Origin of the sequence: Margalitia sp. FSL K6-0131, from assembly GCF_038008735.1 — a bacterium.
GTDB classification, from domain to species: domain Bacteria; phylum Bacillota; class Bacilli; order Bacillales; family Bacillaceae_C; genus Margalitia; species Margalitia shackletonii.
This window is the reverse complement of the sequence record NZ_JBBOZS010000001.1, coordinates 864,140-921,810: the sequence shown is the minus strand read 5'-3', so window position 1 is coordinate 921,810 and position 57,671 is coordinate 864,140. Positions and strand designations below refer to the sequence as shown.

General features: G+C 38.8%; 44 protein-coding genes and 1 riboswitch (2 of these 45 running past the window's edge). Of the genes, 8 read left to right on the top strand and 36 right to left on the bottom strand.

Annotation, left to right across the window (positions count from 1 at the left end; all coding sequences use genetic code 11):
* Window positions 1-3 carry the start of an NPCBM/NEW2 domain-containing protein gene (locus tag NSQ59_RS04570; RefSeq protein WP_340829640.1) on the bottom strand. It extends 804 nt beyond the left edge of the window, so 3 of the gene's 807 nt are visible here — the first part of the coding sequence; the start codon lies at window positions 1-3; its stop codon lies beyond the left edge, outside the window.
* Between the two features lie 242 nt (window positions 4-245).
* Window positions 246-2,255, bottom strand: coding sequence for a penicillin-binding transpeptidase domain-containing protein (locus NSQ59_RS04565; RefSeq protein ID WP_445669198.1), 2,010 nt, complete (start codon window positions 2,253-2,255; stop codon window positions 246-248).
* 165 nt (window positions 2,256-2,420) lie between these two features.
* Between NSQ59_RS04565 and NSQ59_RS04560 the strand changes: the two genes are divergently transcribed.
* Window positions 2,421-3,698, top strand: coding sequence for a C40 family peptidase (locus tag NSQ59_RS04560; protein ID WP_340829638.1), 1,278 nt, complete (start codon window positions 2,421-2,423; stop codon window positions 3,696-3,698).
* 478 nt (window positions 3,699-4,176) lie between these two features.
* Here the strand turns inward: NSQ59_RS04560 and lepB are convergent, their stop codons facing one another.
* From lepB to NSQ59_RS04540, 4 genes are all read right to left on the bottom strand, one after another.
* Window positions 4,177-4,698 carry a signal peptidase I gene (gene lepB / locus NSQ59_RS04555; protein WP_340829635.1) on the bottom strand — a complete coding sequence of 174 codons (522 nt, stop codon included), beginning with the start codon at window positions 4,696-4,698 and terminating at the stop codon, window positions 4,177-4,179.
* A 20-nt stretch (window positions 4,699-4,718) separates the two neighbouring features.
* A complete protein-coding gene (locus NSQ59_RS04550; RefSeq protein ID WP_126649006.1) occupies window positions 4,719-5,408 on the bottom strand; it encodes a hypothetical protein in 690 nt (229 codons plus the stop codon).
* Window positions 5,409-5,479: 71 nt separating this feature from the next.
* Entirely contained in the window at window positions 5,480-6,247 is a 768-nt protein-coding gene (locus NSQ59_RS04545; protein ID WP_340829629.1) for a hypothetical protein, read from the bottom strand.
* 29 nt (window positions 6,248-6,276) lie between these two features.
* Window positions 6,277-6,717: a hypothetical protein gene (locus NSQ59_RS04540; RefSeq protein ID WP_340829625.1), complete on the bottom strand. Its 441-nt coding sequence runs from the start codon at window positions 6,715-6,717 to the stop codon at window positions 6,277-6,279.
* 342 nt (window positions 6,718-7,059) lie between these two features.
* Window positions 7,060-7,147, top strand: a riboswitch (cyclic di-GMP riboswitch).
* A 20-nt stretch (window positions 7,148-7,167) separates the two neighbouring features.
* Here NSQ59_RS04540 and NSQ59_RS04535 point away from each other — a divergent pair.
* Window positions 7,168-7,299, top strand: a complete 132-nt coding sequence (locus tag NSQ59_RS04535) for a hypothetical protein (protein ID WP_321198631.1) — start codon at window positions 7,168-7,170, stop codon at window positions 7,297-7,299.
* Between the two features lie 158 nt (window positions 7,300-7,457).
* Here NSQ59_RS04535 and NSQ59_RS04530 read toward each other — a convergent pair whose 3' ends face one another.
* The 13 genes from NSQ59_RS04530 to NSQ59_RS04470 all read right to left on the bottom strand — a co-directional run bounded on the left by NSQ59_RS04530 (window position 7,458) and on the right by NSQ59_RS04470 (window position 30,721).
* Window positions 7,458-9,020 carry an Ig-like domain-containing protein gene (locus tag NSQ59_RS04530; protein WP_340829619.1) on the bottom strand — a complete coding sequence of 521 codons (1,563 nt, stop codon included), beginning with the start codon at window positions 9,018-9,020 and terminating at the stop codon, window positions 7,458-7,460.
* Window positions 9,021-9,169: 149 nt separating this feature from the next.
* The gene (locus NSQ59_RS04525; protein WP_340829617.1) at window positions 9,170-13,534 is read right to left on the bottom strand and encodes a S8 family serine peptidase; all 4,365 of its coding nucleotides are present in this window, start codon (window positions 13,532-13,534) and stop codon (window positions 9,170-9,172) included.
* Window positions 13,535-14,273: 739 nt separating this feature from the next.
* Window positions 14,274-15,986 (bottom strand): transglycosylase SLT domain-containing protein, encoded by a 1,713-nt coding sequence (locus tag NSQ59_RS04520; protein WP_340829614.1) that lies wholly within the window; start codon window positions 15,984-15,986, stop codon window positions 14,274-14,276.
* 941 nt (window positions 15,987-16,927) lie between these two features.
* Window positions 16,928-20,374 carry a S8 family peptidase gene (locus NSQ59_RS04515; RefSeq protein WP_340829612.1) on the bottom strand — a complete coding sequence of 1,149 codons (3,447 nt, stop codon included), beginning with the start codon at window positions 20,372-20,374 and terminating at the stop codon, window positions 16,928-16,930.
* Window positions 20,375-20,946: 572 nt separating this feature from the next.
* Entirely contained in the window at window positions 20,947-21,825 is an 879-nt protein-coding gene (locus tag NSQ59_RS04510; protein WP_244885895.1) for an IS3 family transposase, read from the bottom strand.
* A 74-nt stretch (window positions 21,826-21,899) separates the two neighbouring features.
* The gene (locus NSQ59_RS04505; RefSeq protein WP_055741498.1) at window positions 21,900-22,211 is read right to left on the bottom strand and encodes a helix-turn-helix domain-containing protein; all 312 of its coding nucleotides are present in this window, start codon (window positions 22,209-22,211) and stop codon (window positions 21,900-21,902) included.
* 230 nt (window positions 22,212-22,441) lie between these two features.
* Window positions 22,442-23,434 (bottom strand): LacI family DNA-binding transcriptional regulator, encoded by a 993-nt coding sequence (locus tag NSQ59_RS04500; protein WP_340829599.1) that lies wholly within the window; start codon window positions 23,432-23,434, stop codon window positions 22,442-22,444.
* Between the two features lie 48 nt (window positions 23,435-23,482).
* Window positions 23,483-25,279 (bottom strand): glycoside hydrolase family 2 protein, encoded by a 1,797-nt coding sequence (locus tag NSQ59_RS04495; protein WP_340829597.1) that lies wholly within the window; start codon window positions 25,277-25,279, stop codon window positions 23,483-23,485.
* A gap of 104 nt (window positions 25,280-25,383) precedes the next feature.
* A complete protein-coding gene (locus tag NSQ59_RS04490) occupies window positions 25,384-27,147 on the bottom strand; it encodes a glycoside hydrolase family 2 protein (RefSeq protein WP_340829594.1) in 1,764 nt (587 codons plus the stop codon).
* 21 nt (window positions 27,148-27,168) lie between these two features.
* The gene (locus NSQ59_RS04485; RefSeq protein WP_340829592.1) at window positions 27,169-27,567 is read right to left on the bottom strand and encodes a hypothetical protein; all 399 of its coding nucleotides are present in this window, start codon (window positions 27,565-27,567) and stop codon (window positions 27,169-27,171) included.
* Between the two features lie 12 nt (window positions 27,568-27,579).
* Window positions 27,580-28,416: a carbohydrate ABC transporter permease gene (locus tag NSQ59_RS04480; RefSeq protein ID WP_126648388.1), complete on the bottom strand. Its 837-nt coding sequence runs from the start codon at window positions 28,414-28,416 to the stop codon at window positions 27,580-27,582.
* 9 nt (window positions 28,417-28,425) lie between these two features.
* Window positions 28,426-29,355 carry a carbohydrate ABC transporter permease gene (locus NSQ59_RS04475; RefSeq protein ID WP_445669197.1) on the bottom strand — a complete coding sequence of 310 codons (930 nt, stop codon included), beginning with the start codon at window positions 29,353-29,355 and terminating at the stop codon, window positions 28,426-28,428.
* 100 nt (window positions 29,356-29,455) lie between these two features.
* A complete protein-coding gene (locus tag NSQ59_RS04470) occupies window positions 29,456-30,721 on the bottom strand; it encodes an extracellular solute-binding protein (protein WP_340829588.1) in 1,266 nt (421 codons plus the stop codon).
* Between the two features lie 481 nt (window positions 30,722-31,202).
* On the opposite strand from NSQ59_RS04470, the gene NSQ59_RS04465 reads away from it, so the two are divergent.
* Window positions 31,203-32,123, top strand: a complete 921-nt coding sequence (locus NSQ59_RS04465; RefSeq protein WP_340829586.1) for an ArsR/SmtB family transcription factor — start codon at window positions 31,203-31,205, stop codon at window positions 32,121-32,123.
* Window positions 32,124-32,297: 174 nt separating this feature from the next.
* Here NSQ59_RS04465 and NSQ59_RS04460 read toward each other — a convergent pair whose 3' ends face one another.
* From NSQ59_RS04460 to NSQ59_RS04410, 11 genes are all read right to left on the bottom strand, one after another.
* The gene (locus NSQ59_RS04460; protein WP_340829585.1) at window positions 32,298-32,513 is read right to left on the bottom strand and encodes a hypothetical protein; all 216 of its coding nucleotides are present in this window, start codon (window positions 32,511-32,513) and stop codon (window positions 32,298-32,300) included.
* A gap of 6 nt (window positions 32,514-32,519) precedes the next feature.
* On the bottom strand, window positions 32,520-33,743 hold the full coding sequence (locus NSQ59_RS04455; RefSeq protein WP_340829582.1) for an MFS transporter: 1,224 nt from the start codon (window positions 33,741-33,743) through the stop codon (window positions 32,520-32,522).
* A gap of 414 nt (window positions 33,744-34,157) precedes the next feature.
* Window positions 34,158-35,642: an amino acid permease gene (locus NSQ59_RS04450; RefSeq protein WP_340829581.1), complete on the bottom strand. Its 1,485-nt coding sequence runs from the start codon at window positions 35,640-35,642 to the stop codon at window positions 34,158-34,160.
* 94 nt (window positions 35,643-35,736) lie between these two features.
* A complete protein-coding gene (locus NSQ59_RS04445; RefSeq protein ID WP_340829579.1) occupies window positions 35,737-36,459 on the bottom strand; it encodes an amino acid ABC transporter ATP-binding protein in 723 nt (240 codons plus the stop codon).
* The gene (locus NSQ59_RS04440) at window positions 36,425-37,120 is read right to left on the bottom strand and encodes an amino acid ABC transporter permease (protein WP_445669231.1); all 696 of its coding nucleotides are present in this window, start codon (window positions 37,118-37,120) and stop codon (window positions 36,425-36,427) included. The genes NSQ59_RS04445 and NSQ59_RS04440 overlap by 35 nt, the downstream gene beginning before the upstream one ends.
* A 129-nt stretch (window positions 37,121-37,249) precedes the next feature.
* Entirely contained in the window at window positions 37,250-38,041 is a 792-nt protein-coding gene (locus tag NSQ59_RS04435; RefSeq protein ID WP_126648380.1) for an ABC transporter substrate-binding protein, read from the bottom strand.
* Between the two features lie 46 nt (window positions 38,042-38,087).
* Complete coding sequence (locus tag NSQ59_RS04430) at window positions 38,088-39,737, bottom strand: M20/M25/M40 family metallo-hydrolase (protein WP_445669230.1); 1,650 nt, start codon at window positions 39,735-39,737, stop codon at window positions 38,088-38,090.
* 89 nt (window positions 39,738-39,826) lie between these two features.
* A complete protein-coding gene (locus tag NSQ59_RS04425; protein ID WP_340829571.1) occupies window positions 39,827-40,579 on the bottom strand; it encodes an SDR family NAD(P)-dependent oxidoreductase in 753 nt (250 codons plus the stop codon).
* Between the two features lie 171 nt (window positions 40,580-40,750).
* Window positions 40,751-42,322 carry an aminomethyl-transferring glycine dehydrogenase subunit GcvPB gene (gene gcvPB / locus NSQ59_RS04420; protein WP_340829569.1) on the bottom strand — a complete coding sequence of 524 codons (1,572 nt, stop codon included), beginning with the start codon at window positions 42,320-42,322 and terminating at the stop codon, window positions 40,751-40,753.
* Between the two features lie 18 nt (window positions 42,323-42,340).
* The gene (gene gcvPA / locus NSQ59_RS04415; RefSeq protein ID WP_340829566.1) at window positions 42,341-43,732 is read right to left on the bottom strand and encodes an aminomethyl-transferring glycine dehydrogenase subunit GcvPA; all 1,392 of its coding nucleotides are present in this window, start codon (window positions 43,730-43,732) and stop codon (window positions 42,341-42,343) included.
* 43 nt (window positions 43,733-43,775) lie between these two features.
* A complete protein-coding gene (locus NSQ59_RS04410) occupies window positions 43,776-44,546 on the bottom strand; it encodes an SDR family NAD(P)-dependent oxidoreductase (protein WP_340829564.1) in 771 nt (256 codons plus the stop codon).
* Window positions 44,547-44,721: 175 nt separating this feature from the next.
* Here NSQ59_RS04410 and NSQ59_RS04405 point away from each other — a divergent pair, with 175 nt between their 5' ends.
* Complete coding sequence (locus NSQ59_RS04405) at window positions 44,722-46,107, top strand: sigma-54 interaction domain-containing protein (RefSeq protein ID WP_340829562.1); 1,386 nt, start codon at window positions 44,722-44,724, stop codon at window positions 46,105-46,107.
* Window positions 46,108-46,152: 45 nt separating this feature from the next.
* Here NSQ59_RS04405 and NSQ59_RS04400 read toward each other — a convergent pair whose 3' ends face one another.
* The 4 genes from NSQ59_RS04400 to NSQ59_RS04385 form a co-directional block, all read right to left on the bottom strand.
* A complete protein-coding gene (locus tag NSQ59_RS04400; protein WP_340829560.1) occupies window positions 46,153-46,614 on the bottom strand; it encodes a hypothetical protein in 462 nt (153 codons plus the stop codon).
* 340 nt (window positions 46,615-46,954) lie between these two features.
* Window positions 46,955-47,215 (bottom strand): hypothetical protein, encoded by a 261-nt coding sequence (locus NSQ59_RS04395; RefSeq protein ID WP_340829558.1) that lies wholly within the window; start codon window positions 47,213-47,215, stop codon window positions 46,955-46,957.
* 68 nt (window positions 47,216-47,283) lie between these two features.
* Window positions 47,284-47,541 (bottom strand): hypothetical protein, encoded by a 258-nt coding sequence (locus tag NSQ59_RS04390; RefSeq protein ID WP_340829555.1) that lies wholly within the window; start codon window positions 47,539-47,541, stop codon window positions 47,284-47,286.
* A gap of 415 nt (window positions 47,542-47,956) precedes the next feature.
* A complete protein-coding gene (locus NSQ59_RS04385; RefSeq protein WP_340829553.1) occupies window positions 47,957-48,535 on the bottom strand; it encodes a histidine phosphatase family protein in 579 nt (192 codons plus the stop codon).
* 338 nt (window positions 48,536-48,873) lie between these two features.
* Between NSQ59_RS04385 and NSQ59_RS04380 the strand changes: the two genes are divergently transcribed.
* Both NSQ59_RS04380 and NSQ59_RS04375 read left to right on the top strand, forming a co-directional pair.
* Window positions 48,874-49,911 carry an alpha/beta fold hydrolase gene (locus NSQ59_RS04380; protein WP_340829551.1) on the top strand — a complete coding sequence of 346 codons (1,038 nt, stop codon included), beginning with the start codon at window positions 48,874-48,876 and terminating at the stop codon, window positions 49,909-49,911.
* Window positions 49,912-49,974: 63 nt separating this feature from the next.
* A complete protein-coding gene (locus NSQ59_RS04375; protein WP_340829549.1) occupies window positions 49,975-50,565 on the top strand; it encodes a TetR/AcrR family transcriptional regulator in 591 nt (196 codons plus the stop codon).
* A gap of 66 nt (window positions 50,566-50,631) precedes the next feature.
* Here NSQ59_RS04375 and NSQ59_RS04370 read toward each other — a convergent pair whose 3' ends face one another.
* The gene (locus NSQ59_RS04370; RefSeq protein WP_340829548.1) at window positions 50,632-51,561 is read right to left on the bottom strand and encodes a DMT family transporter; all 930 of its coding nucleotides are present in this window, start codon (window positions 51,559-51,561) and stop codon (window positions 50,632-50,634) included.
* 125 nt (window positions 51,562-51,686) lie between these two features.
* Between NSQ59_RS04370 and NSQ59_RS04365 the strand changes: the two genes are divergently transcribed.
* Entirely contained in the window at window positions 51,687-53,117 is a 1,431-nt protein-coding gene (locus NSQ59_RS04365; protein WP_340829547.1) for an aminotransferase-like domain-containing protein, read from the top strand.
* Between the two features lie 253 nt (window positions 53,118-53,370).
* On the top strand, window positions 53,371-54,615 hold the full coding sequence (locus tag NSQ59_RS04360; protein WP_340829545.1) for a helix-turn-helix domain-containing protein: 1,245 nt from the start codon (window positions 53,371-53,373) through the stop codon (window positions 54,613-54,615).
* Between the two features lie 91 nt (window positions 54,616-54,706).
* Here NSQ59_RS04360 and NSQ59_RS04355 read toward each other — a convergent pair whose 3' ends face one another.
* Window positions 54,707-57,671, bottom strand: the 3' portion of a protein-coding gene (locus NSQ59_RS04355; protein ID WP_340829543.1) for a S8 family serine peptidase. 362 nt of this gene lie beyond the right edge of the window; 2,965 of the gene's 3,327 nt are visible here — the last part of the coding sequence; its start codon lies off the right edge, out of view — the gene reads right to left on this strand; the stop codon is at window positions 54,707-54,709.

Here is a 57,671-nt window from a genome sequence, read left to right as displayed (position 1 = left end):
CATTTCTGTTCCCCCTATGATCTAAATATAGTAATTCTTTCCTATTTTCACATAATTAACATACAAAAACAAGAATTATTTACCATTTATCAATATCATAGTAACTACTTTCTTATCTATACTTTATTCATACGATACCTCTATCAGGTCATCCCCATAATCTCATATCAAATCGTGACTAAAACCCTACATTAATTCAAAAGAAAAACCATGAGCACAATCATTACCCATGGTTCTTCACTACTCTATTTAAATATATTCGCAACCTTCTGCACAACCAAATGACTTCCGCCGCCTTTTTCAACACCTTCAACCATAACGGCTACTAACAAGTCCTTCTTATTCTGATCATAGGCTACAAACAATCCATTTTCTTTTCCTTTTTCCTTCTTAGAGCTTTTTAATTCCGCTGTACCAGTTTTACCTGCTAAGGCTACGTTTGGCAAGTCAGCTCCATGACCAGTTCCGCGTGGATCGGCAACGACTTTGCGGAGGAGTCCTGCTACAGTTTTCGCGGTATCAGGACTAATGACATTTTCCTTCCATACTTGGGATTTCTTTTCACTAAGCAGTAAGTTAGGTTTGATCATATTGCCATTATTCACAAAGGTCGTATAGGTATCGGCTAAATGTAATATGTTCATTTGTACCTGACCCTGACCATATCCGCTATCAGCAAGTAAAATTTCATGGTCCAATTTTCCATCTGATGAAATTTGTGATTTTTTTAATGGATATTCAATTGGCAGCTGTTCTGTGAATCCAAAGTTCTTTAGCCCTTTCGCAAATTTGTCTCCGCCCATATCCAGTGCGGTTTGCGCGAAAAAGATGTTATCGGAATACATCATCGCATCGGAAAGGCTGACGGGACCGTTTTCCACATGTACTCGGCTTACTTGATAATCTCCCCAACTTCCGCCTTTGCCCCATGACTTGCCATTTATGGTCTTCGTTGAATTCGGTTTTAATGTTCCGTTTTCTAAGGCAATTGCGGCCGTAATTGGTTTAATGGAAGAGCCCGGTGCATATGACAATGCAAAACGATTGATGAGCGGTTGCAACGGATCTTTTTCTAGCTTGCTGTATTCTGAGCCAGGCATTCCTAACACAAAATCATTCGGATCAAATGATGGTGAGCTTACTAATGAAAGAACTTCACCTGTAGTTGGCTGAATAGCCGCAGCTGTTCCTGCACTTCCCTTAAACTGATTGTAGATTTTCTCTTGAAGATTCGCATCAATGGTTACTTCAATATTTTCACCATTTTGCACTTCTTTTTCCGCCACTACTTTTTGTGTACCATCTGCTTTTTGAATGGTAATCTTTTCACCAGCTGTACCTCGCAGACGTTCTTCATACAGCTGTTCTAAGCCCCGTTTCCCGATTACACTGTTGGCAGAATAGCCCTTGCCTTTTTCCTCTTTTAGTTCTTCTGCGTTAATCGGTCCTATATAACCAACTAAATGTGCAGTTGCTTTTCCGAATGGGTAGACCCGTGCGGAAGTGTCCTGTTTGTCTACACCCGGAAGCTTATATAACTTGGCTAAAATCTCTTCATTGTTTGTTGCAATCTTTTTAATCGGAACAAACAAATTCGGTTTTACCCAGGAGGCATTTAATTTCTGATCTATTTCCTGGACGGACATACCTAATAATTTGGCTAACTGATTCTTTACTTCCGTTTCTTGGCCCGCCATTTTTTCCGGAATGACACCGATTTGATAAGCAGTCCCGTTCACGGCTAAGCCTTGTCCGTTTCGATCGCGAATTTCTCCGCGTTTCGGGTCTACTGTGGCTGGTACGATTTTATCCCCTTTAGCAAGCCCAGGTAAAAGAAGCTCTGGCTTCCAATCGACATACCAGCTTTCCTGCTTATTTTTTTCTTCCTTTGTTAGTGCGATTTTAGTGGAATACTGAACCGGACCAGCAAACGTTTCAAAGGAAATATTAACGGGGATAGCTACCTTATCTTTCTTTTTGTAGCTGTCTTCCTTCAATGATTTATAGGTGATTTTCAGATTTTTCACCTCTAAATCCTTATATATCTTGGGATAGCGGTCTACGAAATCCGCTGTTTTAAATTCCTTCTTCGTGCTTGATGAAAGGAAATCGTTGTACATTTTATTAAAATCACCCTTGTCCCATAGCTTCACATAATCTTTTAATCTTTCATTTGGTGAAGCTTCCTTTTGACAGGCAGACAAAAGACCAATGGCAACCAACAACATAACTGCAATGAAACTGATTTTTTTCAAAATAAACCTCCTTTATTCCCCACTACCTCTATTATACAAAAAGCGTATGGAATTATTCAGTTAAAAGTATCAGACTTTTGTCACTTTCGTTATGAAAAGGGGTACATTTTCCTGCGGATTTTGGTAGAATAATAGGAAAACAGATGAAAAAGGGGGAAAAATGACGTGAAGAAAACGATTGTGTCGGTTGCTGCCACCACGATTATTGCTTCGGCTTTTACATCGCAGGCATTTGCAGCGACATATAAGGTTAAAAAAGGTGATTCGCTATCCAGCATTGCCTATAAATATGACACAACGATTAACCAATTAAAAGTACTTAACAAATTGAAAAGCGATCTTATTTTTCCAAACCAGGTACTAACGGTTTCAAAGGGAACTACGAAGGTAAGTGCATCCTCTGTAAATCCTGTTAAAACGTATAAGGTTAAAGCTGGTGACACACTTAGTGGAATTGCTAGCAAAAATAAAGTGAAACTGTCAGACCTTCTTGCATGGAATAAACTTAAAGCTACATCGATTATTTATCCGGGAGACGTTATTAAGTTGTCAAAGGGAGACGTTAAGGTAAGCGCATCTTCTGTAACTCCCGTGAAAACAGTTTCGACTCCAAAACCTTCCACTGCCGTTAAAACCTATAAAGTAAAAGCTGGTGATACCCTTAGTGGAATTGCTAGCAAAAATAAAGTGAAGCTGTCGGATCTACTTGCGTGGAATAAACTTAAGGCTACATCGGTTATCTATCCGGGACAAGTTATTCAGTTGTCGAAGGGAACTTCAACGACTTCTACTACTAAAAAGCCAACTTCACCTACTAAAACGGAGACTTCAAAAACTCCACCATCAGCATCGAAGCCAGAAGGTAATTACACAGTGAAAAGTGGAGACACCCTTTCCGCTTTGAGTCTTCAATTTAATATTACTATTACTGATTTGAAGAAATTAAATGGCCTAACATCCGATAATATATTTGTAGGGCAAAAGTTGAATGTTGGATCAGCTGCATCACAAACGAAGCCAACAGCGCCAAGCAATGGGACAGCAGGAACACCAGTAGGTAACACAAACGGAGTGACTGCAAGCACTATCATTAATAATGCTACTAAACTATTAGGTACACCATATGCGTGGGGAGGCTCCTCCTTATCAGGGTTTGATTGCAGCGGTTTTATTTACTATGTTTTCAACCAAGTTGGCATTTCACTGCCTCGGACATCCAGTTCAGGGTATTATAGCCGTTCTTTCTATATTAATAATCCGCAGCCAGGCGATCTCGTCTTTTTCGCTGATACATATCAATCAGGCATTTCTCATTTGGGAATCTACTTAGGAAACAATCAGTTTATTCATGCCGGTGATAACGGAGTGGAGATTTCTTCGTTGGATGAAACATATTGGAAAAATCACTTTGATGGATTTAAGAGGTTATATGAATCCATCTAATTTTAAAGCATTCCGAAATGGGATGCTTTTTTTGGTGTCAGGCACCACCCGTGGACAAAATACAAAAGTGTACACTAGATATGCCAAAACGAAAAGCTTAATGTCCTTCATCAAGTATATGAAGGACAAGTTACTCCAAACCGAAAAGCTAAATGTCCTTCATCAAGTATATGAAGGACAAGTTATGCCAATACGAAAAGCTTAATGTCCTTCATCAAGTGAATGAAGGACAAGTTATGCCAATACGAAAAGCTAAATGTCCTTCATCAAGTGAATGAAGGACAAGTTATGCCAATACGAAAAGCTTAATGTCTTTCATCAAATGAATGAAGGACAAGTTACACCAAAACGAAAAGCTTAATGTCCTTCATCAAGTCAATGAAGGACAAGTTATGCCAATACGAAAAGCTTAATGTCTTTCATCAAGTGAATGAAGGACTGGGGCATACACTTTATTCTCTTATTTCTATTATGAATCCTAATGGAGAATAACTTTTCCTTCAATTGTAGATTTGTCTATAGGTCCAATACTTGGGTCGCGGCTATCCAGACTTTCACCAGGTGTTCTGTTATCCCCTATAATGAAGTAGGAATGGTTATTAAGAACAACCTCATTCATATCGTTTGCAGTTCCTTTTGTATAGGTTTCTTTAAGTGGAGAACCATTCACATACACCATTCCATTTTTTATGAAGATTTTATCGTTCGGTAATCCTATGATTCTTTTCACAATGTCAAATCCATCCGGATCCCTTACAATGACGATATCTCCTCTATCTGGTTTGTAAAATAGTTTATTGACTACCATCAAGCCTTTGTCATGGAGGGTTGGGTTCATGGAATGTCCGCTTACTATTTTGATGGCGATTCCAAAGTGAAGAACGCAGTAAATGGCGATGAGCAAAAGAATAAAGCGGATCCAGCTGAAGATGGATGATTTTGTTGATCGCCTTGAAATAGTTGATTCCTTTCTATCTATTGCAATAGTTGAATGTTGCACTGGGCTTTCCTCCGTTTTTATCAAAGTGGTTGCATTCCTTGACTTGGAATAGATGAATCCGGTTGTTGATCGGTATTATCAGCTTTAGTCGAGTCAGGCTGATTATCATTGGTTGGTGGATTTTGTTGCTGCTCAGAGTTATCCGGTTGATCTGTTTTTTCATCCTCAGTTTGGTTAGCGGATGAATCCGAGTTATTGCCATTATCCTCATTTGCCCTTGAACCTACTTTATCCATTTCTAATGTTGCTTTTTCCATAATGGCATTCAATTGTTGTTGAATTTGTTGCTCTTTCGCTGTATTATCGATTTTCAAATTGGCAACTAACCGATCTGCATAGTCCCGGATTTCTTGAACACGCTTGGATTTTTCCGCTTCGGTAAAATCGGATAATTTCTTTTGCGATGCTTGAATTTCTAATTGCAATTCTTCTTTTAAACGCTGCTTTTGAACATCTTTTTCCGACATGATCGCTTGTTCAATCGATGTAATAGATTCATTTCTTTCTTGTTTAAACCAATTTGTTAAAAGTCCAATTATATCCGAATCCGCAAATGCGACTCCGATTCCTCCTCCGATTGTAACGGTTAAAAAAAGAACTCCAATTAGAATTTTGATTTTTAAATGTTTTTTTGACTTTTGATAAGTAATTTTTCTGCTAAAGGATTGTTCCGATTTATTTGGCTTTATTGGCAATAATAGTTTACTCATCTTAATATCCTCCATTTGTTAAAACCTATCAGAGTTCCGTGTTAGGAACTCTGATAGTGGCATATTATCCATTAGATTCCTGCTACTACTCCATCTAGTGCATCTTCTGCAGCTTGAACATCCTGTGCAGCTCTTTCAGCAATTAGTTGTTTTTCCTTTTCAAGTAACTCGCCCGCTTTTTTCGTAATGAGGGTTCTTAGTTCCGCGATTTTAGCGTCGATTGCTTTGCCAATTTCTTGTCTTGTTCCGCCCGTACTCAATTTTAGCTTTCCTTGAATCTCAGATTTAGCAAGTGTAATGGCCTTTTGCAAATCACTCGCTGCTTGATCCTTCTGTTTATTTAATTCAGCATCCATTGCAGCTCGTGCTTTTGTACCTTTATCAGATGTATAGTTTGTAAGATCCTGGTCGGCCATTTGACTTGCAACTGTTCCTGCCTTATTAATGGCATCTTTTGCATCAGCAAGTATTTTTGCAAATCGTGCCTCTACATCTGATTTAATATTTTCCTTCTCACTATTAAGTGCAGTTAAGCGACTATTTAAAGCATTTGATATTTCGCCTTTCGCGGCTGTAGTTTGAACTCCTTTTGCATCATCAATAGCTTTACCTGTATCATTTTTTAGTTTGTCATATTCAGCAGGCAGTCCCGCTGTCTTCTTAATAACATCTGCTGTCACGTCTTGGCTTAACTGATTCGTATAAAGCGGAAGTGTTTTACCATACCAATTTTGTAATTGCTTTCCGATATCCATGCTTGCAAATGCAGCGCCAACTCCTGATAATAATCCTACTGATACAACCCCAGCCACAATTTTCCCCTTAACAGTTTTCAACATTTCAATACTCCCTTTCCTTTTTAAGTTTTTTATTTGTTTAATAGATCTTCTAAAATATCCTGTACATCTTGAGTGATTTGCTCTGTTTCTTGCTGCTTCTTTTGCTCTGTATAATCAGCCATTTCTTTTGCGTTTTGCTCTTCGATCTCTTCAGTGACTGTATGTAACTGAGTGAGATAGCGATCGTTATGTTCTTTGATGGAATTTTTTGATTCTAGTAGTGTAGTATTCTGGAAGTTTGTTAATGTTTTGCTGATAGTTTGATTCATCGACGGAATTTGTTCGTGGAGTTTTTTCAAAGCTGATGATAACTTCTGCGTTGTGGTGTTATTCAAGATTTTCTCCTGCGTTTGGAATTGATCCTCATACCAGGACAAGATCTTCATCCCCGGATTTGATAGTGCAAAAGTCATTCCGATACTTAATGAAAGAATACATGTTAATAGGACACCTATTACTTTCTTCCTCATCACCGCCCTCCTTTGTTCGTTTTTGCGCTTTATTTTTGTTCTTTATAGTGAACTTTACAAGTTGATTATATGAAACAATGTTAGAAAAGAAAACTTGCAAAAACGGGGAATATTCATAAAATTATGGGGGTATTCTACGTTTTTCTAATTATTTCTCATTTTATCTAACTATTTCGTTCTTTTTGTTGAACGGTTTTGTTCTATATAGTAAACAGAAATTGTTATTTAAGAAAAAATGATATATCGGCTTTTTGTAATTATACTTTAATAGTCTGATTGACTTATTTTTAATTTAGGTCTTTTATCACTTATTCACATTTCTTCTATTTGATATATTCAAATTGGTTGAATCGGCAAAATCGTTGAAAAATGATGACGCAAAGCTATAGGGACTAAAGTTCATGTTGAACAATGTCAGCCAGTTACCAAGGCCAAGGAGGGTATTTAAAAGTGGGGAAATTTTTAACTCCGGAGGAAGTCTACTTAAAAAAACAGAAATTAAAAAAATTAAACTTATGTTTAATTGGAATTACGGTTATTGCAATTTTTTCTATTATTCCTATTGTTATTTATCATATGTAGACTTCCTTATGGACAGGCCATCGATGCTGCCTGTCTTTTTCGTTTGGATTACCAAACTCCTGCACTAAATTGTTCATTTTGGTTGAATTGCAACGTTTTTTGATATTTAAAATAATAAAAAACAGGAGCCCACAACAGGGGCACCTGTCTCTCACACCTTATTTAATAGAAACTTTCTTTGAATCTCCTACATTGCCTGCTTTATCAATTGCATAGACATATAGGACTGTACCTCTTTTTTGTTTCTTAATTTTGACAGAATAACTGCCTTTTTGGCCAACGGTTGCGGAACCGATGATATTCTTACCGGCTTTTACATAAACCTTAGCACCAGCTTCCGCTTTTCCGGTTATTGTTGTTGAAGTTGGCTTCACCTTGCTTACGGTAGGGACACTTGGTGGTGTTTTATCTTTTACTGTTACTTTAGTGACTTTACTGGTATTCCCCTCTTTATCCGTAGCAGTTACCTCAAGCTTAGTGCCTGCTTTTTGAACCTTGATCGAAACGGAGAAGTTTCCTTTTTTATCCGCTGTTTTGCCTCCAAGCGTCTTTTTACCGACTTTAATTGTTACTTTTACACCTGCTTCGGTTTTTCCAGTGACCTTTTTGTCGCGGTCGCTTACAGTATTTACACTTGGTGCTGCTGGAGGTGTTTTATCCCCGACAGTCCATTCTGTCACTTTACTAATTACTTTTCCTCTTTCATCTGTTTCTGTTGCATATAGTTTTGTACCTTCTTTTATTTTTTGAGTAAGCTTTATGGTGAAAGATTTATTCGCTGCAATTGGAGCTGATAATTTTAAATTCTTCTTATCCGTTATATTAACGAACACTCCATTTTCTGCTGAACCAGTAATTACTAGATCTTCTGATGTTACTGGATTTAATACTGGACCTTCTTTAAGGCCTGGAACTGGACCTGGTGGTTCTGTACCTGAGCCTGGACCACCTGTTCCTGGGTCAGTTCCCGTGCCTGAGCCTGGACCACCTGTTCCTGGGTCTGTTCCTGTACCTGAGCCTGGATCAGTTGTATTCGCTAATACAGTAAAGGTTTTGTTAACTGGTTGGTCAACACCTGATGCTGTTACTTTAACTGTATATGTACCGGCTACTGCATTTTTCGGTAAAGTATATGAACTAGCAAAAGAACCTGAAGCAACACTTTTAATTGTTAAAGGGCTTCCGCTTAAATCCTTGTTGTCTTTTAAAATATTGATTGTTATGACGTCCCCATTTACACCTTGACTTCCTAACAACACAAATCCTGAAATATCTACTTTTTCACCCGGTTTATAGTTCTCTTTTAGATCCTTAACACTCAATGTTTTCACGGCTGTAGAGCCTGATACATTTACGATGATTTTTTGAGGGGCCGCATACTCAGCACTCACCTGAATAGTATAGGATCCATTCATTGCGTCAGGTCCTAAAACGATTTTACAAGTAATGGTTCCATCGCTACCTATTTCAGAGTCTGACCATTGACAACTCTTTTTTCCATTACCATCTGGGCCGATAAATCTTAAGGTTGGATTTGTCCCTTTTCCCGCTGCTCCATTTTTTAAAACTTTTCCATTAACATTTATAGTGTCTCCAGGTACGTAATCTAATTTATCTGTAGAAACAGTAAGCATAACATTATTTTCCGCCGCCAAAACAGGTAAGACTGATCCTAAAACTAGAAGGATTGCTGTAATAATGGATATGATACTTTTTTTCAATGAGTTCACTCCCTGTTTTTCAATGATATTGTTAAAAAAATATACAGATTGGGTACATAAGATTAATCTGTTATATTTGTTTAACAATTCCTTCATTTGTCTAAAAAGAGTGAGAGGCAGCAAGTACCTCCCACTTACTTGATTACTAATTAATTAACTTTAAAGCTTCCTGTTTTGCTAGATTCTGATAGTGGAACTGGATTATCTATGTTATCCCATACGAACACTTCAATCTTGTAGGTGCCCTTTTTAAAGTTTTCTAAAGGAATATCCACATTGAATCTAGTTTTCGAACTATTGTTTAGAGGTTTACCAGTAACTTCATTGTAATAAACAACCAATCCTGTTTGATCAGAGATTTGGACGATTACTGTAGGGTTTGTAGCTGCTTTACTTAAGTTCTTCAAATCAGCTTTGATGCTGACGGAGCTATCTTTTGTAAAGCTTGTAGCAGTCGCTCCCTTTGAATCAGCTGTTGTAATCGACTCAATCGAAACTGGGAAATTTAAAACCTTAAAGGTCGTTTCTTGAGTAAATCCACCATCACCAGAAGATAACACTAAAGTGTATAAACCATTTTCCGCTAATGAATCTGGAGTATACGTACCTTCATATTTTTTTCCTTCTACAGCCGGAAGTTCAATCACATTACCAGATGGGTCAATGACTTTTCCTTCCCACTTGACAGAATCAGAAGCCTCAGCCGTGATGACAGCTGGATTATCTTGGCTAATATTTTCTCCAGGGTTAACAGAAAGCGATGTTAAATAAGGTGCTGCTGGTTTTTCCCCTTTATAAATCGTAATTGTTTTGTTTACCTTATGTCCTGCCAAGTCCTCCACTACGAATTTTAATTCATTCTTACCTTCGTTTAATTCAGGAGTGAACTTATAATCGTAAGAAAAGGCTCTTTTTTCAAATGGCTCATCGAAATCATGATGATATTCTTCACTTCCATTTACCAATAATCGTACATCATCAAAATTATCAGCTACAGTAATGGTTAATTCCGGATTGGCGCCATCTGCTGCTACATAGTTATTTTCAGGAATTCCGGATACATTCAGTGTTGGAGCTATAGTGTCAACAATGACTTGACGTCTGAATTCAATTTTGTTGCCTACAACGTCTGCTCCTTCAAAGTAAACATCATGTACCCCGTCATCTGTAAATTTCAATTGAGTTCCAAAATCGTATTGTTTCGTTATAGGGTTATACACTAAATTGATATTCAATGGTGATCCGGCAATTTTATCGCCTTTCACTTTCAAATAATCTACCTTGGACCCATCTGTGACGTATCCAGTTAACGGCACTTCTCTTGTGGAATACACGTAACCTTCAAGTGCAGATACTGGTGAATCAGAAACGATGAATGGAATCGTGTTGTCTCCAGGGCTTGATACCGCTAATCCTGCATGGTTATAAGCATAGTCATATGCAGTGATTTCAATTGAAGATCCATCTGCAACTTGACCAATGTTCACTTTAAATGATTTAGAAGTACCTGGGTTAAGCGAGCCTAAAACTTTCCCATCAATACTAATATCAATATATTGTAATCCGCTTCCGGTGCCATCATTAGCATCGAACGAAAGAATACCTGTGGACTTACTATAAGCTGGCGACGATACAACTGGAGCAGTATTATCGACAATAACTGGAATTTTTACCACTTGTTGCGGTTTTCCAGGTAGATCCACTTGTGTTTTGATTTGATAAATGTAAGTACCATCTGCTGCAACTTTATTATTCAAATAACCGTCCCACTCTGTGTAATATGGTTTATACGAATAAGGTGTTTTTGCTGCAACATAGTTTTTACGTTGATAATTATCGGTGCGAAGCTTTCGTAATGTTTTTCCATTTGCATCGGTAATGGCATACTCAACCATTTTACTATTTCTTAGGAAATCAAGAACTGGAGCAATTGCTTCGTTTTCTCCATCTCCATTCGGTGAAATAGCAATTAAGTTTTTGTTGTACTTTTTCGTGAATGGGTTGTATCCAAGATAATATCCTTGATCGTCCACCATTCCGGAATATCCCATATATGAATTTGTATCATAGATCATATTGTCAAGAATTGGAGGTTTACTCCAATCACCCTTGAATCCAACATATGGTACGGAAATATTCGGTAATGGATTATTTTGGTCATCACTTGTAAGGGTGATGAAGCCTTCGACAAAATAGCCGTTTGGCATTGCCTTTTCCAAATCTGCTTTCGCATTCGTTAAGTCTATTTGAACAGTGATATCCACTGATCTACCCGCTAATATATTAACTTTAGGTGAATCAACGGTCACTTTAGCATTGGAAATAACCTGATCCTTCAATGCCAATCTAGAACCCGTTACTGCATCTGTCAATGCGGAAGCATTAACATTATAAGTAACGTCTTTATCAGAGAAGTTCGTTGCTGTAACGGTCATAGTGAATTTATCTTTATCGATTTCTTTTAGTTCTACTTTTGCATCATTTGTTCCTTTATTCACGACATATACAGGTGTTGTTACGGCAGAATACAATTGCATTAGCCCGGCACCTTGTAGTCTAGGGGAATAAGGGATATTGCTGTTTGCTGGATTAGGAACGACTTTTGCTGTATTCATTAACATCGTCTTCGCACGCTTCACAAGATCAATTCCTTTTAAATCTGGGAATAGCTCATGAACTCTTTGTAAGACAAGTGCAGATCCTCCAGATACATGTGGAGCTGCCATGGAAGTACCACTCATGACACCATACTTACCATCGTTAAGCGTTGAATAAATTTGTCCGCCAGGAGCGGTAATTTCTGGTTTAAGATCCAGTTCTGGTGTTACTCCCCATGAACTAAAGGTAGACATTGTACCAGCTGCGCTATTTGCAACCGTTGTCTTTTGACCAGTAAAAGTTACTTTTCCAGTTCCGTTTGCAGCTTTTAATTTCGCTTCTAGTGTATTCCCGTCACTTTGACTTATGGAAACAAGCGGAATAGTTGGACTGCTTAAAGCCATACTTACATAATCTCCATGACTTGCATGTCCTCTAATGATGACGCCTGCTGCACCCTGTGCTTCGGCTTCCTTTTGAATTTCGGAATAGTTCGGATTTGTTGCTGTTCTTACGACAAATACCACTTTTCCTTTTACATTTTTGCCTGTATATTGTGCTTTGCTACCATCACCAACATATACAAGATCCTTTTCAGATGTTTTTCCAAACACCTCAACAGGATTTGGTGATTCTTGTGTTTTATAAGCTATTGGTAATGTTTCATTACCAATTTTAATGGTCATTTGATCTAATGTGATCTTGTCATTTTCAATGGATGCAACTGCAATGGAATTTGTAGATAATCCCGGATCTCCAACCATTCCAATATCAGGATTTGTTGCATACGGATTTGTTGTACTGCCATCTCCTTGCTGAGCATTGTTACCAGCCGAAATCGACATTAACACACCATTGTTCACAGCACGGTCAATCGCCTGTTGCTCAAGGCTGTTAGAATCTACAAATCCAGCCGGTGAGCCAAGACTCATATTCATGACGTCAGCACCTAGGATGATTCCGTCATCAATTGCTTTAATATAAATGTCGCCAAAGGTTGATGGCATAGCAGGATCATTTCCGAAAACTTTTAATGCAAGCAATTGTGCTTCCGGAGCAATCCCTTTAATGCCGTTTTTGCTTTCATCGCCATTAGCGCCAACTGTACCAGCAACATGCATACCATGCATGGAAGCATCTGGGCCAAGATCGCGGATTTCCGCATTTTTATCAGCATAGTTATATCCATATGGAACTTTATCTGTGTAAAATTTCCCTTTTAAACTAGCAGATTTAATTAGGGCATTTACTTTTGATTGTGATAATTTTTCCTTTGAAGTGTCCGTCAATTTCATGTCTGGATGTGTGGAGTCAATTCCTGTATCAATGATCCCTACGACCAATCCTTTACCGTTATAGCCGGCATTCCAAGTTTGAATCGCTTCGACCATGTTTTTACTGGAAATCATTTGAGGTTTTTCTTTTGGACGTTCATATTCATTGACGATGCTTACGGACTCCACATTTGGCAGTTTTTCAAGTTCGTCAATTTTTCCGTATTCCACATTACCACTGACACCATTTACGACAGTAGTAAACTGATTTTGCACTTTAAAATTAATTTTTTTCTTTGATACTTCTGACAGGAAGTCGCTTTGTTCCTCTTTTACCTCTGTTTGTAATGCATTTTTCGTTGTCTCTGGCAGATCCTTATATCTTACCCCTTTTTTAGTTGGTAATGTAATGGCAGGATCTCCTTCTAGCTGCACAATGACACGAACGATATCGCCATCTTTATAATCCTTTGATGTTAAAAGTTGTGTACGTTTAGTCTGATCAAGCTTTTCAAGCTGATCTGTGGCACCAGAATTTGATTCTGCCCTAGCAAAACCAGCACCAAAAGCCATGTTGGAAACGGTTAACAGGGACAGTATTCCAAGTGCTACTTTTTTTCTAAATCTCTTAATCTTCTTCACTAGCTTCCCCCCAATTAGTTATATTAAAATATCAAATTGCTCCTCCTTCCCCATAAAACATCCCTGAGCATGTGCCTGCCATAGTAATATTTGCCCAAGCTGTACAAAATGTACCACGTGAGAAAAACTATTGTAAATAGCGATAAATAGGCGTTTTTGACTATTTTTGTAATATTCAGAAAATAATTTTGCGAGTTTTTAAATATTATTTCGACATACTTATTTAAAATAATCATCGGATGCTGTTGTATTTTGGTTTCTATCACCAAAAACTGCAAAAAATAAATAGAAAATCTTTTTCATAGAAAAAAGAAGAGATCCTGTGTTAAGTCAGATTTCTTCTTTTAAACTGATCTTTCGCTAATTAATGATAGGACTTTCGACATCCGGATTTTTTCTTATACAAATAAATACAATATTGTTGTTAGTTCCCGAAATCTTGCATACTAATTAATTCGGTTTACATTAAATGACATTATATTTAATGGATGCGAAAGAACTACTTCGATGAGTTTGCTGATATGAGGATTGGAAAGTGGTGGCTTTGATTAGATGAAATCGCACAAATTCTATTGGTTAATATATTAATAGAATTATAGTGATGCGGTGAGGAGGAACATGATCGTTTCAAATGCGTGGGGCTGCTTATTCTAGACGTAGACTCCCTAAACGATAAAAAAGGTGTCCGCACCACGCGGGCAATTTCTCAAATTGTCCACGTGTGGTGCCTGACACCCTGCTATTGTAAATTGCTTGATGCTACATACCAAGTTCCGCTTGTGCCTTTGATAGAGACTTTATACCAACAGAATAGATTAGAAGCATTGTCATCTTCCATTGGTCCGCTTTGAATGGTTACCTTTGTGCCAGCTGGAAATACTTTTGGCGTATTGTTCACAGTGGAAGGTACTTTTCTAAAGCGCACTTGTGAAGATAATGTTATTTGCTTACCTTTTGCAAAAAGCTGCGTCGATGCTGTCATTTTTTTGGTTGTGTATGACATTTTCTGTTTAAAAGATGGCAGATGAGTAATCGGGTCTTCTATCATTTTTATTCCCGTTAGAATTTCCGGTTTCATAGAAGTGCCTTCTTGCAAGTTCGTATAGACTTGTACCTGGTATGGATTGCTGTTTTTATTTGGATCATTTTTAAATGACAATCCATTATAGGCCATGATAGCAAAATACCAGTTTTCCAGTATGTTTTTTTCACCGTGATTAATGACCGGGGTAATAGAGTTTGCATAATTCCACTTTTTTAGTAGAATGTCGATACCGGTTTCAATATTGTATTTAAGGTCATATTTTACCCCATTCACTAAATCTTGATCTTCCTCAGACGTTGGTGTCACTTGCATGATTCCAAGGCCATTATCTGGACTTGAATAAACTTCACCATTTGGTTCAAATTGTATGAACTTTCCATTTTCAGTAACGGCAATCGCTTTTACAATTTCAGGCGGAATACCTTTCGCAATTGCTGCACTTGTTAGCATACCTTTCAGTTCCGACGTGCTCACTTTTAATCGATCCATAATACGCGTGAAACGCTTATTTAAAATGGCTTGATCGGACTTTGGAGTATACTCCCCTATTTCTGTTTTCAATGATTTGTAAAGTCCCGGTACCTTCGCATCCGATTTTCCTTTGGAAATAAGTCCATCTAATTGCTCGAGCTGTGTTTCGATGGAGATTAATTGAGCAAAGACACCTGAATTTAGGTTTTCCGGGATTGCTGCATTTAGTTGTTTTAGCTCAGCAGTTAATTGCTTTTTATAGTTTGCTTGTTTTATTAAGTCGATTTTATAAACAATTATTTTGTATTGACCTGCTATTTTACTTGGAGTTGCAGACGCTTTTACCATAGCTGTCGTTGCATTTAAAGCTTGTTTCACGGCGACCGGATATTGAAGATCACTTAGGACCTTGTCAACTGGCGTCTTATAGAGTGATATTATTTTAGCTTGGGTCTTTTTTCCGTATACAGCCCTGAATTTTGGTGAATAGCTTTTTAGAGTAGTAGATAAAGTTGTGTAGGCATTTATTGTTGTGGAATCCATTACTCCTTTGTTCACATTCTTATCTAATGTTGCTTTTTTATCTAAAAGCTTTTTTCCATAGGTGACCGCGTCAATGTATTTTTTCCCTCTATCAATCTTGGTTTTTACGTCCTTCAGCTTGGAGAGATTTGCGGTCTTTTGCTTGCCTGTTTGTTTCTTTACAGCTGTCATTGCTGCATTATATTTCTTTTGGGCCGTACTATATTCTTTCGTTGGTATGTTTTTTCCGGTCCCTTTATTTTCAACCGTCGTTAGATTGTATAAAATCTTTCCAGCATTCACAGCAGAGGTTACGAGACTGTCTGTTTTGCTCGCTGCCTGCGCATTGTGAAGCCCAACCGTTGAAAATAGAAAAACGGAAGCTGCGATTAAAGCGATTCGTATAAATTTCACTCATTTCACCCCGATTTCAGTTTTCTCCTAATCTATTATAATTGTTAATTGAAATTTTTGGAATCTTTAATTGCGATATCGTAGTCTTCTACTGAGATAAAGGAAACATAGATAGGTCGTTCACGAGCGGATGCCCGCTAATAGTATGGAGTAGTAGAAATCCGCTAGCCGATGGCTGCTTGCGCTAGATATGATTAAACTTGTTAAATCAAATTGCTAAATCAAGGAAACTCCCTTTTTAGAGTTCCCTTGAATTTTGGGCTCATTGACCGAGAGTGAGGGCTCATAGAAATACCAAAGAAGCTCATTAAGTTGGTTCGGGGGAGCGAAAAACCGAGCGAGGTACATAAAAAAGAATTTGGGGCTCATTGACCGGGAGAGAGGGCATATAGAAATACGAAAGAGGCACCTTAAATTGGTTCGAGGGTGTGAAAAACCAATCGGGGGACATAAAAAAGAATTTGGGGCTCATTGACTGGAAGTGAGGGCACATAGAAATACGAAAAGGGCTCATTAAATTGATTCGAGGGTGTGTAAAAACCGGTCGAGGTACTTAAAAAAGAATTTGGGGCTCATTGACCGAGAGAAAGGGTACATAGAAATACGAAAGGAGCTCATTAAATTAGACGGGGGAAGTGAAAAAACCAATCGAGGGACATAAAAAAGAATTTGGGGCACATTGACTGAGAGAAAGAGTACATAGAAATACGAAAGGGGCCTATTAAATTAGATCGGGGGAGCGAAAAACCGTTCTAGGCTAATGAATACCAACCATCATCAAATGAAAAGTCGCTTACATATATCCTGATAGAGACGAAGCTTTTTCGCAATTTCTTGTAAGACATGATCTGACCACATATTCCTCCCTTTCCTGTTTCACATTCCTGCCCTCTTCTTAAAAAATGGCGTCCGCATCATGCGGACACCATTTTTTTGACACATTATTTGCTTACTTTTAGTGTGTATGGCGTGATTGTAGAGTTGCCAAAGAAGTCGTTTACTTTAATGTAGTATTTGCCTTTTTTCAGTTTAACAGGCATGGACTCTGTTTGGCCAGCTCCATAGTAGTCGGAAGACTGAATTCGTTTGCCGTTTTGGTAAAGCGAGATGACTCCGTCGACTTCATTTCCGGTTTCAAGGGAAATGTATCCTGTAAATGCTTGTTTCAGGTCAAGTACATACCAATCCTCGTCACCAAAACCTACTCCGCTGTTCAACATGCCAGTTGCAGACCATGAATTTGTTTTTACTTTCTTTAATTTTAATGGTTTGGATGGTACATTATTTTTCACCACAGATCCTGCATCCTCGTCTTTTGCGGAAACAGGTGCAACTGTTGCTTTAAATGGCACTAACGATAATGGGGTTACACCATCTATTAAACCAAGAAACTGAACGATATAGTTTTTCCCTTTTGTTACTTTAAAAGATCCATAGTTTGTAGTAGATCCCGTATAGAGCGATTTTGCAATAATACTTGAACGTTCAATATCTGCTTCATCTAGTTTGCGGTTCTTATTCACATCTTCATAAATAATCGCAACTCCATACACGTCAGAAAGTAATTCCTTCGGATACTTGCGCAGTAATTCAGGTGTTGGCTTACCGCTTTCAAATAACAGGCTGTAAACTGCTGATTTTTTTCCTTCCAAATAATAGAGATGATCTTCATTTGGTATTGCAAAGGTTCCTTGGAAGGTCTTGGTCGGGATGTTCTTGATAGGATCCCCGTTATTATATACATACTTATCTCCCAGGTTACTTTCAATTAGCTTTGTTTCAAGTTTGTACGGATCAAAGGAAACATTGCCTTCCTGAAAAGGGCTGCCCATAAAGTGGATTAAATAAGTTTCCCCTTTTTTCAATCCAGTATAGAAGCTTCCGCTCATCGTATATCCTGAAAGATCAAAGGAATCATTCGCTCCAACATATTGCGTATCAATATATGGATTTCCCTTTTCATCCTTTTCTTTTACTACTTTCATCACTTCAACATAAGGTTTATTGTTTGCAGGTTGAGGTAATGTGAAGTTATAGATTCCTGTTTTACTAGGAACAAATTTGTACCAGTCCTCATCCCTGTCTGTTTGAATGTATCCAGATATGGAACCGCCTAGTGTATATGGAAGTGCATTATCTAGAATGTTTTGATAAAAGTTATTTTGATCCTGCCCTTCATCTTGGATTGGCAGATTATCTTCGTCAGGAGGAAGAACCTTTCCTTCTATTTTCAATGTATACGGTAATAAGGATGACTGTGGCTCCGCTTGTTTCCCCTGGAACGCGATCGACATTCCCATCATAGACCAAATATCAAATACTGAAACTTTATTTGTTACTCTTACGACGTATTCCGTTTGCGGTGTTGTAGGAATCGTTAATGTTCCCCCCGCACCGATTTCACTGCTGTTTACTTGCCACTGTGCCGGAATTTGATCAATTGGGATAGATGGAGCTGGCGTATCTGATACAGGTTGATCCTTCCCGGCATCTTCACCTGTCAGTGCTCCAAGCGATTCTTTTGTATATACTTGAATGGACGAACTGACACCAACGATACCACTTATCGAAAGTCTTACTGCTTGTTCATCGTTTGTTTTAAACTTAAAATAGTCGTCATCGCCATTTTCTCCGAATAACTTCATTGGTTCGGACTGATACGGAAATCCTTTTACTTCAATTGGCTTTTCGAATGTCGACTCTGCTTGCGGTGCCACTGATGTACGAGTCAATGAAAGCTTAAATTTTGCTTTTTTAGCCGCGGAATCATCATAATTTCCATTAACATCCTTCACACCGATGGCCATTATTCCGGAAAATGGAGCTTTGATTAGCTTTCCTTCCGTCTTTCCTGCTCTTACATCATTGACATCTATTGTTTGAGATTGCGATTCGTCATCTGAGTATAAGCGAATCATTAATTTATTGTCATATTCAGAAGCACTTGTCACTTGTGTTTGAATGTACTCGCCTTTTTCTACTGGAATCTGATACCATTTTTGTTCAAACGGCTGTGTGATATTGCCTTCTTTTGTTATGGTATCAGAAAACTTTAACGCAGCAGCCTTTTCTAATATTTCCTTCTTTGTCCATGTGCTTTTTACAAAGGAAGGGAGCTTCTTCACATTGTATTTTAATGCTGCAACCGGGTTCACCAAGCCATTCCCATATTTTAAATCATAGCCCTTTGCCCCGAGGTCTGTTGCGGTATGTTCTAAAATATATTCTACTTGCTCAGGCTTAAGATTTGGGTATTTAGATAACAGTAAGGATGCTACCCCAGCCACCATCGGCGATGCCATGGAAGTACCGCTTAATGTTTCAAAGCTTGATTTTTTCTCAAGATCATAAATTGGTGCATAGATGTCTTCCCCTGGAGCCACGATATCGAGGGAAGGTCCAAAGCTAGAAAAATAGCTTAGCTGTTTGGATTTGTTGACAGAACCAACACCAATGACACCTTCATAGCTAGCAGGATAATTCGGCATATCAATGCCGTCATTCCCCTCAGCAGCTACAATAGTTACCCCTTTGGCGATTGCCGATTCAACAGCTTCTTGTAATAAAGGTGACGCTGCTGATGAACCAAGGCTCATATTGATTACCTTCGCACCATGCTGCACCGCATAAAGAATCGCTTGCGCAATATTGTAATCAGTCGTAAACATTCCGCGGTCAAAAACATCGATCGATAGAATATTCACATTCGGATTAATGCCGTATCCGCCAATTCCATTGCCTTTTTTAGCAGCGATAATGCCGGTTACATGTGTTCCGTGGACATCAGGTGTTCCTTGGTCCATTGGATTGATCACATTATAGCTGTCCTTTGAAAAAATCCCTTTTAATTCGGGATGATTTTTATCAACCCCTGTATCGATAACCGCTACTGTCACTTTATTTTTGCCCGCTAATTTTTGAGCCTCATCAATTTTCAATTGTGATAATTGATATTGTTCAGACTTTTTCGGATCCCCTAAACTGCCATATGTTTTGTATACTGCACTTCGGCTTACGGAAATAACCCGATTGTTCTTTTGGAAGGTCTCCATTACTTTGGCTAACTTATCCTTTTGGCGAACCTTGATAACCATGTATTGCAGCTTGTCCACTTTCTCAATGACATTGAAATCCTTGCCATTTCCCTTAACAGCGGCAACAGAGAAAGATGGACCATACTTCACCAAGAAGGTGTCTTCACTAAATGGTGATGCTTTGGAATCACCGATTTTATCCTGTAATGCCTTCACCTTATGTTCTAGTGTAATAGATTGTTTTTTCACTGTTGGGATTGATGCAGCCCATGCATTTGATGATAGAAACGATGATGTCGCAACCAGAGTGGCACCGAGGCCCAAAGCAGTAACTTTTTTCCAAACTCTCTTCATAAATTCCCTCTTTTCATATTAAACTAGCAATATCATACACTAATATATGGTAATAAAGGAATAAATTTTTTCCGACAAAAATCGAGATGTCCGGCACCTATCGTGGACATTTTGGAATTCTGTACGCGTGGAGTGGACAGTATAGGTGTTGCTAGGCATATGAATTTCTGTTTCGCGGGATTATTGGAAAATTTGGCGGGATTATTCCTTGATTTCGCGGGATTATCATAAAAATTGGCGGGATTATTCCTTGATTTCGCGGGATTATCATAAAAATTCGAGTTGGCCCCCTTATTTTAGACACATACTCCTATTATCTTTCCTTTTCGCAGTATTTTATTTTTTTGTTTAAGATGGAAATTGCCCCCTCTGTCTTGCCTAATTTTGTGATAGTATCATATCGACTTGACATGGAGCCTCTTCGCGCATGATTCTCTATCCAGGAACCCAGCCTCTTAAGAAGCTGTATTCACCAACTAGGTTATCATGCGCTGCTCCATATCAAGTCGTGCTCCTAATTCGTTCTGCTTTTATACCAAATAAGGGGCCAATTTCCTCTCATCCTATTCTCACTACAAATTAATAACCATTTCTTCCATACTACCTACCTCGTTAAATTTCTTATGGAACTGAGTAGGGGAAAGATAATGAAGACTCCCATGATATCTTCGGTGATTATAAAATTCCATATACTCATCTATTCGGTAATACGCTTCATCAAAACACTCAAAGGTGTACCGTTGGTAACACTCCCGTTCGATGATACTGTGAAATGATTCTATATACGCATTTAAATTGGGTGATTTTGGGGGAATACGTTCATGATAAATTTTATGGAGTTCACAAAATTCCCCAAAGTCTTTACTTACAAATTGTGGACCATTATCGGTTCGAATAATGATACTATATTCCTTTTCATCTTGTGGCAAATGAACCTGACGCCGTATAATGGCTTCTTGAAGCATTGTATTAATGTTCTCGGCTTTACATGTTGATCCTCGATAATAACCTACAATACAACGGTCGAATACATCTATGGCACTTGCCAGAAAAAAGAACCGGCCACTGTCTTCTATCGAACCATATTTAATATCTACTTGCCATAATTGGTTGGGTCCGGTAATTGAGTGCTGCTTAGCTAGTCGTCTTGGATAGGAAGGAGAAACGTTGCGCTTTGGCAGTAGAATGCCTAACTTATCACATAATCGGTACACTTTTTTAAAGTTAATCACTAGATTATGTTCCACCCTTAAATAATTGGTTAACTTACGATAACCATAGATTCCTTCTTCTCCTTCTATGCCTTCCATTAAAAGCTCTTCAATTTGTTCGTCGGAAACCATAGATCCATCTTTTCTTAATGAATAACCTGGACTAGGACGCCCTCGCTTCGTTACTATTTTTTCATTTGTTTCAATATCCTGATGATAGTAGTACAAAGAGCGACTCACCTCCAATGCCTTCATCGTTTGTTTTACAGGAAAACCTTCCGCAACCCAAAGATTCACTTCATCTAATTTTGAATTTATAGAGATTCGTTTTTTTTTATTAAATTCTTTAACATGGCAACTTCCAGTTCTTTTTCTCCAAGCAATTTCATCGCTTGTTCATACTTTTCTAGTAGTTCGCCTTTAGTGGGGTTATCAGATAATATGGTTGTACCCTCATTTTCCATTAGATCAAGCATTTCATCTTTATATTCATTCATCCACCTTCTAAAGGTATCTCTTGATATTCCCGCCTTTCGGGCAATAGAAGAATGGTTACCCGTTTCTAACGCAAGCCGAACATATTTCTTTTTTACATCTTCAATTACATCAATTTTCTTTCCAGGCATGGGTCTTCACCTCCCTATGAATCATTTTGTATGTTATACATTAAGTGTAAACCTAAGGTATTATCGTGTCTAAATGATTAAGGGGGCTAAAAAGAATTGGCGGGATTATTCCTTAATTTCGCGGGATTATCACAATCTTTCCCACGATTAAAGCATAGATGCAGAATTTCATTCAAAAATGGTTTTAAATATAGGCGTCCACCACCACGAGTGGTGCCAGACACCTCATTTTAGCTGCTTTGTCTAATCTTTAATTTGGTGGAAATAAGTACTTTCTTCGCAACAGTTCTTTGGGATGTTAGTTTTTCTACAAGTAAATCAACAGACGCTTCTCCCATTAATTCTGTATACACTTTTACGGTACTTAATGGCGGATATACGTATTTCGATACACTTATATCATTAACACCGATAATGGATACTCTATCTGGTATCTTTATTTTCTCTTCATGGAGGGCACGTAAACATCCGATTGCCATCGAATCATTTCCGACGAAGAAGGCAGTTGGGAGATCCTGACCTAAGTCTTCAATGGCTTTCTTCATTAATATATAACCATCATTTACAGTGAAATGATTTGTATAGATATACTTTTCTTGAAGAAGTCCTTTACTTGATAAATAGAATCTGAATGTTTTTTCACGTAAATCTTCAATCTTTGCTGTTTGATCTTTAAAAACCTCTTGTCCTCCAATATAGCCAATTTTGTTATGTCCTTGTTTCATAAAATAATCGACTACCTTTTTGGTCGCCTTTTCAAAATCTACTACAACCGAATCAAAGGTTTCATCATCAGGACAAAAATCGGCAAATACGATATTTTTGGATATTTTATATAGTTCGTTCACTTGTTTATTACTGAATTTCCCAACCGCTATGATACCATCTATATCTTCCATCTCCATTTCTTTGTCATGCCCTTGGAAAAACTTAACTAATTGAATACCATAAAACTCACATTTCTTTTCAATTCCTAATCGAATCGACATGTAATATAAATCGTCCAATTCTTCCTTTTCCGTATACCAATGGACAAAAGCAATTCTCTTTGGAGAAGTATCTTTTCGACTCTTTTTTTTCTTGTAAGATACCTCTTCAGCTACTTCAAAAATTCTCTTTTTCGTTTCATAGGAAACGGATAAGGTTGAATCATAATTTAATACTCTAGATACAGTAGTCGCTGATACCCCTACTTTTTCCGCTATATCTTTTATGGTGGCCATTTTGTTAAACTTCTCCTTTATACCTCCAGCTAATTCATATAAGGACACCTATTTACAAATGGTTTCCACATGCCAAGCATCATTTATTTTTTTAATTAGCTTTACATCACATTTTGGTTCTCTTGAATAGGTTAATAGGCCATTTATTTCTTGTTCTACATCTGTCAATTGTGTATAGCAGTAACCATGCAATATTTTAGATTGATAGACTGCATCCATGACCCTTTTATAATCTCGAATAAATTCTTCTTCATTACTTACAGATGTGTATCCCCATCCGGCATCTTCCCCTACTTTAAAACCAATTCCCCCAAACTCTGTTAAAAGGATTGGTTCCCCTTTGTGTTCAAAACCATTCGCATAGATTCCCCATGTTCCCGGTCTCGATTGCAGAATACTTTCTTTTGTAAAAATGGATTCGGCAAATGCTTCGTTTTTCTGTTTTTCATCAATATTTCCATGGCTGTAATTATGTACGGCACAAATATCTGTTTCCGTTTGTTCCCATCCGTCATTCGAAATCACTAGTCTAGTAGGATCAATGGAATGAATGAGGTGATACATAGCCTGTGAGTGATGCTGTTGCTGCCTGTTCGTACTGACATTGGGAATTCCCCAGCTTTCATTTAACGGTACCCATGCGATAACAGAAGGATGGTTATAATCTCTTTCGATTATTTCAATCCATTCTCTCGTTAGCCTGGCCACGGCGTCTTCGTTGAAGGAAGGTACGGATGCACATTCGCCCCATACTAGATACCCTAAACGGTCCGCCCAATATAAAAACCTGGGATCCTCCACTTTTTGATGTTTTCTGCAGCCATTAAATCCTAATTCCTTGGCCAAAATAATATCCTTCTTTAAATCTTCATCTGTCGGAGCTGTTAATAATCCATCCGGCCAGTACCCTTGATCCAAAACAAGTTTTTGATAATATGGCCGATTATTTAAAAATACCATTCCGTTCTCTGTATGAATTTTCCTCATTCCAAAATAGGATTGAATTTCATCTAGGACGGTTTGGTTGTCTTTTAAAGTTACGATTACATCAAATAAATTGGGGTGTTCAGGTGACCAATTCCAACCAACATGATGAAATCCAGTTCTGAAAATTTTGTGGTTATACAAATGAAAGGTTCTCTTTGTAAACTTTTCCTTTACCAAAATAGAATCCCGGATGACCTTTTGCTCCCCAAACCGGATATCAATATCCACCATTTTGTTTAAAAAGTCCCCGGAAACTTCAAAATCTACTATTATATCTCCTTGATCCACATCTGGTGTAAATCGAAGCTTCGAAATAAACGTTTCATGCACTGGCTCTAACCAAACTGTCTGCCAAATCCCCGTTGTACGGGTATACCAAATGGCATCCGACTTTTCCTTCCAATACTGCTTCCCTCTTGGAATCGTTTCATCTATTGATGGGTCTTCCACCCTTACAACTAAAGATTCTGTTCCCCAAGTTAAATAGTTTGTAATATCGAAGCTAAAAGAAACATGCCCACCTTCATGATAACCAACCAATTGCTCATTTACGTACACCCAGGCGCGGTAATCCACTGCACCAAAATGAACTTTTACCCGACGATTTTTCCATTCTGCGGGAACCTCAAACGTACGCTGATACCAAACAATATCATGGAAGGTTGGATCAGCTATACCGCTTAATTTTGTTTGATAAGCAAATGGTACATTAATTTCTTTATCAAAATGAGAATCCACGAACCATTTTTCATTTAAACCAATATTCTTATCATCAAAAGCAAACTTCCATTTCCCATTTAAATTCATCCAATCTTTTCTTACAAGCTGGGGTCTTGGATATTCTGGACGATCCGCCATTTTATCTCTCCTTATGTGTATGCGCTGTTTTTCGGAGTAACCTCTTCATTGGATTTGGGATCCCTTGTTAGCTTTTGGTTACCCTCTTCCCTTAAGAAACCTTCCTATTTCAACCCATTTATTTCATTAATTCTTTTCAAACTAACTTTCGGCTCCCTAGTTTCCGTGAGAAATCCGTTTACTTCTTGTTGTACATCTGTTAATTGGGTATAACAGTATCCACATACATATGGCGTTTCCTGTATCGCCCTTGTTATGGATTCTACTCGGTCAAAAAAAGCTTCTTCCGATTGAACCTGTTCCCCGTAGCCCCAGCCTTCGTCCGTAGCAAAGGCTACTCCTCCAAACTCACTGATGATAATCGGCTGACCCTTATATTCATATCCTTCAGCCATACAGAATTTATCTTGATTGTGAGCAATCATATTATTGGTAATCATATCTTTATCTCTATAGCGTTCAAGGAACTTCTTACCGCTAGATTCATAATCATGCAGAGTGATAATGTCCGATATGGTATGCTCCCAACCGTCATTTACAATAACAGGGCGCATGGAATCAATCGATTTTGTCAAATAGTAGATAGCTTCTGTAAATTGTTGCTGCTTTCGATCTTGAAAGATGTTTCTTACTCCCCAAGATTCGTTGAACGGCACCCACGTAACAATCGACGGATGATTATAATGCTGCTGCACGATATCCAGCCATTCTTTTGTAAAACAGTCCACCGCTTCATCGGAAAATTCATAAGCAGCAGCCATCTCTGACCAAACTAATAATCCTTTTTTATCACACCAATATAAAAATAATGGATCTTCTATTTTTTGATGCTTGCGGACACCGTTATAGCCCATTTCCTTCATAAGCTCAATATCCTTAATAAGAGCCTCTTCAGATGGCGGGGTTAAGTAGGACTCTGGCCAATAACCCTGATCCAATATTAGTTTTTGGTACAATGGGACATTGTTCAAAAGGACATTCCCGTTATAAATCGAGATCTTTCTCATTCCAAAATAGGACTTTACGCTATCTATTACTTCATCATTTTTATACAGAGTGAATTCAACATCGTATAAATTGGGGTTATTCGGAGACCATAAATGAACTTTCCATTCATGAATTTCCTGTAATAAATTAATGCTTGCTTTAACATGTCCACGGTCGATTTTTATTTTGGTTTTACGCACTAACTGGTTATGAAAAGAAATCGTTGTTTCCAATAGGATTTCCTCTTCCGGTTTTACATGGACGAAGTACTCCATTTCAATCGAATTTTCATCTATATTTGGCGTCATTTTTACATGTTGGATAGAAATCTCCGGCACTATTTCCACCCAAACGGTTTGCCAAATCCCCGTTGTTTGTACATACCAACAACCAAAGTTCTTATCCATCCACCGTTGTTTTCCCCTTGGCTGATGACAGCTTTGGCTATCTTCCACCTTTACCACAACCACATGCTCTTCCACATCGGCAAGCTTATCCGTAATATCAAAGGAAAACGCGGAGTAACCTCCAATATGCTCTCCTATGAAACTTCCATCCACCCATACCTTCGTTTTATAGTCTGACGCTTGAAAATGAAGAATCGCTCTTTTTTCGATTAAAGATTTAGGCAGGCTAAAATTTCTTTTATACCACAAATTAGGGTGAAATTCTTGGATTCCAATGCCGCTGGCTTCACATTCATATGTAAAAGGGACATTTATTTTTTGGGCAAGCGTTCGATTGGAGAACCAGTTCTCCTTTTCCCCAAGATTGGCATCATCAAATTGGAACTCCCACTCCCCATTTAAGTTGATCCATTCTTTTCTCTTAAATTGCGGTCTCGGATATTCATTTCTAGCTAGTTTTGTTTTAACAGTCATAGACAATAATCCTCCTATATTTTATTTTGCTGCTTCCAGCGATTTTCTAACGGACTTATTTTTTGCAAGGGCTAGAATTCCAGCGGATAAAAACATTAATGCCCCCAATATATCCATGACAAAGTAAGAGGCTAAGCCAACGATTATAAACCATATCGGAATTTTCTTTTCTACATGTTCATTCTTCATTTGCCTGCTTAGATACAAGTTAATAAACCCTATAGCAATAAAAAGCATTCCGAAGGTTACGGCAAACATATACAGACTCCCAAAAATTGATTGCATCGCCTCCATATTGGGGACGACAGTCAGACCTTGCTTTTTAATAGAAGTTGCATAAAAAAGAACCGTTATCAATCCAGAGATGATTTCCCAAATAGCGCCAACCAATATTAATCTTTTTTCTAGTTTTCTATTCATGATTTCACCCCTTTACCCTTTCACACCGGAAGACAAGGAAAGTGATTCCACAAAGTACTTTTGCGTAAATAAATACAATAGAAAGGTAGGCAGTAATGCTATTAACGCTGCTGCTAATGCGTGACCAACATCCATCGCATACATACCTTGAAGCAATTGCAATCCTGGCGTAATCGGCATTTTATCCACATCGTTAAATACAATCGATGGCCATAAAAAGTCATTCCATGCACCAGTAAAGGTAAATAATGCAACAACCGTAAGAACTGGCCTAATAAGCGGCAAGATAATCTTGATAAATATTTGAAAATCAGATGCACCATCCACTTTTGCAGATTCATCAAACTCTTTCGGTATCCCTGTCATAAACTGTCTAACTAAAAAGATATTAAAAACCCCAACAGCACCTGGAACGATTGCAGCAAGATAGCTATTTACCCATCCAAGAGAATCAATAATCTTGTAAAGAGGAATGAGATTAACCACACTAGGAAACATCATCGTTGCCATTAAAAAAAGGAAAAGAGCATTCTTACCTTTAAATTTCAGCCTTGTGTAGCCAAATGCCGCTAATGAAACAATCACAAGCACTAACAGGGTTTGAGATACTGCGATGATTACGGAATTCATAAACCATTTTGCTAAAGGCGCACTAGTATTATGAAATAAAACTTCTTGGTAGTTTACCATCACCCAGTGGATAGGCAGGAAGGTAAACCCTTTCGTTTGTATATCCTCTTCTGATTTAAAGGAACTAAAAACCGTATACAGTAAAGGAAAAATCCAAATGATCGCCATGAGCAATAAGAATAAAAAAGCAACTATTTTGGAACTTTTCTTTTTCAACATGAACACCTCCTAATTACGTTCTCTTAAGAAGAAAAATTGAATCGCAGCAACCACCATAATACATAACCCTAAAATGACAGCCATTGCAGAGGCGATTCCTGCAATCGATTGACCTGTACCAAATGCATTTCCGCGAATATACATTAGCAAAACGGTAGTGGAGCTCGTTGGCCCGCCTTTTGTTAGCATTAACGGCTGCCCGTATACATTAAATTGGGCTACTGTTGTAATGACAATCGTATATAATAATTGGTTCTTCATACTTGGAAGGGTAATGTTGAAAAACTTCTGTATGCTTCCCGCACCATCAATGGAAGCTGCCTCATACAAATCCTTAGATATTCCATTTAGAGCCGCCTGGTAAATAACCATATTACCGCCTATACACCACCAAACCGTTACAATCACTAATGTGATCCACGCATACGGTTGGACTCCAACCCAGTTTGTTTCAGTATGAAAATATTGAGTAATAGGACCATATGTTACATTAAAGAGCATAGACCAAATGATCATGACCGCTGAGACGGATATTAGGGTAGGTGCGTAAAATAATGCTTGGAAAATATTTTTCCCCGCTGGTTTGGCATGAAGTCCAGCGGCTAGCAATAGAGGCACAACAACACATGCAGGTACAGTAAATAAAACGAATTTAAAGGTATTGAATAAACCAGTGTGCAATTGGTCGTAAAAGGTAGATTCATGATTAAATAGTATTTCCTTATAATTTGCCAGCCCCACAAAATCCGCCTTATTCACTAAGTCCCAGTTTGTAAAAGAGATATAGATTCCATATATCGTAGGAGCTAAGAAAAAAATAAGAAACAGGATTAAATGCGGGCCAATATATAAATAGGGAGATAGGTTCCAATGACTTTTCTTCACAGGTTTCTTGACAAGAGTCGGAGATACGGTTACTTCGTTCAGTTGCGTATTCATCATTTATTAACTCCTATTCTTTGTAATATCGAATAGAGAGAGAATTCCTTTTAAAAAGGAATTCTCTATTAAATTTCCAGTCTTCCGAAAACAATTCTGTTTATTTATGACTATCCTGGGCAATCTTATCCTCGATTGTTTTTTGAGATTTTTTGAGTGCATCTTCGATTTTGATCTTGCCGAAGATAGAATCGAAACCAATTTTGTCGATTTCATCCGCAACATATCCGTTATATTTATAATCAAAGATTTTTAATGTTTTTTGTTCATTCGGATCTTTGATTAGGAATGATTGTGGCAAGCTTTGGTATTTATCATTTTCCAATGTCGCCAGTGCAGCCGGATTTTGGCCAGCTTCCGCCCAATAAATAGAGTTTTGCCTTACCCAATCAATAAATTTAACGACACCCTCTGTCTTCTTTTTGTCTCTTGCTTTACTATTAAATAGAACAAATTGATGGGAAGAGCTCCAGTTTACTACTTTATCAGTGGAGATTTGCGGGAAGTTCGTTAAGCCCCAATCAAGATTCTTCACTTCATTCATCGTGTTTTGCATCCAAATACCTTCTGGCTCAAAGATTACTTTTCCAGCTTTAAATAATTGAGTGGCATCCTCCCCATCTTTATTCGTGAGCTTGTCATCCACCAATGATTTAATAAATTCCATCGCCTTCACTGCTGTATCTGTATATAACGTAGGTTTTTCGCCATCGCTCGTAATGTCTCCGCCCATCTGATTATAGATTGATAAAAAGATAGGTTTCATCCAGCTAAGGGTGATCGGACGAATTCCATCTTTCATCGATTGCTCCCCAGCTGCCCTAATCTCATCAAAGGTTACGATGTTATCATCTAGTGCGTGTGGAGCATATTTTTCAACAAGTTTTTTATTGTAGTACATAACGTAACTATGTACATCCAATGGAATACTGTATCGCTTACCATCTAAGTCTCCAATATCCCAACCTGCTTTAATATAATTTTCCGCTTTAATCTCAGGGAAATCAGATAAGTAGTCATCATATGGCGTCAACATTCCTTGCGCCACGAACTGTTTGATTCTCTCCGCATGAACAATCGTTAAATCAGGGATGTTCTTTCCGGAATTAACGACGGTTGGGATTTTGGCATACATATCCGCTTCTTTAAGGGAAATATTTTTAACCTTGTAATCCGGGTTAGTCTTGTTATACGCATCAATCATGTTCTGCATATTCTTGCCATCCGGACCGGTGAATGGGTTCCAGAAAACAATTTCTTTGCTATTACTTGCAGATGAACTGGAAGAACTGCTGCAGCCTGATAGAGCAAAAATTAATGCAGACACTAATATCAAACTTAAAATTGCTGAAAGCCTTTTTTTCACTTTTATCCCTCCGTAACATTTGATTAATGCTCATCTTTCAACTGATTGTTGTATATAAAACGCTTTCAATTTAGTCTTGAATAAATATTTACTATTTTTTCACTGATGATTTTTACTAAAGGAAAATCGAAGTGTTGCAGTCCCATTTCTATTCCAAGCAGCAGTTGTAGGACAAGTATCCAATGAACCAGAATTTCTTTACAATCTCCCCCTTCACTTTTGGTAGATAACCACAGTTCCTTGATTACGCTTACATTAACCTTATTTAATTAACTAATTAGTAAACTTTATAATAATTTAGTGAAAGTTTACTATATTTTGAATATAAAACAATGCCGTTTTTATTGTCAATTCCTTTTTTATAAAAGCATTTAATATTTTTTGTTTTGTTAACTAAATAGTTAATTAAATGAAATGATTTACGATAAAACAATCTGTTTGATATACTAAATTATCAATTAAATTAGGAGGATTTTTTTCCATGCAGTTGGATATCTCAGAATCTTCTCTTCCGGTTTTCGAAGCACTTGCCAGTCCTACTCGTCTAAAAATTATCCATCTCTTATCACAAAATAAGATGAACATAAAAAAACTTGCCAACGAGCTGCAAATGAGCAGCGCCATCGTAACAAGACATATCAAACAGCTTGAAGAGGCAAATATTATTAAAACGGAAAAAGCCCCCGGAAAATCAGGGCTTCAAAAAGTGTCATCCCTTGCAATAGACAATATTAAAATTCAATTTCCCATTAAATTATTTCATCAATACCAAATACACAAAGTGGATCTGCCAGTAGGCCATTATACTGATTACCAAGTTACACCTACATGCGGACTGGCCACATTGACTGCCTGCATTGGCAAAGTAGACGAACCGAAATATTTTATGGATGCAGGAAGAATGGACGCCCGTATTATTTGGTTCACCCAAGGATATTTAGAATATAAAATTCCAAATTTGCTGCAGGAAAACGAAACGCCGCATCTTTTGGAAATAAGTCTTGAACTTGCTTCAGAGTTCCCGTTTTCCAACAATGTTTGGCCATCAGATATTACTTTTTTTATCAATAACAAAAATGTTGGAACATGGACATGTCCCGGGAATTTCTCCGATATTCGCGGAAAGTATAATCCGGATTGGTGGGATATCAACAATAGCCAATATGGGCTGCTGAAATACATGCGCATTAGTGAGCACGGTACTTTTATCGATGGGGAAAAATTATCGGATGTCACTCTAGATCAACTTTCATTAAACAATGATCTCATCACATTTCGAATTGCCGTTCTGGAAGATGCAAAGCATGTCGGCGGTGCCACCATCTTTGGAAAGGGATTCGGCAACTACGATCAAGATATTGAAATTAAATTATACTACTCCAATCTGCAGGATGAAGATTGAACGATAGAGTGGTGTCAGGCACCACTCGTGGACATTTCGGGATTTTGTACGCGTGGAGCGGACATTTCAAGTGAGGCTAGTTCGCAGATTTCTGTTTCGCGGGATTATTGGAAAATTTGGCGGGATTCTTGCTTGATTTCGCGGGATTATCACAATATTTGGCGGGATTATTCCTTAAATTCGCGGGATTCCGTTTCTTTTTACATTGAATTTCAAAAGAACAAATAATAAGTTAGTCTGAACTGCACCAATTTCAATCCAAACTGCACTATCCGCTATTTTAACCGCACGAAATCCAATCCAAACTGCACGTATGGAATTCCAATTACGCCCTACTAACCAAAAAGCACCCCCAACGGACCTATTCGCAAAGTCCCTTGAGGGTGCCAATCTTTTTTACACACTATCCTTCTGAACTTCCATACTTTTCGGCACTGCCTTATTATAAATTGGCACAATAAACAGTAGTCCGATAATAAATAGTACAGCCGAGATTTCATAGATGGAAACGAGCGATAATAAATTTTTCAGAGAACCTGCCACACTCATCGTGACCACCATTGATCCTGTAAACAGCGGACTTAACGTTCCATTCACACGTCCAATGAAATCAGCATCGGTATTTTGCAAAATCAAAGTGTTAATTCCAATTTGAATACATGGCATGAATAAACCGCAGAAGAACTCGGTTACCAATGTAATCCAAAGTGTCGTCGAAAGCCCTAAAACTCCAACTCCAATTGCGTTAACAAGCATTCCGATCACAAGCAGCTTCGCGGGCGGAATTTTTTTCGAAAATCCCATCGTTACCGCTCCACCAAGAATCATACCTATACCATTCACTGTAAGCAGCCATTGCAAATGTTCCTTTGCCAAACCTAATCGCTCTGTTACTAAAAATATATTTAGGGGCTGCATTAAGCCGATGGCAAGACCCGCTGCCATAAAACATATTCCTAATAGCTTTAATTCTCTTTTCGCTAACACATAATGAATCCCGCTCTTCATTTCCTGCCAAAGTGTCGTTGTTTTTTTCTCTCTTTCCATCGAATGATCGGCAGGAATGAGGGTCAACGATAACGCTGATAAAAGGAATGCAATTCCCGTCACCATAATCGAAATATCAATTCCGAAGCTTTGGAATACAAAAGTACCAACGATAGGTCCCAGGATCATAAAAATCGCAAAAATGGTTTGATAGATAGACATGGCAGACTGAATTAAGTCTTCCTGTAAATGCATTTTAAATAGTTTCATGCCAGATGGCTGTGAAAACTGGGAAAGGATGGACGAGATAAGGGTAGCAAAGAACACCGCTTTCCAAGTTCCAAACACAAGAGCTAAAATGACCGCAAAAACGGAAACCGCACTCAATGCATCACACCAGATCATGGTACGTTTCGGTCTCCAGCGATCGGCAAACGTTCCTCCTATAAAGGAAAAAATAAAAATTGGCGCAAATTCTGCAACAGATATCATGGAAACCGCAAACGCATCTCCATGTGTTTTATCCATTACGAATAAAAGAACCGCAAAATTTCGAACCCAAATACCTATCTGCAGAAATAAAGCAGATATAAAAATAGCTTGAACAACCCGATTTCGTAATATTTGATTCATAACATTCTCCTCTTTATATAATTTACTTTGTTAAAAACACCGTGTCCCAGGAACAGCATTCCTCTTCAGGAAAAATCACCATACGTATATTTCTAACTTACAGTTATATCCACAATAAAAACCCCCTATCCTGCTTTTTCACAAAATAGGGGGTCTTCGCCTGGCCGTAAGAACCATAAAAGGACACAGTACAGTATTTATCTGTACTATCATCATCTTAAAATTGCATAGACTAATCCCATATTCGAAAAAAGCATCGTGAGTATACGAATGTTTTTTGGAAATAGGATTAGTAGATCATCGCCCTTTGGTTCACTCCTTTTGTATTAGTGTTAACAGTGTAACCGATTTTTCACTAACAATCAATAGGCTTTTTTTCAACAAATTTCCACAAGTGGGATGAGCTTTCCCTTCCTACAAATTATCCCTGCTGAAATCGCATTCCTTCAATGGGACGACCTTTGTCTTTTTAATAAATTTATAGCCGAGCCAAAGAATGAGAAACACAGGTAAGCTGATGTAGGATACAAGCATGCCGTACCAGTTGATGGTTCCTCCCGATATCGCTTGGCTGCCTTGGCCAATAATGACAATACAGCAAATCACTAAGGTCAACAGTGGCCCAAATGGATACCATTTTGCTTTAAATTTCAATTCATTCAAATCTCTCCCCTGTGCAATATAAGCTTTTCGGAAACGGTAGTGACAGATTGCAATTCCAACCCATGTAAGGAATCCTGTTAATCCCGTCATATTTAGCAGCCAAATATACACCACTCCCCCTCCCACAAAAGAGGAAAGAAAGACAAGAAGACCAAATAAGATATTTGCATATAATGCCATTGTCGGTACTCCCTTAGCATTAATCTTGCGGAATACCTTCGGAGCCTTTCCCTCTTCCGCAAGCGCCCAAAGCATCCGAGTGGAGGCATAGGTTGCAGAATTGCAGGCAGACAACACGGAGGTTAATATAACCGCATTCATCAGTGAGGCTGCAAACGCAAGTCCAGCCTTTTTAAACACTAGCGTAAATGGACTGACCGAAATATGATCAACATCTGATTTAAGTAAATTTGGATCTGTGTAAGGGATAATGAGCCCAATCACTGCGATAGCTAACACGTAAAAAATAAGCACCCGCCAGAATACACTGCGAATAGCACGAGGAACATGGCGTTCCGGGTCTTCACTTTCACCAGCGGCAATTCCCACCATTTCCGTTCCTTGAAAAGAAAATCCTGCGATCATAAATATCCCTATAATAGCAAGAAATCCTCCTTTAAAGGGAGCCTCTCCTGTAGTAAAGTTATGAAGTCCTGCAGCAGGAGTGAAGAAAATTCCAAAAATCATTAATAGACCAATAATCAAAAAGATAATAATCGTAACCACCTTAATTCCTGCAAACCAAAACTCTGATTCTCCATACCCTTTTACCGAGAGTATATTTAAAAGAAAAATAAGCACTAAGAAGATAACTCCCCATAAAATATCAGACGAGCCCGGCAGCCAATATTTCATAACCAAAGCACCGGCTGCTAATTCTGCGGGAATCGTTGTGGACCAGCTTAGCCAATAATTCCAGCCGAGTGTAAAACCAAATGCAGGATCAACAAAGCGGGTTCCGTATGTATAGAAGGATCCTGATGTTGGCAGATAAGTTGCCATTTCCCCAAGGCTAGTCATTAAAAAATAAATCATGCACCCAATCGCAATATAAGCGGTAACCGCTCCACCAGGCCCCGCCTGACTAATCGTCGCACCACTCGCAACAAATAACCCCGTTCCGATAGCTCCACCAATTGCAATCATCGTAATATGACGGGAACGTAAGCCACGTTTCAGCTTTCCACCATTGGTAAGAGGCGGTGTAACATTCAAATTCCTCTTTACTTTGCTCATCATTTGACCTCCCTCTTTCCGAATCATCGGGAAAGGTCATTTATCCCATTTTTCAATGTAATTACCGGGATGAGGGACCTTTCCCCTTTTCCCACTATAAAATTTGCTGTAAGAATCTCCGTGTTCGTTCATGCTTCGGCTCTTTAAATAGAATGGTAGGTTTTTCATCCTCTACAACTTGACCGTCTGCCAGCATGATCACTCGATCCGCTACTTCCCGTGCAAATCCCATTTCATGTGTTACGACAATCATTGTCATTCCATCACTAGCCAGATCTTTCATTGTTTGAAGCACTTCACCAACAAGCTCCGGATCCAAGGCGGATGTTGGTTCATCAAAAAGCATCACATCCGGTTCCATCGCTAACGCCCTAGCAATCGCTACCCTCTGTTTTTGACCACCAGATAATCTATCAGGATATTCATCCGCTTTTTCTCCCAAGCCAACTCTATTTAATAAAATCATTGCTTTTTCGATAGCCTCTTTTTTCGGAAGCTTTTTCACATGAATCGGTGATTCTATCACATTTTCAAGGACTGTCATATGCGGAAAGAGGTTAAAATGCTGAAATACCATCCCTACTTTCTCTCTCACCTTATTTAAGTTCGACTTCTTTGGATCTATTAATTTTCCGTTTATCTCTATCTCGCCTTCATCTTTTACTTCTAAAAAATTAAGGCATCTCAGTAATGTACTCTTTCCCGATCCGCTGGCGCCGATTAGCACAACGACCTCTGATTTATTTATATCGATAGAAATATTCCTTAGAACTTGTAAGCCATCAAATGTTTTGCACAAGTTTCTTACCTTGATCAAGTCGGCCCCTCCCTTTTGCCTTTTTACCACTTAATTTAGTTTCCACTTTGTTTACAATAATCGTAAATATTAGTACTAGAACTAGATAATAAAGCCCGACCACAAAATAGGTTTCAAATGGCATATAGTTTTCCGCCTGAACAGAAAGTGCTTGATTAAACAGCTCAGTGGTCGCGATATAGGCAACAAGGGATGAATCCTTTAATCCGATAATAAATTGATTTCCAAGAGGAGGAATTGCTCTTCGAAATGCCTGAGGAAGAATGATCCTTCTCATGGTTAATGGATAGGACATTCCTAATGAACGTGCTGCTTCTGCCTGGCCGCGATCAATGGATTGTATCGCTCCACGAAAAATTTCTGCGATATATGCACCAGAATGAATCCCCAAAGCAAGAGCCCCCGCCATAAAACTGTTTAGGACAAAAACGGAGGAGATCCCGTAATACAAAAACATAATCTGAACAATTAATGGAGTCCCACGAATGAGAAAAATATATACATCTGCAATTTTTTGCAAAAGAAATTGGTTCGATACTTTAAAAAAGGCAAACACCAGGCCAATAACCACTGCAATTAATAAAGATACGACGGTAAGTTCAATAGTGGTTAAGGTTGCTTTCAAAAAAGCAATACCGTGTGTATGAAAAATAGAAAATATTTTTTCAAAAAAGTTCACGATTATAGCCTCCTAAAGGAGCAGCCATTCGTTTATGACAGCTCCTTTTCTCTGATAGATTCTGATATATCGGCATACTCCATTTAAGCTTCAATCAACCCAAACCACTTGTTACTTCAACACATTTTCCCCAAACCACTTGTTACTAATTTTTTCATAGGTTCCATCATCCACCATTTCTTTTATTGCCTTATTGATTTTCTTTAATAAAACCGGATTATCCTTATTCACAGCGATGGAGATGTTTTCTTTGCGCAACAAATCGCCTGCAGTTTTAATTTGAATGCCTTCCTGTTTGATTGCGGATACACCTACGATTTTATCGGTAATCACCGCATCCACACGTCCAGGGACAAGATCCTGCAAGGCATATACATCACTGGGATAGTTCTTCACATCTTTTGTATATTTATCTGCAATTTCCTTATAAGTACTTGCTTGCATGATTCCAATTTTCTTATTCTTTAAATCTTCCGCACTATTAATGGAATTATTGGATTTAGCAACAAATATTTGCGCTCCGGAAATATAATAAGGATCTGTAAAATCAACTTGCTTTGCCCGTTCCGGAGTTGCCGTCATACTTCCAATAATGGCATCATATTTTTTCCCTTTCAGACCCTGGATAATCGTTTCCCATGGATTGGTCACAGGATTTGCTTTCAGACCAATGCGCTTAGCAATCTCCGCCCCTATTTCCACGTCAAACCCAACCAATTTGCCATTATCTTTATAATTTAAAGGCTTCAGAAGCCCGCTCATTGCATAGGTTAGCTTTCCATCGTTCACTAGCTTTTCCTTATCAGAGGCAGTTCCTTCGGTTTTTGAACCGCATCCTCCCAATAAAAGTAAAACTAGTAAAAAGGTTAGTGTCATAAGTTTCGATACATTTTTTATCTTCATCTCAAATACACTCTCCATATATTAAATTTTTTGTGGAAAAGAGGACCTATCCTAATAACCGCTTAACAACCCCATTCGTGATTTCCGGCACCATTTCCGTTGAAAATTTAAGTTCCATTCGCTCGTATTTGTTATGGGCGTCGTATCCATATGGGCCGATGTTGATGGCAGGCACGTTAATGTCTCGGATATCCTGATAATTCACGAAATGCTTTGTTCCCCAGCCAGGGTTATTTTCACAAACAGCTTGGATTCCTTCTTCATCGTCACTCAGTGCTACGGAGCTCATATCACATACGTAAGGGAAAAAGTTTCTGATGACGATTGGATGTTCGTAGGATGGTTGTGCTTCCTCTACAGATTTTTGCAAGGCATCCAATAAATTTTGTTCGTTTTCATTTTTTCCCTTCACATTGACACATGGAGAATAAAGCGACGAGTAAAAAAGGATGATAGCAGGGCTCTTATCCGGCATCCATTTCCACTCTTCTTCCACAACGCGAGCCGCAAACATACGAGTATCCAATGTTTTATCTTGCAGAAGTTTTTCTTTAAAATCCTTCATATGATTTTTAAAAGTTTCCCCATGCTCGTTTTCCAGCAATTGCTTCATTTCCTCATAGATTAAAACTCTTTTTTTCCAAGGCAATTTGTGATAAGTTTCACCACTTTTTTCACAAAAAGCTCGGTAACGATTTTCGAGGGTCGCTATCGCATTATCAAATGCAATTTCGGCTTGTTCCTTCATTTTTACTAATACATCTTTTGGTGACCAGGATTGAATGAAAATATTGTAATAGACATAGGCTGAAAGGGCAGTTTGTATCGTGTAGGTCGGTTTGAAATCTGTTTGTTTTAACGATACTGGAGGTGCTGGATATTCTTCGAATGCATCATCGACTAAATCCGGATTGTAGCTGATTTGTCTCGTTAATTCTGCTGCAATAAAATTGGGGTCGAGTCCCTCAAAGGACGAACCGGCATGTGTTTCATATCCTGTTATAAAAAAGAACGGCAATAGCTTTCCGATGGATCCTTTGTATATATACCGGTTCACATCGCCTTCATAACGCGGCGCAACAAAATCTGAATTAATGAGTGCAATATACTCAAAATCATGTTCATCTCGGAGTCTTTTCAAATCTTTCAAACTGGATAAAACCCCATGTGAGCTGTCTTCTTCATCGCATTCAGCGAGCAATAATAGGTTACCGGCTAACTCTTCCGGATGCTCAGAATAATATTTTAATAGGTAAAAATGACTCGCCACCCCGCTCTTCATATCAAGTGCACCGCGGCCAAAATGCCATTCTCCTGATTCTAATTGGGATTTCACTAATTCAGGTAAGTATTCATCATGCAATGCCTTCATCAATTCTTCCGGATTACATGCCTTATCTTTTAAGTGGTTATAATCGTCAATGCCAACTGTATCTATATGGCCCATTAGGATAACCGTTTTATTGCTTTGTTTTTTCGTGCCTTTTACAAAAGCCATCACATTGTAACGTTCCACTTCGTCGTCTTTTGTCTGAGATTTAAACACATAGGAAGGGTGATGCTGAAAATATGGCAGGGAAGTTATTTTATTGAATAAAAAGTTAGCAATTTCTATTTCTCCTGTGGTGTTTACTATGCTCTCCACCGCTACCAACTCATTGGTAATATTTAATATTTCTTCCCGACTTGAAAGAATCGATTTCATAAGTTCATACCCCTTTAATTAGAAATAGTGAATCTTCTAGTAATTTAAAGTAGTTAAGAAAACCCTTACATTTTTAAACGTTAAGCAAGCTCTCCGCCATCAATCGGAATATGCTGTCCAGTGATATACGCAGCTTCCTTAGAGGCAAGGAATACATAAAGGTTTGCAACTTCCTCCGGGAGGGCGTGTCGCTTCAAAGGTATTGTTTCATCTACTTGTTTCAACATTTCCGGGGTATACTCTGCCATCTGCATCGGGGTAAGCACGTACCCAGGGCAAACGGTATTAACTCTAATCGTTGGTGCTAGCTCAAGTGCCATGGTCCTCGCCAATAAATTGACGCCTGCTTTTGAGGCATTATAATCAGCATAATATGGATGGCCCACCACTCCATTTGTGGAAGCTGTCATTAATATAACTCCTTCCCCTTGGGCGAGCATTCGCTTTGCAGCCTCCTGTGAAGTATAAAAAATACCATCGAGATTGATTCCAAGAACCTTTCGCCACTGTTCCGGCGTGATATCAATAAAATTTGCCCGAACACTGATTCCAGCATTAGCAATGAGTATATCTACTCCATCTACTAATCGGTCGATTTTTTCAAATGCTTGCTTTACCTCTTGGGCATCGCTGACATCTGCAATTACCCCATGGGCGATCCCCGGATACTCCTTAAGCGTTTTCTGAAGGGAATTCTCGTTATTATCAATAATAATGACTGTTGCACCTTCACTGACAAACCGGTTAGCAGTAGCGAGTCCAATCCCGCTTGCACCACCGGTTATCACAACTCGTTTTCCTTGCAAACTATCAGAATATCTGCCTGAACTCATCCTTTTTACCTCCTTTAATTTAATGAATGGCGCTCTTCTAGATATGGTAAGGTATCAGGCACCTTAAGTGGACAAAACGTGTACACCTTAGAAACAACTATATTGGTCCGTAGTGTACACCACAAGAGGACACTATCCCATTTTGTCCACGAGTGGTGCCTGACACCACCTTTAGATTAGTTCGTGTGCCTTGGTTTTCTTTTGGTACGCCCGCCAGGTGATACACCATTCTTTCGGGTCATCCAGGTAGTTTTGTTCGTCCAGTTTGTGGATTGTGCTGTTGTATGGTGCATTTTGGACGATTTCTGGGTTGTGATAGGCTTCGTGTGAGATCTGCTCTAATGCAGCAATATACTCATCTAAATCTGCCTTTGAATAGGATTCTGTCGGCTCAAGCGTGAACGGCTGCGGCACGATGTACGGATGGTGACTGGTCCAGTAATGGAGGCCGAAGTCGGTCATGCGGCGCTGCACATCCTCTGTTGTAACACCTGTTTCCTTCGCCAATTGCTCCCAACTGTATCGCACCTGTTCTAAACGCTGTCCTTCCACATATGGAGCACTTGCACCGCGAATTTTTGTCACTTTATGATACAAATAGTTATTATTCAACACAGCAGTCTGAGCAACCTCTTTTAACCCGTCTGGTCCCAACGCGCGAATCCACGCATAGGAGCGAAGAACTGTCTGCGCTACCCCTTGGAATGCCCGCACCTTTCCAATCGAATGCTTCAAATCTTCATTCAACGTATACTTTTCTCCATCAAATTCCACGATTGGTCCCGGCAAGTATTCTTTCAGAAAATCTGCTACTCCAAGCGCACCGGTTGCAGGTCCCCCGCACATATGTGGTGCCGCGAAGGTCTTATGAAGATTGAAGAAGCACATATCAAAGCCCGCTTCCTTCGCACGGGTAATCCCAAGTAATCCGTTTGCATTGGCTTGATCGTAATAACAAATTCCACCCGCTTCACGGACAATTCTAGTAAACTCCTTGATTTTCGGATTGTAGATTCCCGTATCTTCCGGATTGGCAACTACAAAACCGGCAGTTCTTTCCGAAACGACCGCCTTCAATTTTTCGATATCCGGAAAACCATTCTCATCCGGATGCAGTGTAATTACCTTATATCCTTTTACAGCAGCGGTTGCTGCTTGAGACGGATGGGAAAAAATCGTGGTGATAATTTCGTCACGCTGATCCCCTTCGCCTCGGGATTCATGATATTTTCTCACAATGGATGCCATTGCAAAAAGGGCTTGTGTTCCCCCACTCGGCTGGAAGGAAAAAGCGTCCATTCCCGAAATCTCCCGCATACACAAATCTAGATTATGAATCACTTCCAGCATCCCCTGGACTGTGCTTTCATCTTGAAATGGATGCAGCTCCATCATTTTCGGATTTCGAATCAGCATTTCATTGATTTTAGGAATATACTTCATCGTACAAGTCCCTTGCCCAATTTCTACGTTAAAATCAGAGCCAAGTGTTTCCTGCGATAAACGAACATAATGTCTTAAAACCCTTGCCTGGCCAATCTCCGGAAGCCTCGGTTTTTCCTTGCGACACATCGCAGCCGGTATCGAAGAAACACCGTCCCCAACCTCTGAGACAACTGCCTTATCCGCCAGCGGCACCTCCACGCCTCTTTCACCTGGTTGATGAAGTTCGAATATAATCGGTTCGTTCCATTTTGCTTGGTGAAAATCACGCACTTTGCTTGTTCTTTCTATTTTTTTCATCGTCATTCTCCCCTTTCCTTAGTTGCCCGTAATAATCTCTTCCAGCGCTTCTACTAAACGATCAATATCTTCTTTTGTATGTACTTCTGTTACACAGTACAATGCCGATTGACCGTACTCCGGAAACTCCTTGGAAAGATCCTTCCCGCCAAAAATCTTTTTCTCTCGCAATCTAGCATGAATCGTTTCCACCGAAAGTCCTGTTTCATTAAAATCAACGATAAATTCTTTAAAAAATGGTGCACTTAAACGGGAACCAATGACTCCCGAAATTTTATTTAAATTTTTCACTGCATATTGGCTGTTTTGCATGATGGTTTGTCCTAGTTCATACATTCCATTCGGTCCAAGAAGAGATAAATAAACGCCTGCCGTAATTCCCCAAAGCGCCGTTTGTGTCCCCACGGATTCCTTGCCTTTTTCTCTTAAAGCAAAAGAAGTGCGTTCATAAGCAACATCGCCAAACCCGTACTCTCCTTCTTTTACCGTCGGAATGATTCCAAAAAGACGGGATGGATATTCCTCCACAAATTTCTCCTCATCCCTTGTTGCAATGAACCCCGCCTGTCCGCCGCCATAGTTCATATGCATTCCAAGCGGTTGAAGATCTCCGCACACAATATCTGCACCGTATTGGCTCGGCGGTGCAAGGACTCCCAAAGAAATCGGATCAACACCTACAACGATTAGTGCTCCTTGAGTACTCGCGAGCTTTGCAATTTCCGTTCCTTGCGATTCAATAAAACCTAAATAAGAAGGATTTTCAAAATAAACAGCTGCCGTATCTTGATCGAGTTTCTTTTTCAAATCCACCAAGTCAAGAAGACCCGTTTCCTCATCAAACCCAATCCATTCAAACTCTAGCTCAGGGGTACCGTAATTAAGAATAATCTTCGCCCGCTCCGGTGAGACTGTCTTAGCTAATAATACCTTCTTGCGACCAGTAATCCGAGCAGCCATCCGGATTGAAGTGGAAGCGGCTTGCCCCCAATCAAAAGTCGGAACATTGACAACATCCATATCCACAAGCTCCGCAAGCAAGCTTTGATATTCAAACAAGGCTTGAAAACGCCCATGATCTTCATATGGCTCTCCCGCATAAGCTGTCACAAATTCAGAGCGTTGATTTACCTCATCACAAACAGCCGGCACAAAATGCTGCCAACAGCCCGCACCTAAAAAATTCAAGTACTCATTCGCACTGACATTTTTACTTAAAAGCCCTTCAATATGGCGGCGAAGCTGATATTCCGTTAAGGCTTCTGGAATCTTCATGTCTTCTTTTAGATGCAGCTCCTCCGGAATACAGGAGTACAGCTCCATTACGGATTTCGCGCCAATCTCCTTCAGCATTTCCTCTTTTACCTCTGGCACCATATTCGGTATATAAGGGTGAACCTTTTTCGACATCATAAAACCTCCTAATTATTCTTAAATAAACTAAGTCAAAAATTTACGCCAAACCTCCGCCGTCCACCACCAGCTCTGTTCCGGTCATCCAAGCAGATAGATCACTTGCTAAAAACAACACACCCTTTGCGATATCGCGAGGAGTACCGATTCTTTCTAAAGGACGGCCAACCGCGGAATCCTTCAGAAACGCTCCTTCTTCCAGGTGTAATTGCTTCGCTTCGTCTCTTAGAAGCGGCGTATCCGTATCACCAGGACAGATGCAATTCACACGAATATTTTGCGGACCATGGTCAATTGCCATTGCCTTTGTCAAATTGACAACGCCAGCCTTTGCGGCGCAATATGCAGCAGCCTTGTCTCCGCCTTTTAATCCCCAGCCAGATCCGGTGTTAATGATGCTGCCGCCTTCTGTCATTAACGGAATAATATATTTGGATAAAAGATACACACCTTTTAGGGACACATTAATCACGGCATCCCATTCCTGCTCCTCTAATTCCACGACTGTTTTCCGTTTGATGATTCCTGCGTTATTGAAAAGAACGTCGACTTTCCCGTATTGATTTTTCAATTGTTTTCCCACTTCATCACAGTCATTCGCACTTGTTACATCACATTTCAAAAATTCCGCCTTATACCCTTTGTCACGCAGCTCCCCGGCAGCAAGGGCACCCTTTTCCTCATTAATATCAAGAAGGACAACCTGGGCACCAACCTCCGAAAGCAATTCTGCAGTCGCGAAGCCAATCCCAGATGCTGCCCCTGTTACCACAGCAACTTTATCTTTCAGTTGAAAATAATCTTTTTCCATGACGAAACCCTCCTAAAAGTTATTTCCTATTGGTAATATGCAAGAATCGTGCCAATTGAAAATTTATTGCTATAACCCATTACCGTAAAATCATTTTGTCAATTTTGTCAAAATAGTGTCATTTCAGAACAGTCTAATTTATAATAGGGGAAATGACAACTTAAAGGGTGATTGCATGTCTTCCATCACAACATTAACCAAGGTAATCCATACTTTTGCTGAACTTTTGCAAGTTGAGATTGCTTTTTTCAAAGATGAAGGTGTTCTCGTCGCATCGACAGAGGAATATCGAAGGAAGAAAGGGAAACGTGTCTATTTGCCGTTTTTTCAAAAATTGTACGAGCATCCTGTCACATTCGTTCATAAGCCTGGACATATGAATATGTGCCAAGGCTGTCATTTTTCCGAAAACTGCCCCTCCACCGCAGAGATTGTCCAAAACATGGTACAGAATGGTGTACATTACGGGTACCTTTCCTTTGTCAGTTTTTCCAAGGACGGTCAAGAGAAATTGCTTGAGCGGCAAAAAGAATATAGCTACTGGATGTCCCAATTAGCAGATGTTATCATCCAAATTTTATATGAGTCCGGAGGGTTCCAATCCAAGCCAAAGCCGAAAAATTACACTGACTACATTCTTGGAGACAATGCTATAAAAGAACTCGTTAAAAACATAAAAAACAGCTCCTCTTCAATCGTTATTACAGGGGAAACGGGAACAGGGAAAAGTTTGCTCGCGCGGATGATCCATGAACAAAGCATATTTCGCAAAGGGGATTTTGTCGAAATCAACTGTGCCAGCATCCCGGAATCATTGTTTGAAAGTGAATTATTTGGTTATGAGGAAGGGGCTTTTACAGGGGCGAGAAAAAGAGGAAAACCCGGTTACTTTGAAATGGCCGATCGCGGGACGCTCTTTTTAGATGAGATTGCGGATCTCCCTATCCATCTGCAGCCGAAGCTCCTGAAGGTGTTACAAGATGGGATTGTCCAAAGGGTTGGCAGCACCTATTCGAAAAAAGTAAATGTGCGGATTATTGCTGCTACCAACCAACCATTGAAACAGCTGATGGAAGAAAAAAAGTTTCGTGCGGACCTATTTTACCGATTAAATGTGATCCCAATCCACCTTCCGCCATTACGCGAAAGAAAAGAAGACATAGAGAAGCTCGTCCCTCTCTTTATCGAAAAGCTCCAAGAAAGAACCGGCAAGTTTGTCCAGCAATACAGCGACGACTTTTTGCAAAAATTAAGGCAGTATCATTGGCCCGGCAATATCCGAGAGCTGGAGAATGTGATTGAATACAGCATGAATATGGAAAAAAGCACACAGTTGAAGGAAACGTCCTTGCCTGCCTATTTATTCGGGGAATCTGCTGGGCATCGCCCAGAAAGATTATTAGAGGACGCCGAGAAAGAGATCATCGTTCAGTTACTTGAGCAATATGGGTATCATTCAGATGGAAAAAAGAGAGTTGCGGAAGAGCTGGGAGTTAGTGTGAGAACCTTGTATAGGAGAATGGAGCGGTTTGGAATATCGATCCCGAGCCGCCAAACTTGAAAGGGGAGCTCCCCCCTTTTGTCAAATTACTTGTATAAACTAAACTTAATTTTTTTCTTTTTCATATATGTACTGAAATCCATATAACAAAAAAGCCTTGTAAAAAAAGTAAAGGAAAAATTCAAATGCGTTCAGTCGGACTAATTTAAACAACTTTATTTTTGGAAATATACTCTTAGCTAGAGCAGCAAACAAGATATGGAAAAGAGCGTTTAGCATAATAAATTTTTTGAGACTACCATAGGTCCATTTTAATGTCCATAAAGCAACTGCTAGCATCGGCCCAATCAAAAATGGAAACTCGTTATAAAGAAATGATTGTGGTTTATTATAGAACTTCCACCATCTTCGCTTTTTTCCAATGGGGACATCTATACAATGGATTAAAAATACAAACACAAAGGCGGGGAAAAATCTTTTTACACTGCGCCAATCCAAAAAAGATATTGATATCCACGAGAGCAGTACCATTGCTATATTAAAGAACCACTTATTTTTAATTGACATATTTAAGCTTCCTTTATGCATTTTTTATTTAGAGTTTCTTTTTTCCATAAAAGTATTCATTCAAGACAGTTCCTATCAACTGTTACCCACTAGTGGTGCCTGGCACGTACATAACACCATATTTTCTATATGTCATAATAGCTATACAGAATCGTAAAAAGGGAAAAATCCAGGTGGACTTTTCCCTTTTAAACTGTCACGGAACTTTGGCGTTTTGTCCAAGAGTAGCGCCTAACACCATAATTAGACACTCTATATACAAAATATTTGTCACATCAAATCAACTTTTTCAATAAACATAATAATGAGATGTGAAAAACACTATTTTTCTAGCTTACCATTAATTGTGCATCATCCCAGGCATGTTAATAGACATGGATTGGGCTTGCATCTGAGTGTTGTCATGATGCGGATGCCAATGATGGTGGTGCCCATGATGGTGGTGGGTGTAATGAGGGTAACAACAGTGATGCCAAGGATGATGCATCATGCCATAAGAAGGATATCCCGTCATATGGTACCCCATGCCATAGGTTGGATATCCATACCCCATCATATAAGGATTATGAACCATTCCATCGATTCTTAGTTCTGGATACATTTTTTCACCTACTTTTGTAGAGTTTTATTATTCTTTACACACTTTTTTCATTTCTCCAAAAAACTCCGTTAATTGTGCATCATTCCAGGCATGATGTTAAGGGACATAGATTGGGCTTGCATCTGGGTATCATGATACGGATGCCAATGATGGTGGTGCCCATGATGATGGTGGCCGTAATGAGGGTAACCACAGTGATGCCAAGGATGGTGCATCATGCCATAAGAAGGATATCCCATCATATGGTACCCCATGCCATAGCTAGGATATCCCATCATATAATGGCCAGGAACCATTCCATGATCGATTCTTAGATCCGGATACATTCTTTCACCTACTTTTGCAGAAGTTTTATTAACAATTACATGCTATGCCATTTACCTAGGAAAAGAGCTTAGTTTTTATTAAAATGGGTTATTACCTAAGGGGCATTGCTTTTCTATGCTGAGCAAACACCTTTGCGTTTTGTCCAAGAGTGGTGCCTGACACCACATTTTAGCCACTAATGATTCCTATTTTTTTCTAATCCTGAAGAGAGATTTTGGACCTCATTAGCTCTACCTTTTTTTAAATAAACAAAAAGGTTCCTTATTGGATGAACCACAATAGCAAGATTTCGCTCTAACTTTGTGGGTCTCAATGAGGAACCTTTTTTCTATAAATGAATGGCACGAAAATCGCTTTGATCGGCACATTTCGTGACACTAGACCTACGTCAGCATCACACTAACCCTCTGTAACTTACTTAACTTCCATTTCACTAGATTCTTCCCATATCCTCGAGCATCCAACGAAACGGTCATGCTCAAAGGAAAGTTTATATATATCCGGCATCGCTAGCTGTTTCCAAAACTCAAACCCATATTGCTCATCAAAATGATTCATAATTAAGACCATGATGTTTCCATGGGTTCCAATTACTACATTTTGCCCTTCATATTTATCTAAAATTATTTTTGTGGCTTGCACACCTCTTTTTTGAGCTGTGACGTTCGATTCCCCTCCTTCCCAATGAAAGATAGGATTCTCCCAAACTGTTTTAATAGCATGGTTAAAATCCTTCATAACCCCTGCTGCTAATTTCCGTTCCTTAAATTCTTCGACCAGTTGTATTTTCTGTCCGCACTCCGAAGCAATTCCTTCTACTGTTTGAATAGCTCTTAAATAGGGACTGGAAATCACATGATGAATGTCTTCCCTTTTTAGAAGCTCCCCTACTCTGGCCGCATCCTTCCATCCTTGTTCCGATAACGGCCTTGTTAACTCTTCTGGTGTGTATATGGAATGAGCATGTCTTACAAAATATAAGTTTGTTGTCATAATGCCTCCCAAAATATTTAATTGTACCCAAAAGCGGGCCCTTATGATCAGGAAATAAAACAATAACGCGAATCGCTGACTATAAGCTTCCACATATCTCCCAAAAGTTCCTTCCTTCAAACTGTTTCTTTTCCCAAATGCTTTAAATTCTATTTATCCATTTTTCCTTCCCCAGCTTCGGCCCAATGGTCCAGTACCAGTTCCTTTGGTGTCAGCGCCAACCCTAAAAAAATATTTCTATTTTTCTGTTTATAACTATTGACACCAACATAAAAATACCTCATTCTAATAATGAGTGAGTTACTCACTCATAAATATGCGAAAGAGGGTAAATAAAAATGGGAGAAACCAATATCCTTAAACAAATCATTATGAGAAAGCACAACCAAAATAAGAATGCTAAATTACTTCAGATTAATACACCGAACAGCATTGTTGAAAGCAGCTATGTTAAAATTGGCGGCATTGACCAATGGATCACCATACGCGGTGAGAATCGGAACAACCCCATATTATTATTGATACATGGCGGACCGGCCTCTGCTTATTCGGTTTTCAGTCCATTATTGCGTTCATGGGAAAAATACTTCACAGTTGTTCAATGGGATCAGCGCGGAGCAGGAAAGACTTTTGGGAAGAATGGAAAAGACGGTTGTGGAACCATCACTTTTGAGCGCCTTGCCAAGGATGGGATAGAGGTGACAGAATATTTGACCGCAAAGCTTGGCCAGCCAAAAGTCATTCTCATCGGAAGCTCTGTCGGAAGTCTAATTGGTATCATGATGGCAAACCGTAGGCCAGATCTTTTTCATGCGTATGTCGGTACAGATCAGAATGCCCCCGATTCTCAAAATCTTTTGCATGAAATAACCGTAAATGCAGTCCGTGCAACAGGAAATACAAAGGGTGTTCAATTGCTTGAAAAAATGGGAACGGATCGATCCCAGATAAGTCGTAAAGATGTCGACAAGCGGAATCGAATTCTTGTGAAGGCCATTAGAGGTGTTCCAAATATGATTACAGACTTAATTTTACCCTCTATGATCTCATCCCCGGAACATAAAATACAAGATATTATGGATTTTTTCAAAGGCATGAGTTATTCCCTTGATCAACTATTTGCTGAATTAATCAACTTTGATTTTAAAAAAGTCGGAATGCAATTTGAGCTTCCTGTCTTTATTATTCATGGAGATAATGACATTATCACTCCAACTGAACTGGCAAGGCTTTATTACAATGAGATAGAAGCTCCTCATAAGGAATTTGTTCTCATTAAGAACGCCGGGCATTTAGCATGCTTTGCCCGTGCCGATCAATTCCTCGAGGAGTTGCTAACAAGAGTGCGTCCTCTGATTGCCCAGACTACTAACTAAACCTTTTTTAGATTAATGGTATAATGAATATAATATTTTTCAATGATCTGGAGGTTGGAACCATTGTCTCCATTAAACAAACAACAGCTTGATCAAATTCGTGATGAACGAAGAGAGCAAATTAAGCAAGCAGCACTTAAAGTGTTTGCCCGCCGTGGGTATACAGGAACGAAAACCAGTGTCATTGCCGAGGAAGCAGGTATTAGCGAGGGACTTATTTACCGCTATTTCCAATCTAAAAAGGAGCTTTACACAACCATTGTCCAAGAATTGATGGAAGAAGCAAAAAGGGAACTTACGCAAGCACCATCCTTGCCTGGAACACCCTTCGAGCAAATTAGAAACTTAACAAAAAATATGATGGATGAAAACAATATGTATGCTTTTATGCTGATGGAAAGGGCTAGAACGGCGAATGATGTCCCGGAAAAGGTTACGCAGATGTTTTCGCAGGTTTCCACAAGCGTTCTGATTGATCCGCTCATTCCTGTCTTTGTTAAAGGTCAGGAATCCGGTGAGTTTTCACAAGGGGATCCAAGAAAGTTGCTTTCCTGGTATTTTAACATTATTAATAGTCTTATCACCCAAGATGAGGTGGATAAAGAGTATGGACTGCCAGATGTGGATGTGTTGATGCGGATATTGACAAAGTAATGTTCTTTCATAGAATCTCCCACAAAGAAAAATGCTCTAGATTAGAGCATTTTTTTCATTTGCTTATTAAAGATTGCTTTCTTTCCCAACAAGGCTGGGCCTCCTCCGTATCAGGTGCTTTAAATTATTTATATTTACTATAATTGTACCAATAATAATGATGATGCCCCCAATTACAGATAAGAAAGTGAGATGCTCATGGTATAACAGTCCTCCTAGACAAAGAGCAATTAATGGAGAAATATAAAGCCACGTGGCTGGAAACACTGGATTCGTTTTCGCTACAAGCCAATAAAAGATGGTGTGCGCCACCATAGATCCGGCAATAATTAAATACAGAAGGGATAAAATAACATTTGTTGAAAGCATAAACTCAATATGCACATTTTCCGTGAACAATGATAAAACAAGAAGCAGCCCACCGCCATACATCATTTGTGCCGCATTCAAAGCAATTGGTGATGTACCTTGAAAACGTTGGATGACTCGACTGGAATAAACGGCACCCGCAGAATAAAAAAGTTCACTTAATAAGATTGCTAAACATCCAATGATCCACAGCTTGCTGAACGACGTGCCCATTATACCTGGAAGAAGCAGTAAAATAACGCCGGCAAAGCCTATCAGACAGCCAACTAAAGAACTGATGGAAAGCTTTTGACGATTAATCGCGGTTTGAAGCAGCAAAACCATCAGCGGTCCAGTTGCCGATAGAACTGCTGCTATACCAGAGCTTAAATATTGCTCAGACCAATACAAGGCTGCAAAAGTCGCAAAGGTTAATCCGGTTCCGGTCAAAAGCATTTCTTTTCTTAATAAAAGCGAAAACCTCGCCTTTCCTCTAGATACCATCCATAAAAACAAAATAATTCCTGCAACAAGAAAACGAATTCCCGCCGAGAAAAAAGGCGGCGCTCCAGCATCTACCCCCACTTTTATAGATAAAAAAGTCGTACCGAATATGAGACACATTAAAATATAATTAAATAACACCATTTTTCATTCCTCCTCATCTGTTTTTCTTCCTATCTCCATCATAAGGTGCAAAGAACAGAACAGATAAAAACGAATAGAACAGTTATCGAAATTATCCGGTATAATAACAGAAAAGGAGGGTCTTCATGAAAAGAAAAGCACTCTCGAATGTTCATTCAGATAATCTTTACGAACAAATCTATGATTATATGATGGAAAGAATCGGACGCGGCGAATGGGGAGCACATGATAAGCTTCCTTCTATTAGAACATTAGCAGCGGAATTCAATGTTCATCGGCTAACAGTCTTTAAAGCTTATCAGCTGCTAAAACAAAACAAAAAAGTATATGTAAAGGATAAATCCGGATACTATGTAATGCCGGAAAATATGCTTTTGATAGATTCACAGCAGAACCCGATTATTTCTGCTCACGTTCAAGAAAGCAGCCTCTCTGAAATTCATCAGGTTCGGGCTGATTATCAATTTTCCATTGCACTCCTTGATCCTAATCTGTTGCCTAATCATTACTTTTCCGAGTATATAAAGAAGGTATTTAATCTTTATCCTAAAGTGCTGGGAACCTATTCATCCATCCAGGGAGATCCGGAGCTACGCGAAGCTCTTAGCCGCTATTTTACCGAGCAATCACATTTCTACCTAACTCCTGATGAATTATTGATCACATCCGGTTCCCAGCAGGCTATCGATTTGATTGCCAGAGGATTAATCAAACCTAGAGATACCGTTTTTTTAGAGAGACCCACCTACAGTCCTGCAATCGATGTTTTCAGAAGACAGGGTGCCAATATTATTCCGATTGAGATTCATCCGCACGGCTATCAATTAGATCAAGTAGAAAGACTCATGCGGGAGCATAAACCGCGCCTTTTCTATCTCAACCCTACTTTTCACAATCCAACCGGTTACACAGTACCAGCCGAGCAAAGAAAGAGATTAGTAGAGATGGCTTATAAATATCAATGTTTGCTGATTGAGGATGACCCTTACCCGGATATTTATTTTGAGGAAAAACCCCCGCTGCCGTTTTTTTCTTATGATACAGCGGGCTGTGTTATCTATATAAGGAGCTTCAGTAAATACATTGCACCTGGATTGAGTATCGCTGCCGTCGCATGCCGTCCATCCGTCATGGAATACCTATTAAAAACAAAATCCCTTTCGGACAGCGGGACGCCACTGCTTAACCAGAAAATCTTTTTGCATTATTTCTTTTCAGAACGTTTGCAGAAGCATGTGGAAAAGCTGCGGATTGCGCTTGAAATTCGCAGGAACATTATGGAGGAGGAATTATCTCTTGCAGGGTGGAAATGGGCAACTCCGATGGGAGGATTTAATTTATGGATCCAACTGCCTGAGTCCACTCCAATGGATAAACTTCTTGAAAAAAGCATTGAACAATCGATTTCCTTTGTACCCGGATCCATCTTCGATCCGCTTAAAGAGTATCAATCATGGATTCGAATGAGTTATTCCTATTTAAACGAAACACAATTACGGGACGGCTTGCAGCGATTTGTCCGCATATACCATTCATTAACTTCTGCACAAAGTTGAAAACCTTCCACCATTTAATAGGGGGAAGGTTATTTTTTTATAAAATAATACAAACTCTCTCCAAGAGGGAATTATTTTTATTCACCACCATGGTATTTTTATAAAATAGTTGTTAAAGTATTCTGTAAAGTATTACAAAGAATAAATGGTAATGCCAAAAATTTGGAACCACAATGGTTCCTTGTTTATTAGGGGGGAATATCCTTTATTTTATAAAGTCTTTATTAGTTTTAGACAGAGGGGGACATAGAAAATGCTTGAGGGGAAAATCATAAAATTTTACCGAGAAAGTAAAGGGATGACTCAAAAGGACTTAGGAGATGGCATCTGTTCGAACACTCATTTAAGTAAAATTGAACGGGGCTTAACGGAAGTTTCTAAAGAATTAATAGACTTATTGTCTAAACGCTTAGAGATAGATTTAAAGGCGGAAATAGAATCATATGATAAATTAGAGCTCCTATTAAACTCATGGCATGAAGCAATTATTTTACGATTTGATTCAAAAGCAAAGCTTCTAAAGGAACAATTAGAGGAAATTCCTCTTCTACATCTTCCTAATCTTTATCATCAATACTTACTTATTCTTTCTAAATTCTATTTGTCTATTAATGAAGCAGATAAAACCATTCCTATTATTGCAGAAATAGAAAATCAGCTTGAACCTTCTCCATATAATACAAATATGTTGCTGCATATTAAAGGAATCTTGCAATTACATAAAGGGAATTATAATAATGCCATCACGATTTTAAAAAAAATTGACTTATCCTACTATAATAATCCGGAATTTTATTATCATTTAGCTGTTGCCTATCATTCTATCAAATCCAGAACATTATCTTACTATTACGCAAATAAGGCACTGCAATTTTTTACCGATGCTCGGAGTTTTCCTAGAATAATTGATTCCGAGATGTTAATGCTTATTCAAGTAGAACAGGATGATTTTTATAATCCCGAAACTACTTTAAGCTATAAAAGATTAATAGAAATGGCGGAAAATTACGGTTTAAAACATCAAAGGTTTAATATCATTCATAATTATGCATACTATCAGCTTCGACACGGATATTTTACTGAAGCTAGTGAATTATTTAAGAAGGCATTGGAGAGTCAAAGTCCGCTCTCGGAATTTTATTTAGGGTCATTGGAAGGATATTTAAATGCACTAAGCCAGCAAGGTGAAACTTCGCAAGAAACCCTTCTTGAAATTGCCAAAAAAGGGCTAAAACTAGCAAAAAAGAACAAGGATAAACTTTTTATTCACCTCTTCCGTTTACATTTGTATAAACTTCAGCACTCGGAAGGGGAATATTTCCACTACTTGGAGACGAAAGCATATCCTTATATAAACGAAACTGGTATGACATTAATAACAGAGCATTATCAAGTACAACTTTTTGATTATTACATGGAAAAAGGAGATATTGAAAAGGCCAATAAATTCGCTATTCCACTGGTTGAAAAACATCGAAGAGTGAACATGTTCGTCTAATTCATTTAGAATTCTTTATTGGGTCAGGAGTGCAATACTCCTGACCTGTTTTTTCTATCCTCATAAAGGGCAGTTGTTGAAAATGTAAAACCTATTGCTTTTGTTTAATAGTAAATTGCTTTGGTTTCGCCTGTACTTGGAAGCCTGTTTCATCTTTCGCTTCTGTATAAATGGTGTATTCTCCATCTGGCAGGTCAATTTTCGGCTCCCATTTCAGATGAATCTCAGCTTGGTGGTCAACATTAAATGTATCGACAATTTCCCCATCCGGACCAGCGATTTTAAAGGTCCAGTTTACCTTTTTCATTGCAAATCCATTAATTTGCAATGGATTGTCTTTATTAACATTAGAACCGTATATACTTAGGTAGTTGATTAGCATCCCTTCATTCACATAGGAAGGATCTCCCCATACGCCAAAGCCCAAATTCATTGCCCAGTCTATTCCGATAACGACAATTCCTTTTGGCTCTTCTTTTGAAAGATAAGAAGTTGCATTTGCCGGCAGCGAATAATATTGTCCGTTGACGTATAGAATCGCACCATCATACCCGCTTCCTCCCGGATTGTCTTGCCCTTCCCATGTAATTTTATATTTACCATCCACCGGTTCTACTTGAATATTTTCAATAGTTGGAGCAACGGAATCGATTTTAATCGGCAGTTTCACCGTTTGCGATTTTGCATTTTTGTAATCAAGTGTACTAGTAATCGCAATCTGATAATCACCATCAGGTACAACATTCCCTTTGTCATCCTCTGCATTCCATGGATACATTTCTGCAGATATAGAAAAATCACCGTAAGCCATTATATTTTTACTAAACTTCCACGGTTTGCCGTCAGGAGTAAATTCATTAAAGTTTCCTAACTGGCGAATTTTCTTCCCCTTATTGTTTTCAACGGAAAGATTTACTTCCTTTAAATTTCGCATAACGGTAAAGGAAGGATATACCCCTGGGACAATGGAGTTCGGAGAATAAACAATATGACTAAGATCGAAATTCCCTGTACTTGGATCATATCCTAAAGGCATTTCATCCAAATCATTCCAAAGAACGGTATAGCCTAGGAAAACATCTTTATCCCATGCTGGTGCATCAATATTTTTCACTTCATCCCATTCACCATAAAAGCCCATATACGGCATTGATAATTCAGGAAGATTTTTATTCACAGGTACAAATCTTACAAATCCTTCTACGAAACTATTTTTTCTTAAATTTTTCGGTAAAACAATATCTATATGTGCGTTTTGCTGCTTTCCATTTTTAATAGTAATCTTCACCGGCTTGTCATAGCTGATCTCTTTTCCATTTAATACACCGACAGCATTTTTTACGCGCTTGCTTGATAACGTCAGATAGTCATGAGAACGATCAGCCTTTCCATCGCCATTTAAGTCATATTCTTTATATTCGGTATCATCTGTCAAGACATCCAAATACACATTATACTCGATATCTTCCGACTTTTTATCAGCCAGAGGGACGATGTTTAAATCAAATTGTGCCATTTGATTTTTGATTTCTTTTAATGCAACCGATCCTTTTCTTTCAGGGCTTGCCTGTTTATTTTCAACTAGTACAGGGGTCTCCAATGCATTTTTAATTTGCATCATTCCTGCACCTTGCATACGTGGTGAATACGGAATTTGATTTTCTGTATTTGGATCATACTCAATTTTAGAAGTATTCATTAAGGCTGTTTTCGCTTTTAAAACAGTATTGCTATTTTTTGGCAAGCCTTTTTCATAGAATGATTGAAGGACAAGTGTTGCTCCGCCTACCACGTGTGGCGTTGCCATGGAGGTACCGCTGTACACATCATATTTATTATCAAAAACCGTTGAATAAATTTCCCCGCCAGGTGCTGTAATTTCCGGCTTAAAGTCAAGTGTATGCGGAGCACCCATGGATGAAAAATCGGACATTTCATCATGATTTGGATTTTGAACCCATAATCCTCCTCCTAATTGCACAGAAATCGAATGACCATCTTTTAGTTGATCGATAAGCTTTTGTCCATCCTTTACACTTGTTACAACAGCAGGAATCGAATACGGGCTGAAATTTGTCTTCTTATAATCTCCCCAAGCTGGAATTGGGGCAATAATCACAGCTTTTGCGCCTTTACTTTGGGCATTAAATTGAAGATGTGAATTGATTCCATAATCAATTTCCGGCTGTACGACCACAATTTTATCTTTTACATCAATATCTTTGTAATCCTTTGTATCTCCCTTACCAGCAAATACGAGAGGATACTCTTTTCCTTCTGCAATTTTCGAGTTTAATTTTAAATAGCTTGGTTCATAAAATGCTATTTCACTTCCATTAGATATCTTCAAACTTGGTTTGTGGATTACATTATTTTCATAGGAAGCCACTTGCAAAGCAAACGGACTGACACCTGGTGATCCAACGATACCTATATCTGGATTTTCAGCATAAGGTTTCATCGAAGAAGAGAGCTTATCATTTTTTGTACTATAGTATGCGTTTCCTCCAGCAGCAACGACCAATACCCCATTATTCGTTGCAAGTCGAATTGCCTTTTGAACACCGTCATCCTCTTCCCCAACGAAGCCGCCATCAGATCCTAAGCTTAAATTAATGACATCTGCACCCATTTGCACGGCATGGTTGATTCCTGCAATGATATCATCCTCATAAGCTCCACCACCATTATCGGAAAACACTTTTTCTGCAAGAATTTGTACATCAGGAGCAATTCCTTTTACCCCTTCATGGTCTTCATCACCATTTGCACCGATTGTTCCGGAAACGTGCATTCCGTGTGAATTTTCATACGGAAGAACATCATCATCTTTATCTGCCCAGTCATAGCCTGTTGGTACTTTATCTGTATACCAGCGATCGCTTACACTTGTCTCATCAAGCTTTTTCTTAATGTTCGCTTCCGTAAGCTTCTCTTTCGCCATTCCTTCCTTTGACATCACCATATCTTTGTGGCGATAATCGACTCCTGAATCCACTACCCCTACAAGCATGCCTTCTCCATGATAGCCAAGCTCTTCCCACACTTGTTGGGCT

Coding starts and splice junctions, on each gene's coding strand:
- NSQ59_RS04550 (WP_126649006.1), bottom strand. CDS start 5,408: ATGAGTAAACTATTATTGCCAATAAAGCCAAATAAATCGGAACAATCC.
- NSQ59_RS04545 (WP_340829629.1), bottom strand. CDS start 6,247: ATGTTGAAAACTGTTAAGGGGAAAATTGTGGCTGGGGTTGTATCAGTA.
- NSQ59_RS04540 (WP_340829625.1), bottom strand. CDS start 6,717: ATGAGGAAGAAAGTAATAGGTGTCCTATTAACATGTATTCTTTCATTA.
- NSQ59_RS04515 (WP_340829612.1), bottom strand. CDS start 20,374: ATGAAGAGAGTTTGGAAAAAAGTTACTGCTTTGGGCCTCGGTGCCACT.
- NSQ59_RS04505 (WP_055741498.1), bottom strand. CDS start 22,211: ATGCCTGGAAAGAAAATTGATGTAATTGAAGATGTAAAAAAGAAATAT.
- NSQ59_RS04500 (WP_340829599.1), bottom strand. CDS start 23,434: ATGGCCACCATAAAAGATATAGCGGAAAAAGTAGGGGTATCAGCGACT.
- NSQ59_RS04495 (WP_340829597.1), bottom strand. CDS start 25,279: ATGGCGGATCGTCCAGAATATCCAAGACCCCAGCTTGTAAGAAAAGAT.
- NSQ59_RS04490 (WP_340829594.1), bottom strand. CDS start 27,147: ATGACTGTTAAAACAAAACTAGCTAGAAATGAATATCCGAGACCGCAA.
- NSQ59_RS04485 (WP_340829592.1), bottom strand. CDS start 27,567: ATGAATAGAAAACTAGAAAAAAGATTAATATTGGTTGGCGCTATTTGG.
- NSQ59_RS04480 (WP_126648388.1), bottom strand. CDS start 28,416: ATGTTGAAAAAGAAAAGTTCCAAAATAGTTGCTTTTTTATTCTTATTG.
- NSQ59_RS04475 (WP_445669197.1), bottom strand. CDS start 29,355: ATGAATACGCAACTGAACGAAGTAACCGTATCTCCGACTCTTGTCAAG.
- NSQ59_RS04465 (WP_340829586.1), top strand. CDS start 31,203: ATGCAGTTGGATATCTCAGAATCTTCTCTTCCGGTTTTCGAAGCACTT.
- NSQ59_RS04455 (WP_340829582.1), bottom strand. CDS start 33,743: ATGAATCAAATATTACGAAATCGGGTTGTTCAAGCTATTTTTATATCT.
- NSQ59_RS04450 (WP_340829581.1), bottom strand. CDS start 35,642: ATGAGCAAAGTAAAGAGGAATTTGAATGTTACACCGCCTCTTACCAAT.
- NSQ59_RS04435 (WP_126648380.1), bottom strand. CDS start 38,041: ATGAAGATAAAAAATGTATCGAAACTTATGACACTAACCTTTTTACTA.
- NSQ59_RS04425 (WP_340829571.1), bottom strand. CDS start 40,579: ATGAGTTCAGGCAGATATTCTGATAGTTTGCAAGGAAAACGAGTTGTG.
- gcvPB (WP_340829569.1), bottom strand. CDS start 42,322: ATGAAAAAAATAGAAAGAACAAGCAAAGTGCGTGATTTTCACCAAGCA.
- gcvPA (WP_340829566.1), bottom strand. CDS start 43,732: ATGTCGAAAAAGGTTCACCCTTATATACCGAATATGGTGCCAGAGGTA.
- NSQ59_RS04410 (WP_340829564.1), bottom strand. CDS start 44,546: ATGGAAAAAGATTATTTTCAACTGAAAGATAAAGTTGCTGTGGTAACA.
- NSQ59_RS04405 (WP_340829562.1), top strand. CDS start 44,722: ATGTCTTCCATCACAACATTAACCAAGGTAATCCATACTTTTGCTGAA.
- NSQ59_RS04400 (WP_340829560.1), bottom strand. CDS start 46,614: ATGTCAATTAAAAATAAGTGGTTCTTTAATATAGCAATGGTACTGCTC.
- NSQ59_RS04395 (WP_340829558.1), bottom strand. CDS start 47,215: ATGTATCCAGAACTAAGAATCGATGGAATGGTTCATAATCCTTATATG.
- NSQ59_RS04390 (WP_340829555.1), bottom strand. CDS start 47,541: ATGTATCCGGATCTAAGAATCGATCATGGAATGGTTCCTGGCCATTAT.
- NSQ59_RS04385 (WP_340829553.1), bottom strand. CDS start 48,535: ATGACAACAAACTTATATTTTGTAAGACATGCTCATTCCATATACACA.
- NSQ59_RS04380 (WP_340829551.1), top strand. CDS start 48,874: ATGGGAGAAACCAATATCCTTAAACAAATCATTATGAGAAAGCACAAC.
- NSQ59_RS04370 (WP_340829548.1), bottom strand. CDS start 51,561: ATGGTGTTATTTAATTATATTTTAATGTGTCTCATATTCGGTACGACT.
- NSQ59_RS04365 (WP_340829547.1), top strand. CDS start 51,687: ATGAAAAGAAAAGCACTCTCGAATGTTCATTCAGATAATCTTTACGAA.
- NSQ59_RS04360 (WP_340829545.1), top strand. CDS start 53,371: ATGCTTGAGGGGAAAATCATAAAATTTTACCGAGAAAGTAAAGGGATG.